The following is a 56,629-nucleotide window of genomic DNA, read 5'->3' on the forward strand; positions in this document are numbered from 1 at the left end:
GCGCTCCACCTTCATGCGCAGCATCGCGCCTTGCCAGGAACTCAACAGGAAATCGGCGAGGTCCTCGGCATCGAACGCGTCGGTGATGTCGCCGGCCGCCTGGCCCTCGGCGATGCATTCGGCAAAGGGCTTACGCCAGCGTTCGAAAATGGCGACGAGTTGCAGCCTCAGCGCCTCGCTGTGAGCCGCCGTCTCGAGGCTGAGATTGCCGATCATGCAGCCCCGTGCCCAATCATGCGCCTCCAGCTTCGACGTGATGATTTCGAGATAGCGGCGCAAGCGCCCGACCGGGGGCGTGCCGTCCCGAGCAAGGGCCTGCTCCACCAAACCGCTCACATAGGCGAAATAGCGGTCCAGCACCTCGCCGGTGAACGCCTCCTTGGATGCAAAATGATTGGTGAAGGACCCCGGGCGGGCATCGGCCGCGGCGACGATGTCGCGTACGCCGGCGGACGAATAGCCGGAATTCCAGATGGTTTTGAAACCGGCGTCGAGAAGTTTTTCGCGAAGTGAATGTCTAGCCATGCCGGTACAATACGTACGTACGTATTAAAGTCAAGAGGCACATTTGATACGGCGCGCTCTTGGCAGAACCCACGGGCAATGGCATCGCAGTGGTGGCGTTGGAACGAGGAGGGAAGCATGACAGCGGCGAAAGAAGTGATTGTCATCGGCGCCGGCATCATCGGCGCCTCCATCGCCTGGCACCTGACCAGGGCCGGAGCAAAGGTGACGGTCATTGCCGGCAGCGGCGCCGGCGGCGTCGCGACACCGAATTCCTTTGCCTGGATCAATGCCAGCTGGGGCAATCCGGAGGTCTATTTCCGCCTGCGCATTCGGTCGATGGCCGAATGGACGCGGCTGGCGAACGAGGTGCCCGGCATCCCGTTGCAGTGGTGCGGTGGCCTATGCTGGGACCTGCCACGTCCCGAACTTGAGGCCTATGCGGCCGAGCACTCCGCATGGGGCTATGGCATCGAGCGTGTCGACGGTGCCGGAGCGGCGCGTGTCGAGCCCAATCTGGCCGAACTTCCCGATTTCGCCCTTTATGTCGCCGAGGAAGGCGTTGCCGAGCCGGTCGCCGCCACGCAAGCACTGCTGGCCGACGCCGAACGGCGCGCCGCGCGAATTGTAGCCGGGACGACCGTCGCCGCTCTGGTGCAAGCCAACGGCAGGATTGCCGGCGTCGATACATCCGGCGGGCGGATTGCTGCCGACGAGGTGGTGATCGCGGCCGGAGCCGGCTCTCCGGCACTAGCGGCAACAGCCGGGATAGAACTGCCGATCGAGACACCACCCGGCCTGATCGTGCATTCGCGGCCGTACCAAAAGCTGCTCAACGGCCTGGTGATCGGCGACCGCCTGCACATGCGCCAGACGGCGGAGGGACGCATCATCGCCGGCTCGGATTTCGGCGGCGCCGATCCGGGCATGGATGCCGCAGCCACCGCCCGCAACCTGTTTGCGGCGATGAAGGCCATGCTGCGCGGCGCGGATGAGCTGGAACTCGATTTCCACACCATTGGCTACCGGCCGACGCCGGTCGATGGCTTTCCGATCATTGGCCGTGCCGAAGGCACGAGCGGCGTCTACGTCGCGGTCATGCATTCCGGCATCACGCTGGCACCGGCCGTCGGCCTGTTCGCCGCCCGCGAAATCCTCGACGGCGAGCGCGATCCGCTGCTTGATCCCTACGGGCTGGCGCGGTTTACTCAATAACCGGGCGGGCGGCGAAAGCCGCCGGCCAGCGGGTCGATTGCCCTGGCGATCCCGAGCAGGCGCGACTCCGACCAGCGTTTGCCAACAATCTGTAGTCCGATGGGCAGGCCATTGCTGTCCTGTCCGCAGGGCAGCGACAGTGCGGGGTGGCCGCTGTAATTGAACACCGCGCCATAGGCCGGCAGCATCCAGTAGCTTTGCTTCTCGCCGTCGACCTCGATCGACGTTCCCGGCTCGCAATGCGGGAAGGCGGTGACCATGGCGACCGGGCACAGCAAGGCGTCGCAGCCGTCGAAGAACCGTTCCCACGCCAGGATGGAGCGGTCGCGGCGGGCGAGCGCCTCGAACCAGCGCGAGACCGGCGTCGGCTTCTCCGGTGGTTCGGGCTGCGCCGCCTCCAGCATCATGCCGATCAGCGCACCGCCTTGCTCCAGGTCGTCGTGCAGGTCGAGCTTCGGCAATTCGGCCTCGACGATGGCGCCCGCAGCCTGAAGCTCTTTTGCCAGGCTTTCGACCGCCGCGCTGATCTCGCCGGCCACCGGAAAGCCCGGAAAGGACGGCGCGACGGCAATCCGCAAATTTCTGAGATCCAGCTCCGGCATGGTTTCGACCGGTACCGGCGCAAGGTCGGTATCGCTTCCATCCGGCCCGGCAATGAGGCCGTAGATCAGTGCCAGGTCCTCGACGCTGCGCGCCATCGGTCCGAGGCAGGAGATCAGCCTCACGCTGCGCGGCGCCCCGCCTGGATCGGGGAAGGCGCCGGCGAGCGAGACGCGGTGCTCGGTCGGCTTGAGGCCGTAGACGCCGCAAAAGGCGGCGGGCAGCCGGATCGAATCCTGCATGTCGGTGCCGACCTCGAACGGCGTCATTCCGGTGCCGAGCGCCGCCGCCGCACCGCCACTGGAGCCGCCGGCGGTGCGCTGGAGATTCCAGGGATTGCCGGTGCGGCCAAACAGCGGATTGCTCGACTGCCAGTCACCGAGCATTGTCGCCACGTTCGTCTTGCCCACCAGTATGCCCCCTGCCGCCTTCAGCCGGGCAACGACCGGACTGTCTGCCCTCGGGGCATAGTCGGCGAAAGCCGGGAAGCCGACGGTGGTTCTCATGCCCGCTGTTTCGTGCGTGTCCTTCAGTGTGAACGGCACGCCATGCAGCGGCCCAAGGGCCTCGCCGCGCGCCTGGGCTTCGTCGGCCTTGCCAGCGCGTTGCCGCGCACCGTCCCGATCGAGGGTTACGACTGCGTTGACCGCCTCATTGTGCCTGTCAATCTGCGTCAGATGCGCGTCCAGCGCTTCCACAGCGGAAATCTTGCGGTCGCGAATGGCGGCAGCCAATTCTGTCGTCGGGGAAAAGACGATATCCATCGTGGATGCTCCGGGCTATCGCGCCGCGCTCCTCAAAATGGCGGATTGCGGCGCGGCTTCAAGCCTGGCTCGACATTTCGACGATGGCGGCGCTTGATCGGGATTGCGCTGCCGGGATCCGTTGAGCGTTGGCGCCGTCCAGCGGCCTCGCCGCGCTCGGTACCTCTACGGCCTACCGTCCTCTGTTATGCGTCCGCTCATAGAGCTCACGGATGATGCCGCTTGCCGTGGTCTCGAACAGAAACGGCAAGAAAGCATGAATGAGCGCGGCAAAGGCCGCCATGAACAATCTCGACGAGAACCATGCGGCGAAAGCCATATGGCCGAAATAGCTCTCGCCGACCGTGGCCGGATGAGAGGTGAAAAGTCTTGCGAGCCGTGCCGTCATGTCGATCCCTCCTGCCGGCATGAAGAGCCGGCGATGAGTATACTGGCATGGGTGTTCGGTTCATCGGTCTCAAATTGTCCTTGTGAAAGGCTGAATTTTGGGACAAACATCCCACATGGCGCCGGAAATCGACGAAATAGACCGGAGATTGCTGGCCGAGCTGCAACGCGACGGCACGCTGTCCGTCGACCAGCTCTCGGCAAGAATATCGCTGTCGCGCAATGCTTGCTGGCGCCGGGTCAAGCGGCTGGAGGAAGACGGCGTCATCACCGGCCGGGTGGCGCTGGTCGACGCCGACAAGCTTGGGCTCGGCCTTTCGGTGTTCATCCTGATCCGCACCTCCAACCACGATCCGGACTGGCTGCAAAGATTCCGAGCGGCGGTGACCGGCTTTGCCGAGATCACCGGCGCTTACCGCATGTCCGGCGATCTCGACTATGTCCTACGCGCCCGCGTCGCCGATGTGAAGGCCTATGACCGGCTCTATCAACGGCTGATCGCCAAGGTGGCACTATCGGACGTTTCGGCCTCCTTCGTCATGGAGGAGATCAAGGAGACCACGGTCGTTCCGATGGAACTGCGCTGAAGCGGAACTGTGCTGAAAGAAAGCCGTTGATAGCATTGCCGCCGAGTTGACTGAACCGGCGTTCGCGACGATAGGATCAGCCTCATGCGCGCAGCACTTTATCCTACCTCCGTCATCGGTCCGGCTGTCGGCTTCGTCAGGCTGCCGCATGGCGAGGGCTTGCCGCTTCCGGCCTATGAAAGCTCGGGCGCCGCCGGCATGGACCTGCGCGCCGCCGTCCCGGACGACAGGCCGCTTTTGATCCTGCCGGGAAAGCGCGCGCTGGTGCCGACCGGGCTGGTCCTGGAAATTCCGGAGGGCGTCGAAGGCCAGGTCCGGCCGCGTTCGGGCCTCGCCTTCAAGCACGGGCTCACCTGCCTCAACACGCCGGGCACCATCGACAGCGACTATCGCGGCGAGGTCAAGGTGCTGCTGATCAATCTCGGCGACGAGGATTTCGCGGTGACGCGCGGCATGCGGATCGCCCAGATCGTCTTCGCCCCGGTGACGCAGGCGACCGTCGAGGAGCGCACATTGGCTGGCGGCACAACGCGCGGCTCGGGCGGCTTCGGATCGACCGGCACGGCCTGATGAAAATACCCAAGCTCGTCATCTTCGATTGCGACGGGGTTCTGGTCGACACCGAGAACCTGGCCAATCGGCGCCTCGCCGAATGGCTGACCGCGGCCGGCTTTCCGGCCAGCTTCGAATATTGCCGCAAGAATTTCTCCGGCCGCAGCATGGTCTCGGTGCAGAAGGAAGTCGAGGCGACCGGCGTCAGCCTCGGCGCCGATTTCGTCGAGCGCTGGAACGCCGGCCTGCCGGACCTGTTCGCGCATGGCGTCGAGGCCATCCCCAACGTTCGCGAGTTCATCGAAACCGTGCACGCCGCCGGCATCGCCACCTGTGTCGCCTCGTCGGCACGGGTGTCCAAAATGCACATCACGCTCGGCCAGACCGGGCTGCTGCCGCTTTTCGAGCATGCGCTGTTCAGCTCGACCATGGTCTCGCGTGGCAAGCCGTTCCCCGACCTCTTCCTGCATGCGGCAGCGACGATGGGCTTCGCGCCCGCCGACTGCATCGTCATCGAGGACAGCGTCGCCGGCACGGCAGCCGGCATCGCCGCCGGCATGCGCGTCTATTCCTACCACGGCGACCCGCTTTCCGACCGCGATGGACTGATCGAAGCCGGCGGCATCCTATTCGACGACATGCGTAAACTGGCCGGGCTGGTGCCGATCCACTGATCGCCTATGCGCAGGCTGCACGCGCGCCCGATCTCAGACCGGGCGTGGGGCTCCAAGTAGTCGGTCGACCGTGTCGCGTATGAGAGTGCGCAGATTGGCCGGCCTGTCGAGATGACTGACGACAAGCAGGCCGTCGGCCGCCACTGTTAGCGCGTCCGCTGTGCGGTCCGGATCGCGATTTGCGTCCGCGGTCAGCAGATCCCTTAGGATGCCCCATTTCCAGTGACGATGCTTATCGATTGCCTGGCGAACCGGGCTCCTCGCGTCGGGGTATTCGGCCGCGGCATTCTGGAACGGGCAGCCGCGGTAGCCCGGCTGATCCGCCGCGTCGGCGATGAGATCGAATATGGCAAGGATCATCTGGCGAGGTGGCCGCCGGCCAAGGCTCGCTATTGCCGCCCGTCCTTCCTTGCTGAGCTCCTCGATGTAGGCGCGGACGAGATCGTCCTTGGCCGCGAAGTGATGATAGAACGTCGCCTTGGCAACGCCGGCCTCGGCGATGATGCGGTCGATGCCGACTGTGCGCACCCCCTCCAGAGAAAACAGCGCGGTCGCCGTATCGAGGATGCGGCGGCGCGCAAGACTTTCGGGACGATCGTTGATTCGGGCTGCGGACATGCCTTGACCGTATAGCAGACAGGTCTGTATACATCCACATGTAGACAGACAGGTCTACCTGTTAACGAAGGGAAGGCGAAACATGGCTTCGATAGTCAGGGAAATCATCGTAGATGCTTCACCGGAAAGCGTATAGGCGACGGTGGGCGACTTCGCCGGCGGCGCCCAACGGATAGCCCCAGGCGTTTTCGTCGACTGCCGGGTGGATGAGGGCGACGTACGGGTCCTTACTTTCGCCGACGGCAAGATCGTGCGAGAGCGGCTCATCGCCCGCGACGAGCAGGGCCGGCGGATCGTGTGGGGATGGCTCGGCGACGAGGTCACTCACGATAACACCTCCATGCAGGTCTTTGCCGAGGGCGAGGGCCGGAGCCGCCTGGTCTGGATTCACGATACTCTGCCCGACGAACTCGGCACGTGGCTCGCAGCCGCCATGGATCAGCTGGTGGCGGTTTTCCAGCAGACCCTGGCGAGCCAAGCCAAACCAACATAGTGAGGCAACGCCAGGTGTTTCCTCTTGGCCGCAAAATGCTATAGCTTGCGCGCGCCCGACATAACGAGCGCGCGCGCATGACCTTCTCCCTGCTTCGTTTCATCGTTGCTTGCCTGCTGCTGCCCTGTCTTTGGACGACGGCCAGCGCGGAGGCCGTCAGCTTCCCGGAGCTCGGCAGCGCTGTCCCCGGCCACGGCGATGTCACCTATCTCGATCTCGCCAGGATGGTCATTCCCGATCTGGCCGCGGACAAGGCCGGCTTTTTCCGGGGTTCGATGCCGATCGAGATGCGCCACATCGCTGGACCGGACTACGACGGCTCGCCGCCGGCGACGTCGGGTCTTTCCAGCGGCGACGTGCTCGACATCAAGGCCGGCGGCAAGGACCGGCTGGCGATGCTGCTCGACCTCGGCGACTCGCCTGACAGCGCCGAGGGTTATGCCGTGCTGGCACTCTACGACATCACCGGCAAGCCGGCCTTGCTCGACGCGGTCAATGTTGCCGTCGACCGCAGCACCTACTTTCGCGATCCGGGCAAGCTGTCGATCGGGCCCGGCGATGACGTCATCATCACCACGAGCACGCATTTCAATTCGAGCCAGGGCTATGTGATCGCGCCGCTGGTCATGGTCCGCAACGACAGGTTCGAGCTGATCGACATGATCTATACGTTCGACGAAAACCTCTGCACCAGCCGAAGGACGCAGAATGCGGCCTTCCAGGCGATTGCCGACGGCCAGCCCTATGCAGCTATCAAGGTTACGGTGACCGACGCGACAGTGCCGGGCGATGAAAGCTGCGACGGCCAGCCGCCGCCAGAGGCGTCTTCGCGCGACATTTGCGTCACCTATCATTGGGACAAAAACGCTTCGCGTTACGTCAAGGATTCCGATGCGCTGGACCGATTGGCAGGAGAGAACGCCAAACGCTTCTGAGCCAACCGCATTTGTTTGCCCGGCGCGTTCCGCCGGGCTAGAATTTCCTTCATAATCCGCACCGGAGGGGAGCATCCATGGATAAGGGCAAGATTTTTCGCGACCTGCATACATCGATCTTCGTCATGGCCAATTCATGGGACGTCGGCACGACCAAGCTCTTGGCCTCATTCGGCTTCAAGGCGCTGGCCACGACCAGCGCCGGCTTTGCCTTTTCGCGCGGCCTGCCGGACGGCGCGGTGACATTCGAGGCGATGATCCATCATTGCCGTGAAGTGTCAGCGGCGACCGGGCTGCCGGTTTCGGCGGACCTCGAAAAGGGCAAGGGCGACAGCGCGACAAGTGCCGGCGAGACCATCTTCGCCGCCGAGGCGGCTGGCCTCGCCGGCTGCTCGATCGAGGACCATACCGGCGAGCCCGCCAAGCCGATCTATGATTTTTCGCATGCCGTCGATCGCGTCGCGGCGGCGGCGGAAGCGGCACGGGCACTGAAACGCGATTTCGTCTTCACCGCGCGGGCCGAGAATTTCCTGTGGGGCAAGCCCGATCTCGACGACACGATCAAGCGGCTGCAGGCCTTCGAGAAAGCCGGTGCCGACGTGCTCTATGCACCGGGCCTGGGCGACATCGAGATGGTGCGAACCGTCTGCTCGGCGCTGACCAAGCCGGTCAACGTCATGGCCAGGCCCGGCTTCACCATCGCCGATCTGGCCATGGCGGGGGTAAAGCGCGTCTCGCTCGGCCCATGGCTCACCAATTTCGCCTTTGGCATGCTGGAGACCGCGGCGCGCGAGATCCAGCAGGACGGCACCTTCGGCTTCACCCGCGCCGCCATGCCGTTCGGCAAGCTGCAGGCGCTGTTTGCCAAATCTTCAGCCTAGGTCGGGCCCGGCGAATGACGCTCACCGTCGTCGACATGCACACCGGCGGCGAGCCGCTGCGGATCGTCACCGGCGGCTACCCCGACATTCCCAAGGGCACGATCCTCGAAAAGCGTGCCTATGTGCGCGACCATCTCGATCATCTCAGAAAGATCCTGATGTTCGAGCCGCGCGGCCATTACGACATGTATGGCGCGCTGCTGGTGGAGCCCGACCTGCCGGGCGCCGACCTCGCGGTGCTGTTCATGCACAATGAGGGCTATTCGACGATGTGCGGCCACGCCATCGTCGCGCTCGGCCGCTACGCCGTCGACGAACGGCTGGTGGCGCCACGCGAGCCGATGACGATCGTCAATATCGAGGCGCCATGCGGGCTGATTTCGGCTGCGGTCGAGGTAAGGGATGGCAAGGCCGGCGCGGTGTCCTTCGAAAGCGTGCCGGCGTTTCTGTTCGCCGGCGACCAGTGGATCGAGCTGCCGGGCTATGGTCCCGTCGGCTTCGACATCGCCTATGGCGGGTCCTTCTATGCACTGGCCGACTGCCGCCAGTTCGGGCTGGAATTTGGCAGGAACCGCGTGCGCGATTTCGTCGATGCGGCGACCGCGCTGACTGATAAGCTGAAGGCCGAATTGCCGCTGTTGCATCCCGACCATGCCGATCTCGCCTTTCTCTACGGCACCATCCTGACCGACGGACAGGATGCGTTCTCCGATACGCCGACCAAAAACATCTGCGTTTTCGCCGAGGCCGAGGTCGACCGTTCGCCGACCGGCTCCGGCGTCACCGCGCGGCTGGCGGCCATGCACGCCAAGGGGCAAATCGAGATTGGCCGGACGCGGCTGTTCGAGAGCATCGCCGGCTCGCGCTTTTCCGGCGCCGTCGTACGCACGGCCACAGCCGGGCCGCATGACGCCATCATCGCCCGCGTCGGCGGCCGCGCCTATTACTCAGGGCGGGCCGAATTCATCGTCGAGGACGATGATGAACTGGGGCGCGGCTTTCTGCTGCGCTAGCTCCCTTCCCGTGCCGAGATCGCCTTGTGCAGATGCACCATCATGGCGGCGGCGAACAGCGGCGTCAGAAGGTTGAGCAGCGGCACGGCGAGGAAAGCGGCGACCACCAGCCCGGCCAGGAACACGGTGATGGAGTGCTTTCTGCGCAGCGCCTTGGCCTCGGCCTCCGGGCGAAAGCGCATGGCGGCGAACTCGAAGAACTCGCGCCCGAGCAGATAGCCGTTGACGACGAAGAAAGCGGCAATGTTGATGCCCGGCACCAAGAGCAGCAGCAGGGCGACGATGTTGCCGAGGATGACGACGCCGAAAAACCGGATCGCCAGCACCAGGGAGCGCAACGCCGGCACGGCGCGGCCGGGCGGGTCGTTTGGATAATCCGTGCGCTCGACCACTTCGGCGACGTCGTCGAGGAACAGGCCGGCGATGATCGCCGTCACCGGCGCGATGAGCAGCGCCAAGCCCAGCGCAAGGCCGATGCCGGCGACGACGGCGCCCAGCCATCCGGCCCAGGAGGGTAGGGCGGGCAGCCATGCATCGATCCACGGCCAGGCCAGCCATTCGAACAGGCTCTTGATCCCGAACCAAAGCGCCGCCAGCGCCAGCAAGGTCAGCGCAAACGTCTTCAGGAACACGGAACGGAATTCGGGCGAGAACAGCCGGCTCAAGGCGGCACGGGCGGCGTCGAGGATCACGGCGTTTCCAATTCCATGTCAAACGAGGCCCATGGGCGATATTTCGGGATAGGCGGAGACAGGTCGCGAGACAAGCGCAAACCGCGCGATACGAAGCATCTGCGTTCTGCCCGGATTTATAACTCGCGGCCTAGGCAAAGCCGCATCAAACCGCTAGACCCGCCCGCGCCCGGCGTGGCAGAAAGCCGGTGGGTTTTTGGCGGAGACATGAATTGATGCCGGACTATGACGTGCTTTGTATCGGAAATGCCATCGTCGACATCATCGCCCAGTGCGACGAGGCGTTCCTGGAGACCAACGGCATCATCAAGGGCGCGATGAATTTGATCGACACGAGGCGCGCCGAACTGCTCTACAGCCGCATGGGCCCGGCCATCGAAGCCTCCGGCGGCAGTGCCGGCAACACGGCGGCGGGCGTCGCCTCCTTCGGCGGCCGCGCCGCCTTCTTCGGCAAGGTCTCCAACGACGCACTCGGCGAAATCTATGCGCATGACATCCATGCCCAGGGCGTCGCCTTCGACACAAAGCCGCTCAACGGCGAACCACCGACGGCGCGCTCGATGATCTTCGTCACACCGGACGGCGAGCGCTCGATGAACACCTATCTCGGCGCCTGCGTCGAGCTCGGCCCGGAGGACGTCGAGGCCGACAAGGCCTCGGGCGCGGCGGTCACCTATTTCGAGGGCTATCTGTGGGACCCGCCGCGCGCCAAGGAGGCGATCCGGCAGACGGCGAAGCTCGCCCATGCCGCCGGGCGCGAAGTGTCGATGACATTGTCGGACTCGTTCTGCGTCGACCGCTACCGCGACGAGTTCCTCGACCTGATGCGCTCCGGCACCGTCGACATCGTCTTTGCCAACAGCCACGAGATCAAATCGCTCTACCAGACCGCGTCCTTCGACGAGGCGCTGGCCCAGATCCGCAAGGATTGCAAGATCGCCGCCGTCACCCGCTCGGAAAAGGGCTCGGTCATCGTGCGCGGCGACGAGACCGTCATCATCGAGGCGACCAGGATCCGCGAGCTGGTCGACACCACCGGCGCCGGCGACCTCTACGCCGCCGGCTTCCTCTACGGCTACACGCAAGGCCGCAGCCTGAAGCAGTGCGGCGATCTCGGCTCGCTGGCAGCCGGGCTGGTCATCCAGCAAATCGGCCCAAGGCCACGCCAGAATTTGCGCAGAGAGGCCGAGCAGGCCGGGCTGCTGTAGAGCGGCGCCTCTTTCCTTCTCCCCCTGTGGGAGAAGGTGGATCGGCGCGCAGCGCCGAGACGGTTGAGGGGTGCTGGACGGAGTGCTGCCGGTGCCAAGCTGGAACACCCCTCATCCGACCGAGCTTCGCTCGGCCACCTTCTCCCACAGGGGGAGAAGGGGAGAGGCGCTGCTGCTGCCCCCGCTCCTCAAGCCCCAGCGCTATAAGCCGCAATCGCCGCCATATTGACGATGTCCGAGTCCTTCGCATTCAGCGAGACGATCTGAACCGGCTTGTTGAGGCCGACCAGCAGCGGGCCGATGACGGTCGAGCCGCCGAGCTCCTGCAGCATCTTGGTCGAGATCGAGGCCGAGTGGAAGGCCGGCATGACCAGCACATTGGCCGGGCCGGTCAGCCTGATGAACGGGTACTGCGCCATGGCGCGGGCGTTGAGCGCCACGTCGGCGGCCATCTCGCCGTCATACTCGAAATCGACGCGGCGCTTGTCGAGGATGCGCACCGCTTCCTGGACGCGCTCGGAGCGCTCGCCCTGCGGATGGCCGAAGGTTGAATAGGCGAGCATGGCAAGCCTCGGCTCGTAGCCCATGCGGCGGGCGAAGCCGGCGGCCTCCTCGGCGATGTCGGCGATCTCGACGGCATCCGGCATGTCGTGCACCGCGGTGTCGGCAACGAGGACGGTGCGACCGCGCGCCAGCACGATCGACACGCCGATGACGCAATGGCCGGGCCTTGCGTCGATGACGCGGCGGATATCGTCGAGCGCCGTCGAATAGTTACGGGTAACGCCGGTGACGATGCCGTCGGCATCGCCCAGCGCCACCATGCAGGCGGCGAAATGGTTGCGGTCGTTGTTGATCAGCCGCTGGCAGTCGCGGAACAGAAAGCCTTTGCGCTGCATGCGCTCGTAGAGATAATCGGTGTAGACCGAGTTGCGCCGCGACAGCCGCGCATTGATGATCTCGATGCCTTGCTTGCCGAGATCGATGCCGGCATTCCTGGCGTTTTCCTTGATGATGTCGTCGCGGCCGAGCAGGATGGCGGTGCCGAGCCGCTGGTTCACATAGGAGACGGCGGCGCGCATCACCTGCTCCTCCTCGCCCTCGGCAAAGACGATGCGCTTGGGCTGGCGGCGCACCCGGTCGTAGATGCGCTGCAGCGTCGAGGCGATCGGGTCGCGGCGGGCGGAAAGCTCCTGCGCGTAGCGGTCGAGATCGAGGATCGGCTTGCGCGCGACGCCGGAGTCCATCGCCGCTTTGGCCACCGCAATCGGAATGGCCGAGATCAGGCGCGGGTCGAACGGCACCGGGATGATGTAGTTGGGGCCGAATTTCGGCCGCATGCCCTGATAGGCGGCGGCGACGTCGTCGGGCACGTCCTGGCGCGCCAGTTCGGCGAGCGCTTTGGCCGCGGCGATCTTCATGTCGTCGTTGATGGTGGTCGCCCGCACATCCAGCGCGCCGCGGAAGATGTAGGGGAAGCCAAGCACGTTGTTGACCTGGTTGGGATAGTCGGACCGTCCCGTCGCCATGATGGCGTCGGTGCGGATCTCGGCGACTTCCTCCGGCGTGATCTCGGGGTCGGGATTGGCCATGGCGAAGATGATCGGGTTCTTGGCCATCGACTGCACCATTTTGGTGGTCAGCGTGCCTTTGGCCGAGAGGCCGAGGAACACGTCGGCGCCGTCCAGCGCCTCGGCCAGCGAGCGCGCGCCGGTTTTCACGGCGTGCGCCGATTTCCACTGGTTCATGCCTTCGGTGCGACCCTGGAAGACGACGCCCTTGGTGTCGCAAAGGATGATATTCTCAGGCGCAAAGCCCATCGCCTTCATCAATTCGATGCAGGCGATGCCGGCAGCACCGGCGCCGTTGCAGACCATTTTCGTGGTCTTCATGTCGCGGCCGGTGATTTCCAGCGCGTTGATCAGGCCGGCGGCCGAGATGATGGCGGTGCCGTGCTGGTCGTCATGGAAGACCGGGATGTCCATCAGCTCGCGCAGCCGCTGCTCGATGATGAAGCACTCCGGCGCCTTGATGTCCTCGAGGTTGATGCCGCCGAAGGAGGGGCCGAGAAAGCGCACGCAGTTGATGAATTCGTCGGCATCCTCGGTATCGACCTCGAGGTCGATGGAATCGACATCGGCGAAGCGCTTGAACAGCACCGCCTTGCCTTCCATCACCGGCTTGGAGGCCAGCGCGCCGAGATTGCCGAGGCCGAGGATAGCGGTGCCGTTGGAGATGACGGCGACCATGTTGCCGCGAACCGTGTAGTCGAAGGCGCGGCTCGGGTCCTCGGCGATGGCGAGAACCGGCACGGCGACGCCCGGCGAATAGGCGAGGCTGAGATCGCGCTGCGTCGCCATCGGTTTTGTGGCGACGATCTCCAGCTTGCCCGGACGGCCCATGGCGTGGAATTCCAATGCCTCCTGGGCGCTGACGGAGGGCCCGTTGCTTTCGGTTTTCTTGGCCATGGTACTTTTGGTTTCCTCGCCCGTACGGCACCGCTTGAGATGGGTGCGCATGCTTTCTTTTGTGGAAGGTTCGGGATTAAGGCTACACTTCGCCGCTGTAAACCGCCAAGCATGGCTTGGAAAATTTTGGAAGCAGCTTCTTGAACGACGAGACGCCCATTCGAAGCGACAACGCCACGCCAGCCTTCGCGCCGGCGACGCCGATGATGGAGCAGTATATCGAGATCAAGGCGGCGAACCCGGATTCGCTGCTGTTCTACCGCATGGGCGATTTCTACGAGCTGTTCTTCGACGATGCCGAGAAGGCGAGCCGGGCACTCGGCATCGTGCTGACCAAGCGCGGCAAGCACCAGGGGCTCGACATCCCGATGTGCGGCGTACCGGTGCATGCCGCCGACGATTATCTGCAGAAGCTGATCGGCCAGGGGTTCCGCGTCGCTGTCTGCGAGCAGATCGAGGATCCGGCGGAGGCCAGGAAGCGCGGCGGCAAATCGGTGGTGCGCCGCGACGTGGTGCGGCTTGTAACGCCCGGCACCATCACCGAAGACAAATTGCTGGCGCCGTCGGAATCGAGTTTTCTGATGGCGCTGGGACGGGTCAAGGGCGGCAGCAGCGATACAAGAGGCGGGGAGCGCGGCAGCGCGACAGGGAACCAAGGAAGTTTCGCCCTAGCCTGGATCGAGATCTCGACCGGTGTCTTCCGCGTCGCCGAGACAACCGCCGACCGGCTGCTCGCCGATGTCTTCCGCGTCGATCCGCGCGAGCTGATCGTCGCCGAACCGGTGTTTTACGACCGGGAGCTGAAACCGGTCTTCGACGTGCTCGGCCGCGTCGCCAGCCCGCAGCCGCCGTCGCTGTTCGATTCGGCTTCGGCCGCCGGCCGCATCGCCCGCTTCTTCGACGTGGCAACGCCGGATAGTTTCGGCGCGTTTTCGCGCGCCGAACTGTCGGCGATCTCAGGCGTCATCGCCTATGTCGAGAAGACGCAGAAGGCCGAACGGCCACCGCTGTCGCGGCCGGAACGCGAGGAGCAGGGTTCGACGCTGTTCATCGACCCGGCGACGCGCGCCAATCTGGAGCTGCTGCGCACGCTGTCCGGGAGCCGCGACGGGTCGCTGTTCAAGGCGATCGACCGCACGGTGACCGGTGGCGGCGCAAGGCTGCTCGCCGACCGCTTGATGGCGCCGCTGACCGACCCGGCGGCAATCGCTGCAAGGCTGGACTCGGTGTCGTTCTTCCGCTCCGAGACGCGCCTTTGCCAGGCGGTGCGGGCAAGCCTGAAGAGCGTCGCCGACATGCCGCGGGCGCTGTCCAGGCTGGCGCTCAACCGCGGCGGCCCGCGCGACCTCGGCGCGCTGCGCGCCGGTTTCGAAGCGGCCGGCGCCATCGCCGAACTGTTCGGCCAAACCGCATTGCCGGCCGAACTGACCGCGGCGTTGGGAGCTATCAAGGCACTGCCCAGTGATCTGGCGACGCATCTGGCACAGGCGCTCAGCGACGAGCTGCCTTTGCTGAAGCGCGACGGCGGCTTTGTCCGCGGCGGCTACCACGCCGAACTCGACGAGATGCGGGCACTGCGCGACGAGTCGCGAAAGGTGATCGCCGGGCTGGAGCGTTCGCTGATCGACGAGACCGGCATCCGCTCACTGAAGATCAGGCACAACAATGTGCTCGGCTATTATATCGAAGTCACCGCTAACCACCATGCGCTGATGACCGGCAGCGACGGCGCCAAGGCGCGCTTCATCCATCGCCAGACCATGGCCAACGCCATGCGCTTCACCACCACCGAACTCGCCGAACTGGAAACCAAGATCGCCAACGCCGCCGACCGGGCGCTGGCGATCGAGCTTGCCGCTTTCGAGGCGCTGACGGCGGAAGTGGTCGGCCAGGCCGACACGATCCGTGCCGGCGCCGAAGCGCTCGCCGTGCTCGACGTTTCGGCCGCACTTGCCTTGCTTTCCGAGAGCGAGGCCTGGTGCCGGCCGCTGGTCGATGCGAGCCTTGCCTTCGAGATTTCGGGTGGACGTCATCCGGTGGTCGAACAGGCGCTGCGGCGTTCCGGCGAAGGCCCGTTCGTCGCCAATGATTGCGATCTGTCGCCGCAAGGCGATGCCAAGGCCGGCGCGATCTGGCTGCTGACCGGCCCCAATATGGGCGGCAAATCGACCTTCCTCAGGCAAAACGCGCTGATCGCCATCCTTGCCCAGACCGGCTCCTTCGTGCCGGCGGCATCAGCCCATATCGGCGTCGTCGACCGGCTGTTTTCGCGGGTCGGCGCCTCCGACGATCTGGCGCGCGGCCGCTCGACCTTCATGGTCGAGATGGTAGAGACGGCGGCGATCCTCAACCAGGCAGGCGAGCGCGCACTGGTCATCCTCGACGAGATCGGCCGCGGCACCGCCACTTTCGACGGGCTGTCGATCGCCTGGGCGGCGGTCGAATATTTGCACGAGAAAAACCGCTGCCGGGCGATCTTCGCCACGCATTTCCACGAGATGACGGCGCTGGCCGGAAAACTGCCGCGGCTCTCCAACGTCACCATGCGGGTCAAGGAATGGGAGGGCGACGTGGTCTTCCTGCACGAGGTCGGCAAGGGTGCGGCCGACCGTTCCTACGGCGTCCAGGTGGCGCGGCTGGCCGGCCTGCCGGAAGCGGTCGTCGGCCGGGCCAAGGAAGTGCTGCACCAGCTTGAAGCAGGCGAGGTCTCGGGCAAGGCCAACCGTCTGGTCGACGACCTGCCGCTGTTTTCCGTGGCAGCGAAGCGGGAGGCGTCGAAGCCGATGAAGAGTTATGGGCTGGGTTTGGCGCTAGCGGAGATCAATCCCGACGAGATGACACCAAGGGAAGCACTGGAGGCGTTGTACCGGCTGAAGGGGATGGCTGGGAAGTAGTGCTCGTCGGATAGCGCTCTACGGCACCCCCTCTGTCCTGCCGGACAGAGGGGGTGTGACGGAACGCTGCTTTGGCTTGCCTTCCGCCCCACCCCTCAAATCATCGCCAGGCCCGACTTCCGCCTCGGCGGTGGGAAGGCGCGGTCAATTTCGGCGAAATCTTCGCTCGTGAGCTCGATCTCCAACGCCGCGACATTCTGCCGGACATGCTCCGGGCGGCTGGCCTTCGGAATGGCGATCACCCCCTCCTGCGCCATCACCCATGCAAGTGCGATCTGCGCCGGCGTCGCACCGTGGCGGGCGGCGATAGCATCTAACCTGGCGTTGCGCGCCAATACCCCCTGATCGACCGGCGAATAGGCCATCAGCGGCATGCCGCGTTGCCGGCTCCACGGGGCGAGGTCGAACTCGACGCCGCGCTGCGACAGATTGTAGAGCACCTGGTTGGTCTGGACGTTGCCGCCGGCCGGCAACCGGACCAGCTCCTCCATCTCGCCGGTATCGAAATTGCTGACGCCCCAATGGCGGATCTTGCCGGCCGCCTTCAACGCTTCGAACGCCTCTACCGTTTCCATCAAAGGCACGCTGCCCGGCCAATGCAAGAGATAGAGATCAATGCGGTCGGTGGCGAGATGCCTCAGGCTGTTCTCGCAAGCCCGTTTCACGCCGGCGCGTGAGGCATTGGACGGCAGCACCTTGGAGACCAGGAAGACCTCGTCGCGGCGCCCGGCGATGGCCTCCGCCACCACCTCCTCGGCACCACCGCTGGCATACATTTCGGCGGTGTCGATCAGCGTCATGCCGAGATCCAGCCCGAGCTTCAGGGCATTGGCCTCGTCGCCACGGCGGCGGCCGTCTTCGCCCATCTTCCAGGTGCCCTGGCCGAGCACCGGCACAGCTTCGCCGCAGGGCAGGGTGGTCGTTCTTATCGTCGATGGCATGGCATGCTCCAGTCCGAGGCCCGGATAGCACCATAGCCGCCAAGGCAAATCCAGGTGAAGCAGAAATCCAGGTGAAGCCTCTCGCCCCGATTCCCCGACAGCGTGACGCCTACTTCACCGGATGGGCGGTGAGCCAGTCCTGCATCTGCTTGATCTCGGCTTGCTGCGCGGCGATCACTGCTTCCGCCAGCTTGCGGATTTCCGGGTCCTTGCCATTGGCGAGCTCGATCTTGGCCATGTCGATGGCCGCCTGGTGATGCGGGATCATGCCGCGGGCGAAATCGACATCGGCATTGCCGGAATATTCGATTGCCATCATGTCGGTATGCATCTTGTCCATCACCGCCTTGTAGCCCTCGGTCGAGGGGCTCTGCGCGCCCATTGCGCCCATGTCGTGCTTCATCTCCTCGGCTTGTGCCGGAACGCTTTCGAGGAAAACAGCAAGCAGCATTCCCGCCGCCATCATCAGCAGCACGATCTTCTTGGCCAACGTCATTCGTCGTCTCCTTTTTTGAACAGGGTCTATCTGGAAGTTTTACTCAGAGTTTCAACGTCCTGAGCCGCAATGCGTTGGCGATCACCGAAACCGAAGACAGGCTCATCGCCGCCGCCGCAATCATCGGCGACAGCAGCGTGCCGGTGAGCGGATAAAGCACGCCGGCAGCAACCGGCACACCAAGCACATTGTAGAGGAAAGCGAAAAACAGGTTCTGGCGGATGTTGCGGATCGTCGCGCGGGCCAGCGTCCTCGCCCTGACGATGCCGTTGAGATCGCCCTTGACCAGCGTAATTCCCGCACTTTCGACCGCAACATCGGCGCCTGTGCCCATGGCGATGCCGACATCGGCGGCGGCCAGCGCTGGCGCATCGTTGACGCCGTCGCCGGCCATGGCGACGCCGGCGCCGTTTGCACGCAATTCCTCGACCAGCGCACCCTTCTGCTCGGGCAAAAGCCCGGCACGCACCTCGTCGATGCCGAGCTTGGCTGCGATGGCCTTGGCGGTGCGCTCATTGTCGCCCGTCGCCATGACGATCTTCAGCCCGCTGTCATGCAGCGCCTTGATCGCCTCGGCGGTGGTCGCCTTGATCGGGTCGGCAACGGCGACGAGACCGGCGAGCTTGCCTGCGACAGCGACGAACATCACGGTCTTGCCATCGGCCTGCAGCGCCTCGGCGCTGGCCAGGACCGAAGCCGTCTCGATGCCGAGATCGACCATCATCGCGGCATTGCCGAGCGCTACCTTCTGCCCCGAGACCGTGCCGGAAACGCCCTTGCCGGTGACGGCCTCGAAACCGCCGGCGTCGGGGACCTTCACGCCGCGTTCGCGGGCGCCTTCGACGATCGCCTCGGCCAGCGGATGCTCCGAGCCTTTTTCGAGACCGGCGGCGAGCGCCAGCAGCTCGTCCTGTGCCATGCCTTCGACCGCGATGACGTCGGTCAGTTTGGGCCGGCCTTCGGTCAGCGTTCCCGTCTTGTCGACGATCAGCGTATCGACCGAGGCAAAGCGCTCGAGCGCCGCCGCTTCCTTGATCAGCACGCCGGCATGCGCGCCGCGCCCGGTGGCGGTCATGATCGACATTGGCGTGGCAAGGCCGAGCGCACAGGGGCAGGCGATGATCAGCACCGAGACCGCCGAGACGATGGCAAACACCAGGCTGGGTTCCGGTCCGACGATCGCCCAGGCGACAAACGCAATGATGGCAATCAGAACGACGGCCGGGACGAAGTAGAACGAGACGCGGTCGGCCAACCCCTGGATCGGCGCGCGTGAACGCTGCGCCTTGGCGACCAGCTCGACGATGCGCGCCAGCGTCGTCTCGGCGCCGATCTTTTCGGCGCGCATGATCAGCGAACCGTTCTTGTTGAGCGTGCCGCCGGTGAGGTTGTCGCCTTCGGTCTTTTCGACCGGCAGCGGCTCGCCTGTGATCATCGATTCGTCGATGGACGAGCGCCCTTCGAGCACAATGCCGTCGACCGGCACGGCGTCACCGGGGCGGATGCGCAGGCGGTCGCCGGCCTTGACGGTTTCGAGCGGCACGTCGTTTTCGGAACCGTCCGCGCCGATCTGCCGCGCCGTCTTCGGCGCCAGGTCGAGCAGCGCGCGGATCGCCGAGCCGGTTTTCTCGCGGGCGCGCAATTCCAGCACCTGGCCAAGGAACACCAGCGCGACGATCACCGCCGCCGCCTCGAAATAGACCGGCACGGTGCCGTCATGGCCGCGGAACTGGTGCGGAAAGAGGCCTGGAAACAGCGTGGCGACGACGCTGTAGAGATAGGCGGCACCGACGCCGAGCGAAATCAGCGTCCACATATTGGGGCTGCGGTTGAGGACCGAGTTCCAGCCGCGATGGAAGAACGGGAATGCCGCCCACAGCACCACCGGGCTGGCCAGCGCCAGCTCCAGCCAGACCTTCGCGCGGTCGTCGATGAAGGCCTGAAACGTCAGGCCGAGCATCGGCGCCATGGCGATGAGCAGCAACGGCACGGACAGCACCGCGCTCACCCAAAAGCGCCTGGTGAAGTCGACCAGTTCGGGGTTAGGTCCCTCGTCGCCGGTCGGCACGCCCATCGGTTCGAGCGCCATGCCGCAGATCGGGCAGGAGCCGGGCTTGTCGCGGATGATTTCCGGATGCATCGGGCAGGTGTATTGCGTGCCCTTGGGCATCGGCTGCGGCGCCGGCCTGTCGCCGAGATATTTTGCCGGCCCGGCTTCGAACTTCGCCTTGCAGCCGGCCGAGCAGAAATAGAAGCCCCGGCCCTCGTGCCGCAAAAAGTGCTTGGCCGTGGCGCGATCGACGCTCATGCCGCAGACGGGATCGGTTGCGGTCAGGTATTTTTCCGGCTCGGCGACGAATTTCGCGCGGCAGCTCTCGCTGCAGAAATGATAGCGATGGCCGTCATGCTCGGCCGTTGGCTTGCCGGCAGCCGGATCGACGGTCATGCCGCAGACCGGATCGCGGACGACGGCGTCCGCAGCAGAGGAGACGCCTTTTGCCGAGCAGCAGCTGCCATGGGCGTGATGATGGTGATCGGAATGCGTCATGCCGAAAGCCCCTGTAGTTCGGTGTTGCGGCGGAGGTAGTGCTTCCAGTAACTGGAAGGTCAAGGGCTGATTTCGATTTTTCGTGGCCAGGCCCAAACTGCACCGGCCGCGGGCATGAGACGATCGTCCCGTTCCACGGCTGCGGAGAACGCGTCCGTCCGCCCCATACCCAGCGCCGCGAAAACGCGCTATAGACGCCGCCGAAACGGCGAGGCCGAACGGCATTTATGGCAAGAATATCCCTGAAGCTCGAGGAACTGATCGACGGCGAAGCCTTGCGCCGCGAGATGACCGAACTGACCGAGGCGACGGCAGGCGACGGCTCCGGCAAGGCCGCGCGCAGCGGCGTTCTCAAGCTTCTCAAAAGCCGGCTCGCCGACGGCCGCACGGTCGCCGAACGCATGCTGATGGACGATGGCAGCGGTACCGCCTGCGCCGCCCGGCTGTCGCATCTGATGGATGAGATCATCCGCGCGCTCTACGACTTCGCCGCCACCCATGTCTATCGCGTCAAAAACCCGTCATCGGCCGAGCGCATGGCGGTCGTGGCCGTCGGCGGCTATGGCCGTGGCACGCTGGCGCCCGGGTCTGACATCGACCTGCTGTTCCTGCTGCCCTACAAGCAGACGCCATGGGGCGAGCAGATCGTCGAATACATGCTCTACATGCTGTGGGACCTGGGGCTGAAGGTCGGCCACGCCACCCGCAACATCGACGAGTGCCTCAGGCTGTCGCGCACCGACATCACCATCCGCACCTCGATCCTGGAGGCGCGCTTCCTGTGGGGCGAGCAAAAACTCTACGACGAGCTTTTGCAGCGCTTCGACCACGAGGTGGTGCGCACCACCGGCCCCGAATATGTCCAGGCCAAGCTCGCCGAACGCGACGAGCGCCACGCCAAGGCCGGCGAGAGCCGTTACCTGGTCGAACCCAACGTCAAGGACGGCAAGGGCGGCCTGCGCGACCTGCAGACGCTGTTCTGGATCGCCAAATATTTCTACCGCGTGCGCACCGGCGAGGAACTGGTCGACAAGGGCGTCTTCACCGACGCCGAATACAGGGAATTCCAGAAGGCCGAGGATTTCCTATGGGCGGTGCGCTGCCACATGCATTTCCTCACCGGCAAGGCCGAGGAGCGGCTGCATTTCGACATCCAGCGCGACATTGCCGAGCGGCTGGGCTACACCACCCATCCCGGCCTGTCGGCGGTCGAACGCTTCATGAAGCACTACTTCCTCGTCGCCAAGGATGTCGGCGACCTAACCCGCATTTTCTGCGCCGCGCTCGAGGAGGAGCAAGCCAAGCATGTGCCGGGCTTCAACCGCATCTTCCTCACCTTCTCGCGGCGCAAGCGCAAGCTCGCCGGCACGGCCGATTTCATCGTCGACAACCACCGCATCAACATTGCCGACGACGAGGTGTTCGAGCGCGATCCGGTTAACCTGCTCAGGCTGTTCTGGTTTGCCGACAAGCATGGCCTGGAATTCCACCCCGATGCGCTGAAGCTTTTGACCCGTTCGCTCGGCCTCGTCGGCAAGGCGCTCAGGCGCGACGAGGAGGCCAACCGGCTGTTCCTCGATATCTTGACCTCGGACCGCAATGCCGAGCTCAATCTGCGGCGCATGAACGAGGCCGGACTGCTGGCAAAGCTGATCCCGGATTTCGGCAAGATCGTCGCCATGATGCAGTTCTCGATGTACCACCACTACACGGTGGACGAGCACCTCATCCGCTGCATCGGGGTGCTGGCCGAGATCGAGCGCGGCGACGGGGAAAAGATCCATCCACTCGCCCACTCGCTGATGCCGGGGCTGAAGAAGAGCCGCGAGGCGCTCTATGTCGCCGTGCTGCTGCACGACATCGCCAAGGGCAGGCCGGAGGACCATTCGCAAGCCGGCGCCAGGATCGCCCGGCGCATCTGCCCGCATATGGGGCTCTCGCCGGCCGACACCGAAACGGTCGCCTGGCTGGTCGAGAACCACCTCGTCATGTCGATGACGGCGCAGACCCGCGATCTCAACGACCGCAAGACGATCGAGGATTTTGCCGCCATCGTGCAGTCGGTCGAACGGCTGAAGATGCTGCTTGTGCTTACCGTCTGCGATATCCGCGGCGTCGGGCCTGGGGTCTGGAACGGCTGGAAGGGCCAGCTGCTGCGTACGCTCTATTACGAGACCGAGCTTTTGTTGACCGGCGGGTTTTCGGAGGTGTCGCGCGCCAAACGGACGGCGGCGGCGCGCGAACAACTGGCCGAGGCGCTTGCCGACTGGCCGGAAAAGGCCCGCAAGCGTTATGTCGGCCAGCACTACGAGAACTATCTGCTGGCGGTCGATCTTCCCGACCAGCTCCGCCATGCCGAATTCATCCGCGAGGCCGATCACGCCGGCAAGAAGCTCGCCACCATGGTGAAAACCCACCAGTTCGAGGCGGTGACCGAGATCACGGTGCTGGCGCAGGACCATCCGCGCCTGCTCTCGGTGATTGCCGGCGCCTGTGCCGCGGCCGGCGGCAACATCGTAGACGCGCAGATCTTCACCACCTCGGATGGTCGGGCGCTCGACACCATCCTGATCTCGAGGGAGTTCGACCTCGACGAGGACGAGCGCCGCCGTGCCGAGCGCGTCGGCCGGCTGATCGAGGACGTGCTGTCGGGCAAGAGCTGGCTGCCCGAAATGATCGAGAAGCGGACCAAGCCGCGGCGCGGCGCCAAGGTTTTCCGTATTCCGCCACGCGCCGAGATCCGCAACACGCTGTCGAACCGTTTCTCGGTGATCGAGGTCGAGGGGCTGGACAGGCCGGGCCTTCTGTCGGAGATCACCGGCATGTTGTCGGACCTGTCGCTCGACATCGCCTCGGCCCACATCACCACCTTCGGCGAAAAAGTCATCGACACGTTCTACGTCACCGATCTCACCGGCCAGAAGATCGACAGCCCGTCGCGTACGGCGACCATCCGCAACAGGCTGATCGCGGTGCTCGAGGGCACGGCGTCCGAGCGCGGCAAGACCAAAACGGCCGCCGAGTGACTGTTACCTTCCATTTGCCCCAATCGCACAGGCAGTCTTCAAGCGCATGAGCCTTGTCAAGAAATTCGCCACGGTCGCTTCCGGCACGCTGATGAGCCGCGCCCTCGGTTTCGGCCGCGAGATGCTGATGGCTGCCGCACTCGGCACCGGGCCGATCGCCGACGCCTTCAACGCCGCCTTCCAGTTTCCCAACACCTTTCGCCGGCTGTTCGCCGAAGGCGCCTTCAATGCCGCCTTCGTGCCGCTGTTCGCCAAGGAGATCGAGACACACGGCACCGACGGCGCCAAGCGCTTTTCCGAAGAGGTGTTCGGCGTCTTGTTCACGGCGCTTCTGGCGCTGACCATCGCCATGGAACTGGCGATGCCGCTGATCGTGCGCTACCTGGTGGCGCCGGGCTTTGCCGACACGCCGGGAAAATTCGAGACGACGGTGGCGCTGGCGACCGTCATGTTCCCCTACCTGATCTGCATGTCGCTCGGCGCCATGATGGCCGGGATGCTGAATTCGCTGCGCCGCTATTTCGCCGCTGCGGTGGCGCCGGTGTTCCTCAACGTCATCCTTATCGCCGTGCTTGCCTATGCCTGGTACAAGGGTTCGGACGCCGGCACCGTTGGTTTCGGCCTGGCCTGGGGCGTGCTGGCGGCCGGCCTGGTGCAGCTGGCGATCGTCTGGGCGGCGGTGCGCCATGCCGGCATTTCGATCGGCTTCCGGCGGCCGAAGATGACGCCGAACGTCAAGCGGCTGCTGATCCTGGCGCTGCCGGCGGCGATCACCGGCGGCATCACCCAGATCAACCAGCTGATCGGCACGGCGATCGCATCGGCGCAGGACAGCGCGGTGTCGTCGCTGGCCTATGCCGACCGCGTCTACCAGCTGCCGCTGGGCGTCGTCGGCGTCGCCGTCGCCATCGTGCTTTTGCCGGAACTGTCGCGGGCACTGAAATCAGGCAATCTGGTCGAGGCCGCCAATCTGCAGAACCGCTCGGTCGAGTTTACCCTTTTCATGACCTTGCCGGCGGCGGCCGCGCTGCTGGTTATGTCCGAGCCGATCGTGCGGCTGGTCTATGAGCGCGGCGCCTTTGCCGCCAACAATTCGACGCCGACGGTCGCGGCAATCCTGGCGATCTTCGGCCTCGGCCTGCCGGCCTTCGTGCTGATCAAGGCGTTCACCCCAGGCTATTTCGCCCGCGAGGACACGCGCACGCCAATGATTTTCGCCGCCATCTCGGTGGCGGTTAACATTACGACGGCGCTGACGCTGTTTCCGACCATGGGCGCGCCCGGCATTGCCGTTGCCTCCGCTGTCGCAGGCTGGGTCAATGCGGCGATGCTGCTCGCCGTGCTGATCCGGCGCGGCCATTGGGGCCGCGACGTGCCGCTCATGAAACGCATCCCGCGGCTGGTGCTGTCGGCGGCGGTGATGGCCGCGGCGCTCTATTTTGCCGAGCACTGGTTCGCCGCAAGTCTCGGCTCCGGCTCGCCGCTGGTGATCAAGGCGGTAACCCTGCTTGCGCTCGTCGCCGGCGGGGCGCTGCTTTACTTCGTCACCGCCTTCGCCACCGGCGGCGCCGATTTCGGCATGATCCGCCGCAATATCGGGCGCAAGGGCTCCCAGCCGGTCAAGCAACAGTCTCCAGATCCGTGAAGCGGAATTCGTCCGCCGTCGAAAGCATCGGAACGGCGTAGTAGCGCGCACAGGCGTAGTGGAAACAGTCGGCCATGTTGAGGCGGCCAGCGTTGTTGCGAAACCGCGACGCAGCCTCGACTGACAGAGATGCTGCGTCAGAGGAAGGCGGAAGCTCCCGCAAGGTGATTCCACGCTCTTCGAGAAAACGGCTGACTATCTTGAAGCTTGTGGCGACCGGTACGGCCAGCTTTTCCGATCGCGAAAGCGCCATCGCGGCTTCCCAAACCGCGATCGCCGACGTGAACGGAGCCGACGCTTTCATGACCGCCTGCGCGCAGCGCGGGGCTTCGGTCTCGTTGCTCAGTATGGCAACGATAGCGGCAGCATCGATGAACATCAGTCTTCGCCGGACAATTCGTCGTAGACCGAGCGCGGCAGCGGCTTGCGCGCCTGCTCGCTCAGCTCAATACCGAACTCGGCCCGGAGCCGTGCCGCCGTCTCCAGCGGCGTCTCGCGATTGCGTCGGCGCTCCAGAGCTTCGCGCATGGCGATCACGATTGCCTCGGTGATCCCGACACCTTCAAGCCTGGCAAAAGCCCGCGTCAGGCTGTCCGCTTCCTTGTTGTTGATGTTGATCGTCATTGTTTTGCTTCCGCTGTGTAGCAAATATTACGTAGCTATCTACATCAGTCCGTCAATGTGGCCCTAAGCCAAATCGAAGCGATTGCCGAGGCGAGCTATTTTGTTCTTGCTTTGTGCCGGCAGCTATGCTAGTAACTTCGGTATGGGTGCTCATTGGCGCCGAAGACCCGCCGCAAGGCGGGTTTTTGTTTCTGGTCGGCGTCATCCCCTTCAAACAGCCTCCTGCGGCGTCTTGCTCGGCCGACGCCAAAGCCTGCGCGCCCAGTCAATACCCCTCTTGATCGCCTCCTCGCTCTCGTCCATAAGCGCGCCGTCGCAAGACTTTCGCCGCGCGCGAAACGGCCCTCCACAAGCCAGGGAAACACTATGACCGACCTCAACCAGCCCGCCTTCAAGCCGCTCGTGTTTTCCGGCGTCCAGCCAACCGGCAATCTGCATCTCGGCAATTATCTCGGCGCCATCAAGAAATTCGTCGCCCTGCAGGACACTTCCGACTGCATCTATTGCGTCGTCGACCTGCATTCGCTGACCGCGCAGCTCGTCTATGAGGACCTTCAGGACCAGACGCGTTCGATCACCGCGGCGTTTCTCGCCTCCGGCATCGACCCGACCAAGCACATCGTCTTCAACCAGTCGCGGGTGATGCAGCACGCCGAGCTTGCCTGGATCTTCAACTGCGTGGCGCGCATCGGTTGGATGAACCGCATGACGCAGTTCAAGGACAAGGCCGGCAAGGACCGCGAGAACGCCTCGCTCGGCCTGCTTGCCTATCCCTCCCTGATGGCCGCCGACATCCTTGTCTACCGCGCCACCCACGTGCCGGTCGGCGACGACCAGAAGCAGCATCTGGAGCTGACCCGCGACATTGCGCAGAAATTCAACAACGACTTTTCAGACCGCATCGCGGCGCTTGGTGTCGGCGTCGAGATGCAGGTCGGCGAAGAGACGGTGAACGGCTATTTCCCACTGACCGAGCCGGTCATCGGCGGCCCGGCGGCGCGCATCATGTCGCTGCGCGATGGTTCGAAGAAGATGTCGAAGTCCGACCCGTCGGACCTGTCGCGCATCAATCTGACCGATGATGCCGATGCCATCTCGAAGAAGATCCGCAAGGCCAAGACCGACCCGGAGGCTTTGCCCGGCGAACTGGACGGGCTTGCCGGTCGGCCGGAAGCGGAAAACCTCGTCGGCATCTATGCCGGCCTCGCCGAAATCTCGAAAGAGGCCGTGCTGAAAGAGTTCGGCGGCCACCAGTTTTCGGTGTTCAAGCCGGCGCTGGCCGATCTTGCCGTGGAAAAGCTGGCGCCGATCGCCGGCGAGATGCGCCGCATCTCCGCTGACCGCGCCTATGTCGACGCGGTGCTGCGGGATGGCGGCGAGCGTGCCGGCACATTGGCCGAAGCGACGATGAAGACCGTGCGCGACATTATCGGCCTGCTGCAAGGCTGACCTTAGAGCGGCGCCCTGTCGCCACAGCCGCCGGTCGCTTGCGGGCGGGCTGTGGCGGTGGCAGATTGCGAACCGAAACCATCGAACAGGGTGAATATGGTCTCCAAACGCCTCAGCCGCGAAGCCGGTCATCGTCGCAAGTTCCTGGCGATCATCGACGATACGCCAGAATGCGAGCGCGCCGTCGCCTACGCCTCGAAGCGGGCGCAAAGCACGGGCGGCGTACTGGTGCTGCTCTATGTCATCGAGCCGGATGATTTCCAGCACTGGCTGGGCGTCGAGAAGATCATGCGCGAGGAGGCGACCGCCACGGCGCGTGCGGCACTCGACAGCTACGCCAACAAGGTGCGCCAGAAGCTCGGCATCGAGCCGGAACTGGTGGTGCGCGAAGGCAAGCCGACCGAAGAGATCCACAAGCTGATCGAGGAAGACCAGGACATCGCCATCCTGGTGCTGGCGGCAGGCGCCGGCAAGGAAGGGCCTGGGCCGCTGGTCGGCGCGGTCGCCGGCAAGGGCGCCGCCTTTCCGATTCCGGTCACGGTGGTGCCGCAGAACCTGTCGGACGAAGAGATCGACAGCCTCGCCTGAGCGCGCCTCGCTCAAGGCAGGGGTAAAACATTCCGCCTGCCGCTTCCGCCGACGATGCCTTTCGCTTGAATGTCGGGCGGATAAAGCCTAATTAGAATTATTCCAAACTAGCTGCCCGAAACGGGCACGGAGACGGCCATGTTCATCCAGACCGAGTCGACGCCAAACCCGGCGACGCTGAAATTCCTGCCCGGCAAGGAAGTGCTGCAAGAAGGCACCGCCGATTTCCGCGATGCCGATAGCGCCGCGACGGCTTCGCCGCTCGCCGGCCGGCTGTTCGAAATCCCCGGCGTCACCGGCGTCTTCTTCGGCTATGATTTCATCACCGTGACCAAGGACGGCCCCGACTGGCAGCATCTGAAGCCGGCTATCCTCGGCGCCATCATGGAGCATTTCATGTCCGGCGCCCCGGTGATGGCCAAGGCCGGCCCCGCCGCCGAGACCAGCCAGACCGGCGAATTCTACGACAAGGCCGACGAGGAGTTGGTCGTCACCATCAAGGAGCTGCTCGACACGCGGGTGCGCCCGGCGGTGGCCCAGGACGGCGGCGACATCACCTTCCGCGGCTTCGAGAACGGCACCGTGTTCCTGCACATGAAGGGCGCCTGCGCCGGCTGCCCGTCGTCGACCGCGACGCTGAAGCACGGCATCCAGAACCTGCTCCGGCACTTTGTGCCGGAAGTGCAGCACGTCGAACAGGTCTCCTGACGCACCGTTCCATCGTCAACATCGATAGACAACAAAAAACCGGGCCAAAGTGCCCGGTTTTCTGTTTGCGACGTCTGTGTTGTTGCCTAGACGGTCCGCGTATAAGGGTCTTATATCACGATGACCTTGGCGCCGACCGAGGTGCGGTCGTAGAGGTCGATAATGTCCTGGTTCATCAGCCGGATGCAGCCCGACGACATCGCCTTGCCGATCGAATTCCATTCCGGGCTGCCATGCAGGCGATAACCCATGTCGCCGCCCTTGTTGAACAGGTACATGGCGCGCGCGCCGAGCGGGTTCTTCAACCCCGGGTCCATGCCACCGGCAAACTTGGCCAACTCCGGCTGGCGCTTGATCATCTGCGAAGGCGGTGTCCAGGTCGGCCATTCGCGCTTCAGCGCGATATGGGCGGTGCCGTGCCATTCGAAACCCTCACGGCCGACGCCGATGCCGTAGCGCATCGCTTCGCCGTCGCCCATGACGAAATAGAGGAACTTGTTCTGCGTATCGACGATAATGGTGCCCGGCTTTTCCTTGGTGTCGTAGTCGACGATCTGCCGGCGGTATTTGAACGGCACCTTTTCGATCGGAACGCGCGGCAGGTGATAGCCGGCGTCGGTCACCGCGCCGTAGTTGTTGGTGAAGATCTGCGAGCCGATGGTGCTGCAACCGGCGACAGCCGTCGACAGCGCCAGGGCCGCGACGATTGCAAGTGACTTCATGCGCATGAAAAGGTCCGATGCCTGCCCAAACAACAGCGGCTCGAGTCGGCCGCTTTTTTCATCTTCATTCATGCTGGCATTTGCTTTGCTTGCCAAGCGGGCGATGCCTATATCCTTGGACTTGTGTGCTGGTAAACCTGCGACTATGGCATTTCGGCAACAGCCCCCGCAGGATTATGTTGCAAAATCAATGGGCCAAGAACAAGAACCAGGAGACGAAGAAATCACCCATGAATGTCGGTGACGCTGCCCGGCGCTCTGGCCTGCGGCCAAGACCATCCGTTGCTGCGAGGAGATCGGACTGAGACGCGGCCGCTGCAGGAGAAAGTCCAGACGGGCCGGGTTTAATAAAGGACGCCGCGAAGCACGGTCCAAGCCAGAAGCCCGAACGTGCCGATCACCACCAATGCACCCAGGACCGTGCCGATCGTTTCAGGCAGTCCATCGGGGCGACCAGGACCGTCGGCCATTCAACTATCGATCATGACGTAGGCCGCACCAAACACGGCAACGATAATTGCCCCAAGCACCGCCCATCCTCTGATGGCCGGGCGGATTTCCTCCGGCGTCGCTGATTTCCGGTCGTCATCTTCCGTCATCTAATGCTCCTCGTAAAACACCGTAGCCGACATTGAAAGCGCAAGCTGCCGGCGCTGCCAAGAGCCGCAGTGGACTCTTTTGCGCAAAAGTTTAGGAACGTGCGCAGTTCGCGAGCAAGCGTTACCAGCCTTCGACACTCCGCAAAGCGCGGGCGGCGGTCACGATCCCGGTGGGCGATACCGGATCGACTTGGCTTTCCCAAGGGCTTCCATCGTCTCTTCGACACTTAGCAGCACGGTGGTCTCGTAAGAGCTGAGCGCGCCTCCCGCACCGATGGCGAGCATGACGGATGCCATCGACACGTTGTCCGGCGCCTCCCATAGGTTCCAGCCATCGTACTCTCCGAAGGCATACCAGAACCCGTGCAGCTTTCCGCCGACCGACTCGATGTAGGAACGGGCAGCCTCGCGTCTATCCTCGGGATTATCCATCAAGCGCGCCCAGGTTTCGGGCCTGTAGCTGAATCGCGTGAGATACATCGGCATGGTTCGTCTCTCCCAGAGCTGCCCCCACCAAGACAGTTAAGCGCCCCAATCCGGGAGAACGCGAGTCGTTTCCGAGGCGTAGTACCGCTGGCTTAGTTGCGGGGCCGCTAATAGACCTGTTTCAATGTTTTTTTCAGGGAGTAAGGTCAATGGCCGCATATCTCATTGCTGATGTAGACATAACCGACGCCGCCGTTTTCGAGGAATACCGCCGGGATGTGCCGGCAACCGAAGCCCGCTATGGGGGGAGGTACATCGCTCGCGGCGGAGCCACCAAAGTTCTGGAGGGCGATTGGGAACCTCATCGCCTCGTCATTGTCGAATTCCCGGACATGGCGTCCCTCCTGGCATGGTACGACTCTCCAGAATACAGCCGCCTCAAAGCCATCCGCGAACGCTGCGCAAAGACGAGAATTATTGCCCTGGAAGGGATGATGCCGATTAGCTGAGGGCCGGGTCGATGACAATGGCAAATCTGAGTTGCCATATCTGGTGCGGCCCGGCGACGGGACAGGAGCATTCTGATATGAATCAGCAAGCTTTAAACTTGCGGGCGGGAAATGACGGCCAATGATGGGAGGATGACGCCGGAAGCACTCATTGACGGGACCTACAAATCAATATGACCCAACACCAGATCGGCAGGCGGTGTTGCAGCGTGACCTAGGGTTGTGTCATGGCATTGAAAATGCCGGCGCCAACTATCGCACATAAGGCTGCGGCCCCAAGCCCTCCCACAATGATGCACCACCAGGCGCGGCCATTTCCCCGAAGCACGGGATTCATTTTTATCATCCGTCGCGCCAGAAGCCCCTGGTAGAGTGCATAAGAAGACCCGAAACCGGCGAGCCAAATGACGGAAAATACGACGCCCCGCGTGAGCATCCTATTGAGCCTAGTCTGCTCGACCGTCAAACTTGCATTCTCAGTAACCATGCTTCGCCACCTTTTTGATTATGCTGCGACCACTATCGGGCCTGCAGCGGTGAATATTAGATCAACCGCGACGCCTCGCGAAAACATAGCTCCCCTCACCAGTAGGAAACGCATTCATAACGCGAGCGGCCCGCCTTGTGGAAGGGCGGGCCTTGTAGCGCCCGCTCCACAGTATTTTGCAGATTAGGTTTGTCAGCCAGATAATCGCCGCGACCGGGTTCAAACCGTGAACAAAATCTGGCATGGTGCGGTAATGCCGATCATCTCACCTCTACCCCTCAATCCGCTCATCGACGGCCGCCAGTCGGAGCGCGCCATGCTGGTCAGGCGCGGCGTGCAGCGGCTGCTCAGGCAGATGGGCGCGCATGTCTTGCCCGAACTGTCGCTGGCCACCGGCCGGCGGGCCGACCTGGTTGCGCTGACCCGCCAGGGCGACATCTGGATCATCGAGATCAAATCCTCGATCGAGGATTTCAGGGTCGACCGCAAATGGCCGGACTACCGGCTGCATTCCGACCGGTTCTTCTTCGCCACCCATCCCGGCGTACCCCAGGAAATTTTTCCGCAGGAGTGCGGCTTCATTCTCTCCGACGGTTACGGCGCCGAGATTTTGCGCGATGCGCCCGAGCACCGCATGGCGGCGGCAACGCGCAAGGCGCTGATGCTGAGGATCGCACGCGCCGGTGCGTCGCGGCTGCTGGCGGCGGAGCTTGCCGGCGTGTCGGTGCCCGCGCTGGACGGCGAGAGCGAATAGAGGTTTGCGCTCTCCGTAATTATAGACGTCGCGCTGCCCCTCATCCGGCTGCCGCCACCTTCTCCCCGTAAGTGACGGGGAGAAGGGAGTAAGCCGGACTGCTATTCCACGATGCGGTAGATGTTCCACAGGCTGGTGCCCGACACGACATAGGGCTCCATCTCCTTGCCCCATTTGGCGTGCGCGTCGATCTTGGCGATCCTGGCGAAGAACGCCTCCAATTGGGCGAGGCTTTCGACCTGGTGATGTGACCCGACCGTCGCTTCCCGCGCGCCGTTCGATTCGGTCATGATCTGGAACTTGAGGTCGTCGAGGCCGACCTGCGAGCCGATCTCGCGTTCTCATTCTTTAATAGTTCGAGCACGGTCTGCTTGTGGCCGAACTTGGCGTCGATCTGCCACCTGGCACTGAACATCGCCGCCGCCTCACTCGTCCCATGCCTGCACGACGGTCTGCCGCACGATCAGGCCGTTCTTCAGCTCCAGCATCGCCGCGCAGAACACCTTGGTCCCGTCCGGATAGGCGCAGGCCTGGGTGAAGGCGAGATTGTTGCCGTCGGCGATGGTGGTGTCGACCTTGTGGGTCATCGCCCGGCTGCAGATGTCGTCCCAGAACGTGGTGATCGCAGCGCGCCCGCGGATTTCGCGCGGCTTGCTCGGCGGGTTGTTGCGGTCGATCACCCGCACCAATGCGTCGTCGGCATAGAAGCTCGCCAGCAATTTTCCATCACGGCCCTCAATCGCCTTCTTGATCGCAGCGCCGTCTATCGTCTGTGTCTTGGTCGGCAATTTTTCCTCCATAGGCCCGTCTTCTCGGATCGGGTGGTTGCTTGATCAGGCACTGCCCGGCGCTCGCCGCCGGGCAGTGGCTTCTTCACTGCGACTTCGCCTTGACGGCCGCGAACACCTCGTCGGACTGCTTCTTGAAAGTGGCGAGATCGACCTGGCTGCCGTTGAGCATCGTCGACCAGTGGCGCACGATCGCCGCCATCGCCACCGCCTCCTTGATCTCCTCGTCGCTGGCGCCATTGAGCTTGGCCGCCTGCGTGTGGAAATAGATGCAGTACTGGCAGGGGATCTGCGAGGCGACGGCGAGGCCCATCAATTCCTTGGTCTTGCCGTCGAGCGCGGTGTTTGGGTTGAGCTGCACGCCCTTGATCTCGGCCCAGGCGCCGGCAACGGCGACGTCCGGCAGCGTCTTGAACATGTCCGGTACCGAGCCGAGCGTTGCCTGGATGTCCTTGTAGGCAGCCGTCGCCGAGGCGTCTTCGGCCTTGGCAGGAACGATCGCCAACAGCGCGCCAACGCCTGCCGCCAGCACCAGTGATTTGAGTGTCGACTTCAGCATTTTATTCCTCCCTTCGCAGCGCCTTTCCCGGCGACATCCGCCTGGCCTGCATGGGACGAAGTGATAGCGCTTACGCATGCCCGGCCGCTTCGCCCGAAAGCGCCATGGCTCCTATGGCCCGTGCGGGCCAGCGTGCCGGGCCGAGAACGCCGCCGCCGCCGCCCGCGACGGCAGGTCCAGCTTGAGCAGAATATTGGCTACGTGGCGCTTGACGGTGTGTTCGCTCAGCCCGAGTTCGGCGGCGATCGCGGCATTGCTCTTGCCATCGGCGATGAGGTTCACCACCTCGCTTTCGCGTGCCGTCAGTGCGGCCGGCTCGGTAGCCTTGGCCTTCGGCCGGCAGGCCGGCTCCAGATGCTGTTCCGAGGTCGCCTGCACCAGCGCCAGCGGCTCATCCAGCTCGTCAAGCGCGATGCGCCCGGCGTCATTGAAATGAAGGCCTGAACCGGCGGCGAGGTCGGCGACCAGCCGCGAAGCGAGGATGTCGCCGCGCCCGGCATGCGCGGCAAGCTGCATCGTCACGCGCGCCGTCAACCCCGTCGGCGGCCCACGCAACTCGACCTCGCCGACATGCACGCCCTGCGCGCTGGCGACGCCGATCTCCTGCGCCGCATCGCGCAGCGCCGCCGCACAGCGTACGGCCCGCGCCGGGCCGTCGAAGCGCGCCATCATCAGCTCGCCATTCGTGCCGGCCGGGCGGCCGCCATGGCGCCCGACCAGCAGCCGCCATGTTTCCTGAAAACGCTGGCTGCGCTCGCTCCACATGCGGTCGCCAAGCCGCGCCGTGTCGTAGATCCGGGTGACCAGCAGTGCAGCCAGCACGCGCTCGGCCTCGGCAACGGCGCGCGCTCCGGTCAGGAACTCCTCGATCAGATCGGCCACCCGGTCGACATCGCCGGTCCAGATCGGGTGATCGCGCCCGGGCACCTCGACCAGCCGCGAATTCGGGATCTTCCTTGCCAGGAAGCGGCTGGCCTCCGGGTCGACGCGCGCATCGTTGCGGCGATGGACCAGCAGCGTCGGTGCGCTGATCGCCGCCAGCACGCCGCGCACGTCGATAGCTGCATTCATGCGGGCCAGGGCGATTGCCGCGGTCGGGCTCGCCGACAGCCGCTCGAAGCGCGCCCACCATGTGGCGAAACGCGGATCGTCGACGCGGCCGGGTGCGAAATGCGGCAGGGTGGCGCCGGTGCCCCATGCGGTCTCCGCCGTCGCGATGAACGCCTCCAGGCGTTCCGGCGGCATCACCCATTTGTGGAAATGCGAATAGCCGCCATAAAGCGCCAGCGCCCGCGTCCGCTCCGGGTAGGTGGCGGCGAACAGCATTGCCATCGGCGCGCCTTCCGAAGCGCCGAGCAAGGCGGCGCGGCCGCTGCCGGTCGCATCCATCACCGCGCGCACATCGTCCATGCGGGTTTCGAGGCTGGGCAGATGGTGGGCATCGACGCGATCGGACAGACCGGTGCCGCGCTTGTCGAACAGGATCAGCCGTGAGAACGCGGAAAGCCGCTTCAACAGCCGGGTGTAGCCCTCGTCTCCCCAGTGCAGGTCGAGATTGGAAATGAAACCCGGCACGAAGACGAGATCGAGCGATCCCTGGCCGACCACCTGATAGGCGATCCGCACGTCGCCACTGAGCGCGTATCGAGTTTCGATCGGCCTCACGAGGTTTGTCCGCCCGACCCGACGAATTCTTGTCGCCGATCATAGCAGAGGCGCGCAGCTTGCGGCAGATGAAACTTTAGAGAGCGTGAATGTGGGCCCGCGGCGCCTACTTCTGTGACGCGGCGGTCGTCTCGGTGTTCGCTCCGCCAGCGCTGAAACCTGCGCCCTCCGGCGCGCCAGGCCGCTTGATGTGTGGCGCGGCCGCGACGACAAGCTCGTTGAACCCTTCGCCGCCGCTGTCCAGCATCTCGAACAATTGCCGGCGCATCCTCGGCTCCCAGAACTTGTTGATGTGCTCGGCGACGCCGGCAATGCCTTGCTCGCGCGGCTTTGAGTGGAAAAAGGCGGCGATCTGGTTGGCCATGCGAACCAGCTTTTCGCTGGTGCTCATGAGGTGGCCCTCGTCATGCGACATGCTTGGCAACTCCGGAAACCACTCGGTCAGGATGGGTAAAAATATCGAAATCGTCGCCGCGCACCAGCGCCACCAGCGTCATGCCGGCATCGTCCGCGGTGCGGATGGCAAGTGCGGTCGGCGCCGAGACGGCAATGATGACGGCCGAGCCGATCGCCGCGGTCTTCTGCACCATCTCGACCGAAACGCGCGACGTGACGACGACGGCCCCCGACCTGCCGTCGATACCGGCTTTGGCCAGCGCGCCAGCCAGCTTGTCCAGCGCGTTGTGGCGGCCGACATCCTCACGCGCCATGACGATGCCCTTGCCGGGGAGGTAAAAACCGGCGGCGTGGACGGCACCGGTCTCGGCGTGCAGCGGCTGCAGCTTCGACAAAAGCTTGACCGAGCGGACGATGTCATTGGCCTGAAGTGTAAGTTGCGACGCACCGACCGGGTTTACCGAGCGCATCGCCTCCTCGATCGATTCGATGCCGCACAGCCCGCAGCCGACCGGCCCAGCCAGCCTGCGCCGCCGCGCTTCGAAGCGGGTGTTGGCCTGGTCCTTCAGCCGGATCTGGATATCGATGCCGGCGCCGTGATCCTCGACCTCGATCGCTTCGATTTCGTCCGGCGAGGCAATGATGCCTTCGGTCAGCGAGAAGCCGAGCGCGAAATCCTCGAAATCAGCCGGGCTTGCCATCATCACCGCATGCGTGGTGCCGGCAAAGGAGAACGCCACCGGCGTCTCTTCCGGCACCATGCGGTTGGCGGCCGCAGTGCCGCCGGCGCGGCGCGCGAGGCGGCTGATCTGTGTGACAGCACGACGTTTGGGCATCACGCGGCACCCCCCTCTGGCCTGCCCTCTTTGTCATCATTTGGCATCTCCCCCTCAAGGGGGGAGATCGGCAGTTCAGGCGTCGCGGCGCACCTTTCGACTTTGGTGATTGGCGAAAGTCGAGATGACATCCAATCTCCCCCCCTGAGGGGGAGATGGCCGGCAGGCCAGAGGGGGGTACTCCGGCACGAAACCAAAACCGCTACTCCGCTGCTTGCAGCGGGGCGATGCGGCGGCTTTGCTTTGCCTGCTCGTCATAGTCGCGCTGCCATTCCGACGGGCCGTTGGATGCACCCACCTGCACCGCGGTCACCTTGTATTCCGGGCAGTTGGTCGCCCAGTCGGAGAAGTCGGTGGTGATGACGTTAGCCTGGGTGTCGGGATGGTGGAAGGTCGTATAGACGACGCCCGGCGACACCCGCTCGGTGATCAGCGCGCGCAGCGTCGTCTCGCCGGAGCGGCTGGTCAGCCGCACCCAGTCGCCGTCGCGCAGGCCGCGATTTTCGGCATCGTGCGGATGGATCTCCAGCCGGTCCTCGCTATGCCAGACCACATTGTCGGTGCGCCGGGTCTGCGCGCCGACATTGTATTGCGACAGGATGCGGCCGGTGGTCAGCAGCAGCGGGAAGCGCGGTCCGGTCCTTTCGTCGGTCGCGACGTATTCGGTGCGGATGAACTTGCCCTTGCCGCGCACGAAGCCGCCGATATGCATGATCGGCGTGCCTTCCGGCGACTTCTCGTTGCAGGGCCACTGCACCGAGCCCACCCGGTCGAGAAGGTCGAAGGAAACGCCGGCGAAACTTGGTGTTGTCTTGGCGATCTCGTCCATGATCTGGGACGGATGCGTGTAGTTCCAGCCGAGGCCGAGCGCCTTGGCGAGCTCCTGCGTCGTTTCCCAGTCGGCATAGCCGCATTTCGGCTCCATCACCTTGCGCACCATGTTGATGCGGCGCTCGGCATTGGTGAAGGTGCCGTCCTTCTCGAGGAACGTCGAGCCGGGCAGGAACACATGCGCGTAGTTGGCCGTCTCGTTGAGGAAGAGGTCGTGCACGACGACGCATTCCATCGCGGCGAGACCGGCGGCGACATGCTTGGTGTCGGGGTCCGACTGCAGGATGTCCTCGCCCTGCACATAGAGCCCCTTGAACGAGCCGTCGACGGCCGCATCCAGCATATTGGGGATGCGCAGGCCGGGCTCGTCGTCGAGCTTGACGCCCCACAGGCTCTCATAGATGGCGCGCACCGCGTCGCCTGAAATGTGGCGATAGCCGGGAAGCTCGTGCGGGAACGAGCCCATGTCGCAGGAGCCCTGCACATTGTTCTGGCCGCGCAGCGGGTTCACGCCGACGCCCGGCCGGCCGATATTGCCGGTCGCCATGGCGAGGTTGGCAATGGCGATGACGGTGGTCGAGCCCTGGCTGTGCTCGGTCACGCCGAGGCCGTAATAGATCGCGCCGTTACCGCCGCGGGCGTAGAGCCGCGCCGCGCCGCGTATGTCGTCGGGATCGACATTTGCAAGCTGGCCGACCACTTCCGGGCTATTTTCCGGCAGCGCCACGAACGATGCCCAGTCCTGGAACTCGTCCCAGTCGCAGCGCTCGCGGATGAAGGCCTCGTCGAACAGGCCCTCGGTGACGATGACATGGGCAAGTGCGGTCAGCATGGCGACGTTGGTGCCCGGCTTCAGCGGCAGATGGAACTGCGCCTCGACGTGGGCCGAGCGCACGATGTCGGTGCGGCGCGGATCGAGCACGATCAGCTTGGCGCCCTCGCGCATGCGCTTCTTCATGCGCGAGGCGAACACCGGATGCGCATCGGTCGGATTGGCGCCGATCAGCAGGATCACGTCCGTCTGCTCGATCGAATCGAAGTCCTGCGTGCCGGCGGAGGTGCCGAAGGTCTGGCCGAGACCATAGCCGGTCGGCGAATGGCAGACACGGGCGCAGGTATCGACATTGTTGTTGCGGAAGCCCTGCCGGACAAGCTTCTGGACGAGGTAGGTCTCCTCGTTGGTGCAGCGCGAGGAGGTGATGCCGCCGATCGAGGTGCGGCCGTACTGGTACTGGATGCGGCGGAATTCATTCGCCGTATGGGTGAGCGCCTCTTCCCACGACACTTCGCGCCACGGATCGCTGACCTTCTCGCGGATCATTGGTTTCAGGATACGGTCCTTGTGCGTCGCGTAGCCATAGGCGAAGCGGCCCTTGACGCAGGAGTGGCCGTGGTTGGCCTTGCCTGCCTTGTAGGGCATCATGCGGATGACCTCGTCGCCCTTGACCTCGGCCTTGAACGAACAGCCGACGCCGCAATAGGCGCAGGTGGTGACGGTCGAGCGCTCGGGCAGGCCCTTCGCCAGCACGGTCTTTTCCCTCAGCGCATCGGTCGGGCAGGCCTGCACGCAGGCCCCGCACGACACGCATTCGGAATCGACGAACGCCTCGTGCATGCCGGCCGAGACCCTGGATTCGAAGCCGCGGCCCTCGATGGTCAGCGCGAACGTGCCCTGCACCTCCTCACAGGCGCGCACGCAGCGCGAGCAGACGATGCACTGCGTCGGATCGTAGGTGAAATACGGGTTCGATTCATCGCGGGCGATGTAATCGATGGTCAGCGAGCCATGGCCGGGCGCCACGCCGTTTTCCTGCTTGACGTGGTTGCGGCCGTCCACGCCATAGCGGTTCTCGGTCAGGCCGACCGTCCTGACGACCTTGTCGAACTCGCTGGCGCCAGTGCCGGCCTTCTCGCCCCACGCCGCAGGATGGTCGGAGACGTAGAGTTCCATCACGCCGCGGCGAATGGCGTCTAGCCGGTCGCTCTGCGTATGCACGACCATGCCTTCGCCGACCGGCGTCGTACACGAGGCCGGCGTGCCGCCGCGCCCGTCGATCTCGACGAGGCAGACCCGGCAGGAGCCGAACGAGTCCAGCATGTCGGTGGCGCAGAGTTTCGGGATTTCGACGCCCGCTTCCATCGAAGCGCGCATGATCGAGGTCCCCGCCGGCACCGTCACCGACTTGCCGTCGACCGTCAGCGTTACCTTTTGTTCTGCTTCAGAGGCGGGTGTGCCGTAGTCGATTTCCTGGACCAGCGATTTGATGTCGAATGCCGCGTTCATACCTGTCCGCTCCTATTCCGCTGCTTCGGCGACCGGCGTCGGCCGAAAGTCGTCCGGGAAATGGTTGAGTGCACTCATCACTGGATATGGGGTGAAGCCGCCGAGAGCGCAAAGCGAGCCGAACTTCATCGTGTTGCAAAGGTCGGTGACCAGCGCGATCTGCTTTTCCGGTTCGACGTTCTGGGAGAGCCGGTCCAGCACCTCGACACCGCGCGTCGAGCCGATGCGGCACGGCGTGCACTTGCCGCAGCTCTCGATGGCGCAGAATTCCATGGCGAAGCGTGCCTGCTTCAGCATGTCGGCGCTGTCGTCGAAAACGACGATGCCGGCATGGCCGATCAGCCCGTCCTTGGCCGCAAACGCTTCGTAGTCGAACGGCGTGTCGAACAGGGCGCGCGGGAAATAGGCGCCGAGCGGACCGCCGACCTGTACCGCCTTGACCGGACGCCCGGTCGCCGTGCCGCCGCCGATATCGTCGACGATCTCACCCAGCGTCATGCCGAACGCGGCCTCGTAGAGACCGGGATACTTGACGTTGCCGGCAATCTGGATCGGGATGGTGCCGCGCGAACGGCCCATGCCGAAATCCTTGTAGAAGGCAGCGCCCTTGTCCATGATCACCGGCACCGAGGCCAGCGAGATGACGTTGTTGATCACTGTCGGCTTGCCGAACAGGCCCTTGTGCGCCGGCAGCGGCGGCTTGGCCCGCACCTGTCCGCGCTTGCCTTCGAGGCTGTCGAGCAGGGCGGTTTCCTCGCCGCAAACATAGGCGCCGGCGCCGACGCGCACTTCCATGTCGAATGAATTGGCCGAGCCGAGCACATTGACGCCGAGCACGCCGGCCTTGCGGGCGATCTCGACGGCCTTCTGCATCACCGCCACCGCGTGCGGATATTCGGAGCGGATATAGATAAAGCCCTTGGTCGCGCCGGTGGCGATGCCGGCGATCGCCATGCCTTCGATCAGCACGAAGGGGTCGCCTTCCATGATCATGCGGTCGGCGAACGTGCCGGAATCGCCTTCATCGGCATTGCAGACGATGTATTTGCGGTCGGCCGACGTATCGAGCACAGTTTTCCATTTGATGCCGGTCGGGAAGCCGGCGCCGCCGCGACCGCGCAGCCCGGACTCGGTCACCTGCTTGACGACCTCGGCCGGCGTCATCGCCACTGCATTCTGCAGGCCCTTCAGCCCGCCATGCGCCTTGTAGTGATCGAGCGACAGCGGATCGGTGACGCCGCAGCGCGCAAAGGTCAGCCGCGTCTGCCTGGCAAGGAACGGGATCTTGTCCGGTGCGCCCAGCCAGCGCTTGTGGTGGCCGCCGGTGAGGAAGCCGCAGTCGAACAGGCTTTTGACGTCGGAGGGCTTCACCGGCCCATAGGCGACGCGGCCATTAGCTGTTGCCACTTCGACCATCGGCTCGAGGAAATAGGCGCCGCGCGAGCCGTTGCGCACGATCTTGGCCTCGATGCCGCGCTCGGCCAATTCCGCACGAACCGCCTTGGCGACCTTTTCCGCACCGAGCGCCAGCGCGCCGGAATCGCCGGGAATATAGATACGCGGGATCATGAGCGCACCTCGGCAACGATCTCGTTGAGCTTTTCGTCGTCGAGCCGCCCGATCACCTCGTCATCCAGCATTGCCGACGGCGAGCAGGCGCAAAGGCCGAGGCAATAGACCGGCTCCAGTGTCACCGAACCGTCGCGGGTTGTCTCGTGGAAACCGATGCCCAGCAATGATTTGAGCTTGGCGGCAATCGCATCCGAGCCCATCGACTGGCAGGCTTCCGCCTGGCAGAGCTTCAGCACATGGCGGCCAGCCGGCTGGCTGCGATAATCGTGATAGAAGGTCACGACGCCGTGCACCTCGGCCCTGGAAATGTTCAGCGCCTCGGCGATGACCGGCAGCGCGTCCTGCGGCACATAACCGAACTCTTCCTGGATGCCGTGCAGGATCGGCAGCAGCGGGCCTTCGAGGCCTTTCAGCTCGTGGATGATCGCCGCGGTGCGCGATGCGATCTCGGTACTTGCAGGCTGCATCGTCATGCAGCGCCCTCCCTGGTCGTGGCGGTCTTCCGCTAAGTGCTTAGGAAATCAGAGGAAACCCGCTAAATCAATAAAGCCGATCCGTTGCTCGATAGAAATTTTCTATCGTTCGCGGTCACCAGCCTTGTCTAGCCTAGCGGCGGGCGCGGAAATCGTCCGCCAGCGCCATTGCCTCGTCCAACAGCGCCGAGACCAGTGGCGTGTGCGGTTCGCGCCGTGCCGCCACCAGCCCGACGGTGTGGCTGGCATCCGGCTCGACGATCGGGATAGCCCGGATCGGCTCGGAAAAGCCGAACGTTTCCGCAAGGTTAAGCGGCATGATGGACGACCATTTGCCGGTGCGGATATGCGAAAACAGCACGATCATCGAGTTGGATTCCAATGTCGGCCGCACCTGCACGCCGGCTTCGGCCAGATGCTGGTCGATGATGCGGCGGTTCTGCATGTCGGGCGTCAGCAGGCAGAGCGGCAGCTGACTGAGTTCCGCCCATGTCACTTTGTCGCGGTCGAAATAGGGGTTCCCGACGGCGGTGATCAGCTGGTAGCGCTCGTCGTAGAGCGGCACGCTGGTGACGCGTCCGAGCGGCTCGTTGTCGAGATAGGTGATACCGGCGTCGATGTCGAAATTGCCGAGCAGCGACAGCACCTCGATCGAGGTCCGCGACAGCACCGAGAAGGTGACGCCGGGGTGCTTTGCCCGAAACGGCGTCGTCAGTCGCGCCACCATGGCCAGCGCCGTCGGGATCGCGGCGATGCGGATGCGCCCTGACAGGCCGTGGCGTGCCGCCCGCATCTCCTCGCGCATGGTCCTGCTGTCGCCGACGATGCGGCGCGCCCACACCAACACCTGCTTGCCTTCCGGCGTCAATCCCTGGAAGCGCGAGCCGCGCAGCACCAGCATCACGCCGAGCTGGCCTTCCAGCTGCTTGATGCCGGCCGAAAGCGTCGGTTGGGTGACGCCGCACACCTCCGCCGCCCGGCCGAAATGTTCTTCCCTGGCAAGTGCTATGAAGAATTCCAGCTTATCGATCATGCCGTCGGGAGCCTGTCACGGACGCTGTGTCCGATTGTAGCGCGCAACGTCGTGGAAATCGCCTTCGGCCGCAAGCCGCCTGTCTAAATCGTCCGCATCCACATCTTTCAGCCGGCTTACTGTTTCCCGCGATGGAATGCGGCGCTATGTGAATGAGACGGGGTCGTGGACTGGACACGACGGGAGACCGAACATGCTGGGCTGGTTCCGCAAGCTTTTGCCGCGCGAAGATCGCTTCTTCGACCTGTTCGAGCGGCATTCCCGCACCGTGGTCGGTGGCGCCGAGGCACTGCAGCAGCTTTTGCAGGGCAACGACATCGACCGCTGGTGTCAGACGATCATCGATCTCGAGGACGAAGCCGATCAGATCACCGCGGAAGTGCTGCTGGCCGTGCGCCGCTCCTTCATCACGCCCTTCGACCGCGGCGACATCAAGGACCTGATCCAGTCGATGGATGATGCCATCGACATGATGCACAAGACCGTCAAGACGGTAAAGCTGTTCGAAAAGAAGGAATTCGACCCGCTGATGCAGGAAATGGGGGGCGTCATCGTCGAGGCCGCCAAGTTGGTGGCCGAGGCGATCCCGCTTCTCGGCAAGGTCGGGGCGCACACGGTGCGCCTCAACGCCATCGCCGAGGAAGTCATGCGCGCCGAAGGCCGGGCCGACGACCTGCACGAACAGGGCCTGAAGGACCTGTTCAAGCGGCACGGCCGCAGCGATCCTATGGCCTATCTGATCGGCAGCGAGATCTACGGCCAGCTGGAAAAGGTGGTCGACCGCTTCGAGGACGTCGCCAACGAAATCAGCGGCATCGTCATCGAGAACGTATAGTGGAAGCCGCGATAGCCTTTCCGGTGCTGGTCGGCCTTGTCGTCGTCGCGCTGTTCTTCGATTTCCTCAACGGCCTGCACGATGCCGCCAACTCTATCGCCACCATCGTCTCCACCCGGGTGCTGCGGCCGCATTATGCGGTGTTCTGGGCGGCCTTCTTCAATTTCATCGCCTTCATGTTCTTCGGTCTCCACGTGGCGGAGACGCTGGGAACCGGCATCATCGACGCCAGCATCGTCACGCCGGCAGTGATCTTTGCAGCACTTGTCGGCGCCATCGTCTGGAATATCGTCACCTGGCTCGTCGGCATCCCGTCCAGCAGCTCGCACGCTCTGATCGGCGGTTTGGTTGGCGCCGGCGTTGCCAAGGCAGGCACCGGCGCCATCGTCTGGACCGGGTTGGGCAAAACGACGGCGGCCATCGTGCTATCGCCGGCGGCAGGTTTTCTGCTGGCGCTCGTCCTGATCCTCGCGGTCTCCTGGCTGTTCGTGCGGCGGACGCCGTTCGCCGTCGACAGCACCTTCCGCGTCATGCAGTTCTTTTCCGCCTCGCTCTATTCGCTCGGCCATGGCGGCAACGACGCGCAGAAGACTATGGGCATCATCGCCGTGCTGCTCTATTCGCAAGGCATGCTCGGCGCGAATTTTTACGTGCCGCTGTGGGTCGTCATCACCTGTCAGTCGGCGCTGGCGCTGGGCACGTTGCTCGGCGGCTGGCGCATCGTCCACACGATGGGCTCGAAGATCACCCGGCTGAACCCGATGCAGGGTTTCTGCGCCGAGACCGGCGGAGCGATCACCCTGTTCGCCGCCACCTGGCTCGGTATTCCTGTATCGACCACGCACACGATCACCGGCGCCATCATCGGCGTCGGCGCCGCCCGCCGCGTCTCCGCCGTTCGCTGGGGCATTGCCGGTAACATCGTGGTGGCATGGATCGTCACCCTGCCGGCAACCGCGGCGATCGCGGCTCTCACCTACCTCGCGGTCGGCCTGGCATGGTGACAGCACCGTAGCACTGCGCGGCAGGCGATGCGCCGTATCTACCTATCCACAAGGTTCAGGATGTTGCCGTCCGGATCCTTGAACCATGCGACCTTCATGCCCTGACCGACATGAACATCGCCCTCCAGCGTCAGGCCTGGCATGTCGTAATGCTCGAAGGTCACGCCCTTCGATTTCAATGCCTCAACGATCTTGCCGAGTTCGTCGCCGACCGTCCATGTCACAGCCGTCGCCTTGTTGGTCCCAGCGAAGTTCGAACGGTAGACGTTGATGCTGGTGTCGCCGCTTTTATAGACGATCAGTTCGCCACCTTCATTGTGCACCTCTTTCAGGCCAAGGACCCCTTCGTAGAATGCCTTGGCCTTGGCCAGGTCCTTCACGGCGAGATTGGCCGTCGCGTTGCTGTTTGCGAGCATGATTCGTCTCCTTCCCTGGCTGTCATTCCATGCTCATGAAATAGGCTGCGTTGACGATTTGGCGACGGCTGCTCCCACTGGAAATGCCGTCATATGCTCGCTGCCTCCCCGATACGCCGCTGCAATTGGTGGTCCATCGCTTGGTTCTGTTCCGGAACTGCATTATCTGGAGCGGAAAAGTAGAGGAAAAACTCATGCCCGCCGCCAATGAAAACGTGACCAAGGAAATCGTTATCGAGCGCCTGAAGACGGTCAATGGGCCGGATTTCACCGGCAATATCGTCGACCTCGGCCTGGTTTCCGAGATTTTCATTGCCGATGCCAAGGTGTTCTTTTCGATCACCGTTCCCGCTGCCCGTGCCCAGGAGATGGAACCGCTGCGTGCGGCGGCCGAACGTGTCGTCAAGGCGATCCCCGGTGTTGCCGGCGCCGTGGTCGCGTTGACGGCGGAAAAGAAGGGCGGCGGCATGGAGGCGCCGGTTCCGCAAAGACCGGCTCAGAGGCCCGCTCCGCCGACCGCACCTGCGCGTCCCGCGCCGCAGGCGCCCGCCTCGCACAGCCAGGGCAAGCGCGGCGTACCCGGCATCGAAGCGATCATCGCCGTCGCTTCCGGCAAGGGCGGCGTCGGCAAGTCGACCACCGCCGTCAATATCGCCCTTGGGCTTGCCGCCAACGGGCTGCGGGTCGGGGTGCTCGATGCCGACATTTATGGCCCTTCCATGCCGCGTCTGCTCAACATTCGTGGCAGGCCGCAGACCGTCGACGGCAAGATCCTGAAGCCGATGCAGAATTATGGCCTCAAGGTCATGTCGATGGGCTTCCTCGTCGATGAGGAGACGCCGATGATCTGGCGCGGGCCGATGGTGATGTCGGCATTGACGCAGATGCTGCGCGAGGTCGAATGGGGACCGCTTGATGTGCTCGTCGTCGACATGCCGCCCGGCACCGGCGACGCCCAGCTGACCATGGCCCAACAGGTGCCGCTGGCCGGCGCCGTCATCGTCTCGACGCCACAGGACCTGGCCCTGATCGATGCGCGCAAAGGCCTAAACATGTTCAGGAAGGTCGACGTGCCGCTATTGGGTATCGTCGAAAACATGAGCTATTTTCTCGCCCCCGATACGGGAAAACGCTACGACATCTTCGGCCATGGCGGCGCCCGCCGCGAGGCCGAGCGTCTCGGCGTCACCTTCCTTGGCGAAGTGCCGCTCGAGATGGGCATCCGCGAAAGCTCCGATGCCGGCACGCCGGTGGTGGTCTCCAAGCCGGATGGCGCTGAGGCGAAAATCTATCGCGACATCGCCGCCAAGGTCTGGGACCGCGTCAATGAAGAGCGCGGCGCGGCCGAGGCTGCAGTGCCGAGCATCGTATTCGAGTGATACGGATGTCCCTCCCCCAAGTGGTACCCTTGAGGGGAGGGTGGCCGGAAGGGCCGGGTGGGTTCGCGGCGACGCGCTCCAACTCTCCGGGATAGCGGGCTGACAAACCACGATCCCGTCTAGCGCGGAGGCAGATGTATGTCTTTCGTACCAAAGAGCGGATTCGGATGGCGCGTGCCCCTTGCCTGCTCCCGCGCGTTGTCATATCGATTTGTCATACAAATACGGAGACCACGATGGCAGGCGCCCCCACCCACAAGAAAAAATTTCGCTCGCAGGAGTGGTTCGACAATCCCGACAATCCGGGCATGACGGCACTCTATCTGGAGCGCTACCTGAATTACGGGCTGACGCGGGCCGAACTGATGTCCGGCAAGCCGCTGATCGGCATCGCCCAGACCGGCTCCGACCTGTCGCCCTGCAACCGCCATCACATCGAACTGGCCAAGCGCGTGCGCGAAGGCATCGTCTCGATGGGTGGCATCCCTTTCGAGTTCCCTTGCCACCCGATCCAGGAGACCGGCAAGCGGCCGACTGCTGCACTTGACCGCAACCTTGCCTATCTCAGCCTGGTAGAGGTGCTTTACGGCTATCCGCTCGACGGCGTGGTGCTCACCATCGGCTGCGACAAGACGACGCCGGCCATGCTGATGGCCGCGGCCACCGTCAACATTCCGGCTATCGCGCTTTCGGTCGGCCCGATGCTCAACGGCTGGCACAAGGGCAAGCGCACCGGCTCCGGCACCATCGTCTGGGAATCGCGCCAGCGCCTGTCGGCCGGCGAGATTGGCTATGACGAGTTCATGGATATCGTTGCCTCCTCGGCGCCGTCGACCGGCTATTGCAACACGATGGGTACCGCCACCACGATGAATTCGCTGGCCGAGGCGCTCGGCATGCAATTGCCGGGCTCGGCCGCTATCCCCGCCCCCTATCGCGAGCGCGGCCAGATCGCCTACGAGACCGGAAAGCGCATCGTCGACATGGTGCATGAGGATCTGAAGCCCTCCGACATCATGACCCGTAAGGCCTTCGAGAACGCCATCGTCGTCAACTCGGCGATCGGCGGCTCGACCAATGCGCCGATCCACCTCAACGCCATCGCCCGCCATCTCGGCGTTTCGCTCGACAATGACGATTGGCAGAAGGTCGGCCTCAACATACCGCTCATCGTCAATCTGCAGCCGACGGGCGAATATCTCGGCGAGGACTATCACCATGCCGGCGGCGTGCCGGCCGTGGTCGCCGAACTGATGAAGGGCGGCCTGCTGCCCTATCCGGAAGCCATGACAGCTAACGGCAAGACCATCGGCGACAATTGCAGCGGCGCCGTCAACGAGAACTTCGACGTCATCCGCACGGTTGCCGAGCCGCTGAAAGCCAATGCCGGCTTCATCAATCTCAAGGGCAATCTGTTCGATTCGGCGATCATGAAGACCAGCGGCATCTCGCCCGAATTCCGCGAGCGCTATCTGTCGAACCCGAAGGACCCCGAAGCCTTCGAGGGCAACGCCATGGTGTTCGACGGGCCCGAGGACTACCACGCCCGCATCGACGATCCGGCACAGGGCATCGACGAGCACACCATCCTGTTCATGCGCGGCGCCGGCCCGATCGGCTATCCCGGCGGCGCCGAAGTCGTCAACATGCAGCCGCCGGCCTATCTGATCAAAAAGGGCATCCACGCGCTGGCCTGTATCGGCGACGGCCGCCAGTCGGGCACGTCGGGTTCGCCCTCGATCCTCAACGCCTCGCCGGAAGCCGCCATCGGCGGCGGGCTGGCGCTGCTGAAGACCGGTGACCGCGTCCGCGTCGATCTGCGCAAGGGCACCGCCGACATCCTCGTCAGCGACGACGAGATCACGCGGCGGCGCGCCGAGCTGCAGAACAATGGCGGCTATCACTATCCCATGCACCAGACGCCGTGGCAGGAGATCCAGCGTGGCATGGTCGACCAGTTTTCCGAAGGCATGGTGCTGAAGCCGGCGGTGAAATACCAGGATGTGGCGCATACAAGCGGCGTACCGAGGGACAATCACTGACACCAGGGTTCCGTCGCACGAGCCAGCCGCCGGTGCAGGCAATTTGCCGAGGTCAGCGCCAGGAGGGGTAGGGGTGGGGGTACATCGTAGAGCGAAAGCCTCGGCTTTCCACCTGCGATAGCCTGCCGTTAATGGGCAGAAATGCCCGGCACAGGGTTGGACGCGGTCATTTGTCAACAGCGATTGCTCCCGCGAGAACGGCAATGCTTGACAAGCGAGCGCGACAAATCCACGATCATCGCAAGGGGTTAATCGCGACGACCCCGTGAGGCGTCAGCCCAATGTTCGCGTCCAAGCTTCTCTTTCAAGGAGGTGGACGCCATGCCGTCGACAACAACCATCACCGTACCGCAACTGTCCCGTCTGATTGGGCTGCCGGGTGCACCCGCGATCATCGATGTCCGCATCGACGATGACTACAACGCCGACCCGCGACTGCTGCCGGGGTCGGATCGTCGTGATTTCAGGAGTGTCTCGAACTGGGCTGCCGACTTCGCCGGCAGGCAAGTGATAGTTGTCTGTCAACAGGGAAAAAAGCTCTCGCAAGGCGTGGCCGCATGGCTACGGCAGGAGGGCGTTGCCGCCGAATCGCTCGATGGCGGGTTTGAAGCATGGCGCGATGCCAAAGGCCTTCTTGTTCACGCCGACAAGATACCGCCCGCCGATGCCAAGGGCCGCACCGTTTGGGTAACGCGTACGCGCCCGAAGGTCGATCGCATCGCCTGCCCCTGGCTGATCCGGCGCTTCATCGATCCTCACGCGGTCTTTCTCTTCGTCGAGCCGGCCGAAGTGGCGGCCGTCGCCGATCGCTTTCAGGCCATCCCTTTCGACATCGAGAACGTGTTCTGGAGCCACCGCGGCGAACGCTGCACCTTCGACACCATGATCGAGGAGTTCGGGCTCAAATCCGAAGCGCTCGATCGCCTGGCCACGATCATACGCGCTGCCGATACTGCGAGCCTCGATCTTGTTCCACAGGCGGCCGGGTTCCTGGCCGCCTCGCTTGGCCTGTCACGGATGTTTCGCGACGATCTAGAGCAGCTCGAGGCCGGCATGCTGCTTTACGATGCGTTCTTCCGCTGGTGCCGCGATGCAACCGAGGAGACGCATAACTGGCCGGTCGCCGGCGCAGTCAGTCTCGGCGCAGGCAAACCATCGTGAGCGCCGTCCTTTCGAAAAAGCCGGCGGAGATCCAGGAGCCCGCTGTGCCGAGCTTCCGGCAGGCCGTGAAGGTCTGGGCGAAAATCGGCGTGCTCAGCTTTGGCGGCCCGGCCGGGCAGATCGCGCTCATGCACAAGGAACTGGTCGAGGAACGGCGCTGGATCGGCGAACAGCGCTTTCTGCATGCGTTGAATTACTGCATGCTGCTCCCTGGCCCCGAGGCCCAGCAACTCGCCATCTATATCGGCTGGTTGCTGCACAAAACGGTCGGCGGCCTTGTTGCCGGCCTCCTCTTCGTCGTGCCGGGCGCGCTTGTCATGCTCGTCCTGAGCAGCCTCTATGCGCTCTATGGCGATGTACCACTCGTCGCGGCGCTGTTTTTCGGGGTCAAGGCGACCGTGCTCGCCATTGTCATCGAGGCGGTGATCCGGATCGGCAGACGCGCGCTGAAAAACCCGGTCATGGTGTCGATCGCACTCGCCGCCTTCATCGCCATCTACGCGTTGAACGTGCCGTTTCCGCTGATCGTGCTGCTTGCTGGGCTGGCAGGCTGGATCGGCAACCGTAGTGCGCCGGCAGTTTTTTCCGGCGCCTCGCATGGCAAGGGCGATGTTCCCGACATAAAGGGCGTGGTCGATCTGATGTTCGAGCGCGGTGAACTGACCCACGTCAGGCCGACACGATGGCACGCGCCGCGCACTTTGGCGATCTGGCTGCCGATCTGGCTGGGGCCTGTTCTGCTGGTCTGGGCTTTCACCGGCCCTGCCAGCGTTTGGACTCAAATCGGTGGCTTCTTCAGTGTCATGGCGGTCGTCACCTTCGGCGGCGCCTACGCAGCCCTTGCCTATGTCGCGCAGGCAGCGGTCGAGTACTTCGGCTGGCTGGCACCCGGTGAAATGGTCGACGGCCTCGGACTTGCCGAAACCACGCCGGGTCCGCTCATCCTGGTCTTGCAGTTCGTCGGCTTCGTTGCCGCGTTCCGCCAGCCGGGCTTGCTGGCGCCGCTACTTGCCGGACTGTTTGGCGGGCTGTTCACGCTGTGGGCGACGTTTACCCCATGTTTCCTATGGATATTCCTTGGGGCGCCTTACATCGAAGCGCTGCGCGGCAACAAGGCGCTGTCGGCGGCGCTCGGTGCGATCACCGCCGCCGTCGTCGGCGTCATCATGAATCTCGCTCTATGGTTCGGCTTGCACGTCATCTTCGGCGAAGTGCGCAATGTCGGGCTTGGAATGGACGTGCCGGTGCTTTCATCGATAGACTGGCGCGCTGCGCTGCTTTCCTGTGCCTCGATGATCGCCATTCTGAAGCTGAAGATCGGTATGCTGCCGACGCTTGCCGGATCGGCGCTGGCCGGTGTCTTGTTGCTGGCGGCAAGCGGGTAACGCTCAGCCGCCCATTCTGCCGCGCGGCAGCTTGATCATATCGCCGAAGCGGGCGCGCAATTTGTCGTCGACCGGCTTTGGCACATGGCGCGGGAAGCGTTCGGCAAGCACGCGTTTCTTCTCGATGATCGCCCGCTGCAGGATATCGGGCCTGCCTTTCTCATTCCATTCCTTCGGCGAAAAGCGGTCGCCGACGGCCGGATAGAAATATTCGGTCTGCATCAGCCGCAGCGTCTGCTCGTTGCCGAGATAATGGCCCGGGCCCTTCAGGCAGACATCGGCAATCGTGTCGATCGACAGCGACTCGTCCGTCACTTCGATGCCGCGCACGCAGCGCAGGCAGTGGCCGAGCATGTCGTTGTCGATGATCAGGCTCTCAAGGCAAAAGCCGAGCAGCGAGGCGTGCATGCCGGCCGATTCGTAAACCAGGTTGAGGCCGGCAAGACCGGCCATCACGTCGGTTATGCCCTTTTCGTAGCCGGACTGAATATCAGGCAGTTTCGAATCTGTCATGCCGGCGGCCGAACCGCCCGGCAGGTCGTAAAATTGCGCCATCTGCGCGCAGGCCGCGGTCAGCACCGCCTGCTCGGCCGAACCGCCCGACATGGCGCCGGTCCGGAGATCCGAGACAAACGGCCAAGTACCGAAAATCGCCGGATGGCCTGGCTTGATGGCGTTGACGTAGATGAGGCCGACGAGCACTTCGGCGACCGCCTGCACCACGGCGCCAGCAATCGCCGCCGGTGCCGTCGCACCCGCCTGTCCTGCCGACAGCAGCAGGATCGGAATGCCGCCCTCGACGCAGGCTTCGAGAACGCCACAGGCGTCCTCGGCAAACTTCATCGGCGGCACGACGAAGCAGTTCGAATTGGAGACGAAAGGCCGCGCGCGAAAATTCTCTTCGCCGCCCGCGATCGCATAGAGCATGTCGAGCGCCGGCTTGACGTTCTCACGCACGGTAAACGAGGTGCCGACATGCTTCGACGTGCCCATGACGCAGGCGTAGAGCGTGTTGAAATCCATATCGAGCGGGTCGGGAATGTCGCGCGGCACCATCGGCCGCTGGAAGAAATGGATGTTGTCGAGCCCTTCGACTAGGCGCGCGGCATCATAAATGTCCTGCAGCAGCGACTCGCGATACTCACGCTTTTCGACATCGACAAGATGCACCGCAGCACCGGCAGTGCCGTAGTGCACACGCTTGCCCTGGATCACCATGTCGTGCTTCGGATCCTGGCCGTGGAGGGTGAAATGCCGCGCCGCGTTCTTGATGGTGTCGAGCACAAGGCCGCGAGGAAAGCGCAGGCGGCCGTCCTCACTGAAGGTCGCGCCGGCTTTGGTCAGCGCCTCGATGCAGGAGGGGATGGCGTTGGCGAAGCCGACCGTCTCAAGAAGGGTAAGCACGGCCTCGTGGATACGTTCGCAATCGCTGCCGCTGAGCGGGCTGTAGCTTCCGCCTTCGAGGCCGGCACGCACCGGCTTGACGTCGTCGGCAAGCGGTGCCGCCCGCATGGCGCGGCGCGCCTCGCGCCCGCCGGACCGCCGCGAACGCTGGTCTGCGGACACGTCCTGCTTCTCATGGGCCATTGGCATGAAGGCACTCCAACTTTAGCTGCGGAGCGGGCGCGGCGGTTGGTCCACCATCGGCCTGCTTCGTCCCCTCTATACAGCGACTATGCCGCCGGCATTGGCACAGCCTATGTGCCAGCCGGTCCCGTCGCATATGCCAAGGAGCTAAAGAACCGGCGCCGCACTACATGCGCCAGGCTCCGGTCGGGGAAGGGAGATCAGGCCGCTGCCGGCCTGCGTCCAGCTGCCGTCGCCAGTTCGCGGATGCCGGGTTCGATGTGCTGCAACGCGATCGAGGAAATGCCCAAGCGCATGAAACGCGATGGCTTTTCGGTGCGGTCGAAGAAGCGGTCGCCAGGCTCGATGATGACGCTGCGCGAGGCCGCGGCCTCCGCCAGCCCGCGCGAATCGGTGCCGCGCGGCCCCTCGAGCCAGAGCGACGTGCCGCCGGCCGAATCGGTCGAGCGCCACTCCGGCAGGAAGGCGGAAATCGCATGGACCAGACGCTTGCGCCTCTCGTCGAAGGCGCTCGACAGCCGCCGCACCAGCGCCTCGTGATGGCCGAGCGACAGGAACAATGCGACGGCGCGCTGGTTGTTCGCCGGCGGATGGCGCAGCATGAAGCGGCGTAGCGCCCGAAGCTCGGAGATCAGCCCGGCCGAGGCGACGATGTAGCCGAGCCTGAGGCCGGGAGCCAGCGTCTTCGACATCGAGCCGACATAGACGACGCGGCCGGAGCGATCGAGGCTCTTCAGCGCCTGCTGCGGCGCCTCGTCCAGGAGCTGGCTGTCATATCCGTCCTCGATGATGATCTGGTTGTGCCGGTTGGCGCGCGCCAAAAGCTCCTGCCGCCGCTCTGCCGACAGCGGCACCATGGTCGGGCAATGGTGGCTGGGCGTGACGAAGACGAAGCCGGAATCATTGGGAATGGCCGAGGTTACGATGCCGGAGTGGTCAACCGGAACCGGCTGGATCTCGGCGCCGGCCAGCCGGAAGATCGAACGTGCATCGGGATAGCCCGGGTCCTCCATCGCCACCTTGGAGCCCTTGGTCATCAACAGCGTCGCCAGCATGTAAAGCGCGTTCTGCGCGCCCAACGTCACGATGATCTCGTCGGGATTGGCGAAGATGCCGCGTCGCGGCAGCAGCCGTGCCTGGATCTGCTCGATCAGGAGCGGATCGTCGCGGTCGACCATGTCGGATGCCCAGTTGCGGATTTCGAGCACCGCCAACGCCATGCGGTTGCACTCGCGCCATTCGGCGGTCGGGAACAGCGCCGGGTCGAATTGGCCATAGACGAAGGGGTATGACGACTTGATCCAGTTGTCGTGCTTGGCCGGCGGCGGCATGTCGCTCGCCGCGATCTGCCGACGCGCCTTCCAGTCGATCTCGTTGGCCTGGTCGGGCGCCTTCTGATGCGGCTTGGCCGGCGTCGCCAGCACTTCGGGATTGACGAAATGGCCGCGGCGCTCGCGCGCCACCAGGAAGCCTTGGTCGACCAGCTGCTGGAAAGCCAGCACCACGGTGCCGCGCGCCACGCCGAGTTTTTCGGCAAGAATCCGGCAGGACGGAAGCGGCATGGAAGCCGCGATCTGCCGGTCGAGGATGGCGGCGACGATCGCCTGGCGGATCTGCGCCTGCAGGGTCTGACCGGATTCCGCCGAAATCCGGAACAGGCCGGACCATATGGCCGTGTCGTTTCGCTGTGGCATGGGAGATGTTCCTCGATGGCCAGCTTTTTTCACTTGGCTGGACCAGTCGAATGTACCGGTGGCACAAGGTGTTGCGCCAATCAATTTTTCTGATCGCTGGGATTTATGCCAGTGATCCTTTGAGCCGGCCCACGCTGCGCTGCGGCATCGCTGCGCATTGAAACAGATGGAATTCGACCCGATAGTTTGCCGCGACGACACGCGCCGGAAACATCCGGCCTGATAAGATGCATCTCAAGAGACCGGAGCGAAGCAGTGGATCAATCGTCCTTTCAAAAGCAGCTCGACGCATTGCGCGATCATCGTGCGGCCAAATCGGGCTCGATGCGCGAGGCTTTCGCTGCCGATCCGCAGCGCTTCGAGAAATTCTCCGCCAGTGACGGCGACCTGCTGCTCGACTGGTCGAAATGCGCGGTCGATGCGCGGACTATGGAGTTGCTGGAGAAGCTGGCTGAGGCCGCTGACCTCGAAGGCCGGCGCGACGCGATGTTTGCCGGCAAGAAGATCAACGTCACTGAAGGCCGTGCCGTGCTGCACACGGCGCTGCGCAACCTGACCGGCAAGGGCATCGTGCTCGACGGCCAGGACGTGAAGGCGGAAGTCCTTGCCGTACTCGACGCGATGGGTGCCTTCGCCGACGCGGTGCGTTCCGGCAAGGCGGCCGGCGCGACCGGCAAGAAGATCACCGATATCGTCAACATCGGCATCGGCGGCTCCGATCTCGGCCCGGCCATGGCGACGCTGGCGCTGGCGCCCTATCATGACGGGCCGCGCGCGCATTACGTATCCAATATCGACGGTGCCCATATCCACGACACGCTGAAGGGTCTTTCCGCCGAAACCACCCTGTTCATCATCGCCTCCAAGACCTTCACCACGGTCGAGACGATGACCAATGCCGAAACCGCGCGCAGATGGGTCGAGAAGGCGCTCGGCAAGGAAGCGGTCGGCAAGCATTTCGCCGCCGTCTCGACGGCGCTCGACCTGGTCGCCAAATTCGGCATCGCGCCCGATCGCGTCTTCGGCTTCTGGGACTGGGTCGGCGGCCGCTATTCCGTCTGGGGTGCGATTGGTCTGCCGGTGATGATCGCCATCGGCCCGAAGGATTTTCGCGCCTTTCTCGACGGCGCCCATGAGATGGACGAGCATTTCCGCACCGCGCCGCTGGCGAAGAACCTGCCGGCGCTGATGGGGCTGATTGGCTGGTGGCACCGCGTGATCTGCAAATACCCCGCTCGCGCCGTCATCCCCTACGATCAGCGTCTGTCCAGGCTACCGGCCTATCTGCAGCAGCTCGACATGGAATCGAACGGCAAGAGCGTCACCCTGGACGGCGGCGCTGTAACGACGCCGACCGGCCCGCTGGTCTGGGGCGAGCCCGGCACCAATGGCCAGCATGCCTTCTTCCAACTTCTGCATCAGGGCACCGATTTCATTCCGGTCGAATTCCTTGCCGCTGCCGTCGGCCACGAGCCGGAACTGAAGCATCACCACGACCGTCTGCTTGCCAATTGCCTGGCGCAGTCGGAAGCCTTCATGAAGGGCCGCACGCTTGAGGAAGCCCGAGCGCAGATGCTGGCGAAAGGCATGAAGCCGGCCGATGTCGACAGGATTGCTCCGCACCGTGTCTTCTCCGGCGATCGCCCCTCAGTGACGATCCTCTACAGGAAACTCGACCCCCACACGTTCGGACGGCTGATTGCGCTTTACGAACACCGCGTCTTCGTCGAAGGCACGCTGTTCAACATCAACTCCTTCGACCAATGGGGCGTCGAACTCGGCAAGGAACTGGCGACCGGGCTGCTGCCCGTCGTTGAAGGCAAGGAGAACGCCGCAAATCGGGATGCCTCGACTGCCGGACTGGTGGAATACATTCACCGCTTGCGCGGCCTGGAGTGAAAAGCTTGGCGGACATCAAGGGAATATTGTTCGACAAGGACGGCACGCTCGTAGATTTCAACGCGACATGGCTGGGCATCGCCGACTTCATGGCGATGGATGCGGCCGAAGGCGATCGCTGGAGGGCAGACAGGCTGCTTGCGGCGGCGGGCTTCGACTTCGCCAACAAGCGCTTCAAGCCGGATTCAATTTTTGCCTCCGGCACCAACATGGACGTCGTCGAGCTGTGGTTTCCACGGCTGTCCGACGAGGACCAGATGCTTGCCGTCGCCCGCTTCAACGCCATCACTTCGGCGCAGGGATCGGCAATGGCGGTGGCGCTGCCGGGTGTGGTCGAGACGCTTGGCCTGCTTCACAGAAAATCCTACCGGCTTGGCGTCGCCACCAACGACTCGACCAGCGGCGCGGAAAAGACCTTGGTCACTCTGGGCGTCGCGCAGCTTTTCGAAGCCGCCTATGGTTACGACGCGGTGGCCAATCCAAAACCGGCGCCGGATACGATCCTTGCCTTCTCGGACCTGACAGGGCTCAGGCCGGCGGCGATCGCAATGGTCGGCGACAATCGTCACGATCTGGAGATGGCGCGCGCCGGCGGCTGCGGCCTGGCGATCGGCGTGCTGTCCGGCACCGGCACACGGGAATCGCTGTCGCAGATCGCCGACGTCATCCTGGATTCGGTTGCCGATCTGCCCGATTTTCTTGCGGCGCGGGTCAGCGAGACAGTCTAGACTCGCAGCTAGCTGGTCCGAACGAGAACACGCCGCTCGGTTTCATCGCCGCATT

54 protein-coding genes (2 of these 54 only partly in view) are annotated in these 56,629 nt (G+C 64.1%); 25 read left to right on the plus strand and 29 right to left on the minus strand.

Features of this window, described 5'->3' with window-relative positions; all coding sequences use genetic code 11:
- Positions 1-525: the 5' portion of a TetR/AcrR family transcriptional regulator gene (locus NKI16_RS09805; protein WP_352484939.1), read on the minus strand. The gene continues 66 nt to the left of window position 1, outside the view; 525 of the gene's 591 nt are visible here — the first part of the coding sequence; it begins with the start codon at positions 523-525; the stop codon falls past the left edge of the window.
- A gap of 117 nt (positions 526-642) precedes the next feature.
- Between NKI16_RS09805 and NKI16_RS09810 the strand changes: the two genes are divergently transcribed.
- Entirely contained in the window at positions 643-1,719 is a 1,077-nt protein-coding gene (locus tag NKI16_RS09810; protein ID WP_352623201.1) for an NAD(P)/FAD-dependent oxidoreductase, read from the plus strand.
- On the opposite strand, the gene NKI16_RS09815 is transcribed toward NKI16_RS09810, so the two are convergent.
- Together NKI16_RS09815 and NKI16_RS09820 are read right to left on the minus strand one after the other, a co-directional pair.
- A complete protein-coding gene (locus NKI16_RS09815) occupies positions 1,713-3,083 on the minus strand; it encodes an amidase (protein WP_352922600.1) in 1,371 nt (456 codons plus the stop codon). The two genes, NKI16_RS09810 and NKI16_RS09815, sit on opposite strands and share 7 nt — an antisense overlap.
- Before the next feature lie 172 nt (positions 3,084-3,255).
- On the minus strand, positions 3,256-3,471 hold the full coding sequence (locus NKI16_RS09820; RefSeq protein WP_023676367.1) for a DUF6356 family protein: 216 nt from the start codon (positions 3,469-3,471) through the stop codon (positions 3,256-3,258).
- 115 nt (positions 3,472-3,586) lie between these two features.
- Between NKI16_RS09820 and NKI16_RS09825 the strand changes: the two genes are divergently transcribed.
- The 3 genes from NKI16_RS09825 (at position 3,587) to NKI16_RS09835 (ending at position 5,283) form a co-directional block, all read left to right on the plus strand.
- Positions 3,587-4,057: an Lrp/AsnC family transcriptional regulator gene (locus NKI16_RS09825; protein ID WP_023676368.1), complete on the plus strand. Its 471-nt coding sequence runs from the start codon at positions 3,587-3,589 to the stop codon at positions 4,055-4,057.
- Between the two features lie 84 nt (positions 4,058-4,141).
- Entirely contained in the window at positions 4,142-4,627 is a 486-nt protein-coding gene (dut, locus tag NKI16_RS09830; RefSeq protein ID WP_023717930.1) for a dUTP diphosphatase, read from the plus strand.
- The gene (locus NKI16_RS09835) at positions 4,627-5,283 is read left to right on the plus strand and encodes an HAD family hydrolase (RefSeq protein WP_352570216.1); all 657 of its coding nucleotides are present in this window, start codon (positions 4,627-4,629) and stop codon (positions 5,281-5,283) included. The genes dut and NKI16_RS09835 overlap by 1 nt, the downstream gene beginning before the upstream one ends.
- Positions 5,284-5,316: 33 nt before the next feature.
- Here the strand turns inward: NKI16_RS09835 and NKI16_RS09840 are convergent, their stop codons facing one another.
- Positions 5,317-5,901 carry a TetR/AcrR family transcriptional regulator gene (locus NKI16_RS09840; RefSeq protein ID WP_352922603.1) on the minus strand — a complete coding sequence of 195 codons (585 nt, stop codon included), beginning with the start codon at positions 5,899-5,901 and terminating at the stop codon, positions 5,317-5,319.
- A 142-nt stretch (positions 5,902-6,043) separates the two neighbouring features.
- Between NKI16_RS09840 and NKI16_RS09845 the strand changes: the two genes are divergently transcribed.
- The 4 genes from NKI16_RS09845 (at position 6,044) to NKI16_RS09860 (ending at position 9,223) form a co-directional block, all read left to right on the plus strand.
- Positions 6,044-6,394, plus strand: a complete 351-nt coding sequence (locus NKI16_RS09845; RefSeq protein ID WP_198023552.1) for an SRPBCC family protein — start codon at positions 6,044-6,046, stop codon at positions 6,392-6,394.
- A gap of 77 nt (positions 6,395-6,471) precedes the next feature.
- A complete protein-coding gene (locus NKI16_RS09850) occupies positions 6,472-7,329 on the plus strand; it encodes a hypothetical protein (protein ID WP_352922607.1) in 858 nt (285 codons plus the stop codon).
- 77 nt (positions 7,330-7,406) lie between these two features.
- Positions 7,407-8,210, plus strand: coding sequence for an isocitrate lyase/PEP mutase family protein (locus NKI16_RS09855; RefSeq protein ID WP_352922610.1), 804 nt, complete (start codon positions 7,407-7,409; stop codon positions 8,208-8,210).
- Between the two features lie 14 nt (positions 8,211-8,224).
- Positions 8,225-9,223: a proline racemase family protein gene (locus tag NKI16_RS09860; RefSeq protein ID WP_352922612.1), complete on the plus strand. Its 999-nt coding sequence runs from the start codon at positions 8,225-8,227 to the stop codon at positions 9,221-9,223.
- On the opposite strand, the gene NKI16_RS09865 is transcribed toward NKI16_RS09860, so the two are convergent.
- Positions 9,220-9,915, minus strand: coding sequence for a sulfate transporter family protein (locus NKI16_RS09865; RefSeq protein WP_352922615.1), 696 nt, complete (start codon positions 9,913-9,915; stop codon positions 9,220-9,222). The two genes, NKI16_RS09860 and NKI16_RS09865, sit on opposite strands and share 4 nt — an antisense overlap.
- A gap of 215 nt (positions 9,916-10,130) precedes the next feature.
- Here NKI16_RS09865 and NKI16_RS09870 point away from each other — a divergent pair, with 215 nt between their 5' ends.
- Positions 10,131-11,123, plus strand: coding sequence for an adenosine kinase (locus NKI16_RS09870; RefSeq protein ID WP_352922618.1), 993 nt, complete (start codon positions 10,131-10,133; stop codon positions 11,121-11,123).
- A gap of 188 nt (positions 11,124-11,311) precedes the next feature.
- Here NKI16_RS09870 and NKI16_RS09875 read toward each other — a convergent pair whose 3' ends face one another.
- Complete coding sequence (locus NKI16_RS09875; RefSeq protein WP_023676376.1) at positions 11,312-13,591, minus strand: NADP-dependent malic enzyme; 2,280 nt, start codon at positions 13,589-13,591, stop codon at positions 11,312-11,314.
- Positions 13,592-13,794: 203 nt separating this feature from the next.
- Here NKI16_RS09875 and mutS point away from each other — a divergent pair, with 203 nt between their 5' ends.
- On the plus strand, positions 13,795-16,485 hold the full coding sequence (mutS, locus tag NKI16_RS09880; RefSeq protein WP_352922688.1) for a DNA mismatch repair protein MutS: 2,691 nt from the start codon (positions 13,795-13,797) through the stop codon (positions 16,483-16,485).
- 95 nt (positions 16,486-16,580) lie between these two features.
- On the opposite strand, the gene NKI16_RS09885 is transcribed toward mutS, so the two are convergent.
- The 3 genes from NKI16_RS09885 to NKI16_RS09895 form a co-directional block, all read right to left on the minus strand.
- The gene (locus NKI16_RS09885; protein ID WP_352591200.1) at positions 16,581-17,426 is read right to left on the minus strand and encodes an aldo/keto reductase; all 846 of its coding nucleotides are present in this window, start codon (positions 17,424-17,426) and stop codon (positions 16,581-16,583) included.
- A gap of 109 nt (positions 17,427-17,535) precedes the next feature.
- Positions 17,536-17,922 carry a CopM family metallochaperone gene (gene copM / locus NKI16_RS09890; protein WP_352591202.1) on the minus strand — a complete coding sequence of 129 codons (387 nt, stop codon included), beginning with the start codon at positions 17,920-17,922 and terminating at the stop codon, positions 17,536-17,538.
- Between the two features lie 43 nt (positions 17,923-17,965).
- Positions 17,966-20,470 (minus strand): heavy metal translocating P-type ATPase, encoded by a 2,505-nt coding sequence (locus NKI16_RS09895; RefSeq protein WP_352591205.1) that lies wholly within the window; start codon positions 20,468-20,470, stop codon positions 17,966-17,968.
- Positions 20,471-20,697: 227 nt separating this feature from the next.
- On the opposite strand from NKI16_RS09895, the gene NKI16_RS09900 reads away from it, so the two are divergent.
- Both NKI16_RS09900 and murJ read left to right on the plus strand, forming a co-directional pair.
- Positions 20,698-23,496: a [protein-PII] uridylyltransferase gene (locus NKI16_RS09900; protein WP_352591208.1), complete on the plus strand. Its 2,799-nt coding sequence runs from the start codon at positions 20,698-20,700 to the stop codon at positions 23,494-23,496.
- A gap of 46 nt (positions 23,497-23,542) precedes the next feature.
- The gene (murJ, locus tag NKI16_RS09905; protein WP_352755992.1) at positions 23,543-25,141 is read left to right on the plus strand and encodes a murein biosynthesis integral membrane protein MurJ; all 1,599 of its coding nucleotides are present in this window, start codon (positions 23,543-23,545) and stop codon (positions 25,139-25,141) included.
- Here murJ and NKI16_RS09910 read toward each other — a convergent pair.
- Positions 25,116-25,520 (minus strand): type II toxin-antitoxin system VapC family toxin, encoded by a 405-nt coding sequence (locus NKI16_RS09910; RefSeq protein ID WP_352614480.1) that lies wholly within the window; start codon positions 25,518-25,520, stop codon positions 25,116-25,118. The genes murJ and NKI16_RS09910 overlap by 26 nt on opposite strands.
- Positions 25,520-25,765 carry a type II toxin-antitoxin system VapB family antitoxin gene (locus NKI16_RS09915; protein WP_023676383.1) on the minus strand — a complete coding sequence of 82 codons (246 nt, stop codon included), beginning with the start codon at positions 25,763-25,765 and terminating at the stop codon, positions 25,520-25,522. The genes NKI16_RS09910 and NKI16_RS09915 overlap by 1 nt, the downstream gene beginning before the upstream one ends.
- A 366-nt stretch (positions 25,766-26,131) precedes the next feature.
- Between NKI16_RS09915 and trpS the strand changes: the two genes are divergently transcribed.
- From trpS to NKI16_RS09930, 3 genes are all read left to right on the plus strand, one after another.
- Entirely contained in the window at positions 26,132-27,214 is a 1,083-nt protein-coding gene (trpS, locus tag NKI16_RS09920) for a tryptophan--tRNA ligase (protein WP_352690993.1), read from the plus strand.
- 96 nt (positions 27,215-27,310) lie between these two features.
- A complete protein-coding gene (locus tag NKI16_RS09925; RefSeq protein WP_023717912.1) occupies positions 27,311-27,802 on the plus strand; it encodes a universal stress protein in 492 nt (163 codons plus the stop codon).
- 138 nt (positions 27,803-27,940) lie between these two features.
- On the plus strand, positions 27,941-28,510 hold the full coding sequence (locus tag NKI16_RS09930; RefSeq protein ID WP_023676386.1) for a NifU family protein: 570 nt from the start codon (positions 27,941-27,943) through the stop codon (positions 28,508-28,510).
- A 110-nt stretch (positions 28,511-28,620) separates the two neighbouring features.
- Here the strand turns inward: NKI16_RS09930 and NKI16_RS09935 are convergent, their stop codons facing one another.
- The 4 genes from NKI16_RS09935 to NKI16_RS09950 all read right to left on the minus strand — a co-directional run bounded on the left by NKI16_RS09935 (position 28,621) and on the right by NKI16_RS09950 (position 30,317).
- Positions 28,621-29,238, minus strand: a complete 618-nt coding sequence (locus tag NKI16_RS09935; RefSeq protein ID WP_352591300.1) for a L,D-transpeptidase — start codon at positions 29,236-29,238, stop codon at positions 28,621-28,623.
- Positions 29,239-29,576: 338 nt separating this feature from the next.
- Complete coding sequence (locus NKI16_RS09940) at positions 29,577-29,702, minus strand: hypothetical protein (protein WP_023676388.1); 126 nt, start codon at positions 29,700-29,702, stop codon at positions 29,577-29,579.
- Positions 29,703-29,831: a hypothetical protein gene (locus tag NKI16_RS09945; protein ID WP_023676389.1), complete on the minus strand. Its 129-nt coding sequence runs from the start codon at positions 29,829-29,831 to the stop codon at positions 29,703-29,705.
- 159 nt (positions 29,832-29,990) lie between these two features.
- On the minus strand, positions 29,991-30,317 hold the full coding sequence (locus tag NKI16_RS09950; protein ID WP_352476054.1) for a GYD domain-containing protein: 327 nt from the start codon (positions 30,315-30,317) through the stop codon (positions 29,991-29,993).
- A 149-nt stretch (positions 30,318-30,466) separates the two neighbouring features.
- Here NKI16_RS09950 and NKI16_RS09955 point away from each other — a divergent pair, with 149 nt between their 5' ends.
- Complete coding sequence (locus NKI16_RS09955) at positions 30,467-30,766, plus strand: DUF1330 domain-containing protein (protein WP_352570234.1); 300 nt, start codon at positions 30,467-30,469, stop codon at positions 30,764-30,766.
- A gap of 740 nt (positions 30,767-31,506) precedes the next feature.
- Positions 31,507-32,007 carry an MmcB family DNA repair protein gene (locus NKI16_RS09960; protein WP_023676393.1) on the plus strand — a complete coding sequence of 167 codons (501 nt, stop codon included), beginning with the start codon at positions 31,507-31,509 and terminating at the stop codon, positions 32,005-32,007.
- 101 nt (positions 32,008-32,108) lie between these two features.
- On the opposite strand, the gene NKI16_RS09965 is transcribed toward NKI16_RS09960, so the two are convergent.
- The 10 genes from NKI16_RS09965 to NKI16_RS10010 form a co-directional block, all read right to left on the minus strand.
- Complete coding sequence (locus NKI16_RS09965) at positions 32,109-32,297, minus strand: hypothetical protein (protein WP_352570235.1); 189 nt, start codon at positions 32,295-32,297, stop codon at positions 32,109-32,111.
- Positions 32,298-32,432: 135 nt separating this feature from the next.
- Positions 32,433-32,795: a nuclear transport factor 2 family protein gene (locus tag NKI16_RS09970; RefSeq protein WP_023676394.1), complete on the minus strand. Its 363-nt coding sequence runs from the start codon at positions 32,793-32,795 to the stop codon at positions 32,433-32,435.
- Between the two features lie 85 nt (positions 32,796-32,880).
- On the minus strand, positions 32,881-33,354 hold the full coding sequence (locus NKI16_RS09975) for a carboxymuconolactone decarboxylase family protein (RefSeq protein WP_352448517.1): 474 nt from the start codon (positions 33,352-33,354) through the stop codon (positions 32,881-32,883).
- 111 nt (positions 33,355-33,465) lie between these two features.
- Positions 33,466-35,019, minus strand: coding sequence for an alpha/beta fold hydrolase (locus NKI16_RS09980; protein ID WP_352570236.1), 1,554 nt, complete (start codon positions 35,017-35,019; stop codon positions 33,466-33,468).
- Between the two features lie 106 nt (positions 35,020-35,125).
- The gene (locus NKI16_RS09985) at positions 35,126-35,434 is read right to left on the minus strand and encodes a formate dehydrogenase subunit delta (protein WP_352570237.1); all 309 of its coding nucleotides are present in this window, start codon (positions 35,432-35,434) and stop codon (positions 35,126-35,128) included.
- Entirely contained in the window at positions 35,424-36,251 is an 828-nt protein-coding gene (fdhD, locus tag NKI16_RS09990) for a formate dehydrogenase accessory sulfurtransferase FdhD (RefSeq protein ID WP_502897325.1), read from the minus strand. The genes NKI16_RS09985 and fdhD overlap by 11 nt, the downstream gene beginning before the upstream one ends.
- Positions 36,252-36,453: 202 nt before the next feature.
- On the minus strand, positions 36,454-39,366 hold the full coding sequence (fdhF, locus tag NKI16_RS09995) for a formate dehydrogenase subunit alpha (RefSeq protein WP_023676803.1): 2,913 nt from the start codon (positions 39,364-39,366) through the stop codon (positions 36,454-36,456).
- Between the two features lie 12 nt (positions 39,367-39,378).
- A complete protein-coding gene (locus NKI16_RS10000) occupies positions 39,379-40,935 on the minus strand; it encodes a formate dehydrogenase beta subunit (RefSeq protein ID WP_023676804.1) in 1,557 nt (518 codons plus the stop codon).
- Positions 40,932-41,411: a formate dehydrogenase subunit gamma gene (locus NKI16_RS10005; protein WP_023676805.1), complete on the minus strand. Its 480-nt coding sequence runs from the start codon at positions 41,409-41,411 to the stop codon at positions 40,932-40,934. The genes NKI16_RS10000 and NKI16_RS10005 overlap by 4 nt, the downstream gene beginning before the upstream one ends.
- Before the next feature lie 133 nt (positions 41,412-41,544).
- On the minus strand, positions 41,545-42,444 hold the full coding sequence (locus tag NKI16_RS10010; protein WP_023676806.1) for a LysR family transcriptional regulator: 900 nt from the start codon (positions 42,442-42,444) through the stop codon (positions 41,545-41,547).
- A 193-nt stretch (positions 42,445-42,637) separates the two neighbouring features.
- On the opposite strand from NKI16_RS10010, the gene NKI16_RS10015 reads away from it, so the two are divergent.
- Together NKI16_RS10015 and NKI16_RS10020 are read left to right on the plus strand one after the other, a co-directional pair.
- Entirely contained in the window at positions 42,638-43,279 is a 642-nt protein-coding gene (locus NKI16_RS10015; RefSeq protein ID WP_023676807.1) for a DUF47 domain-containing protein, read from the plus strand.
- Entirely contained in the window at positions 43,279-44,283 is a 1,005-nt protein-coding gene (locus tag NKI16_RS10020) for an inorganic phosphate transporter (protein ID WP_023676808.1), read from the plus strand. The genes NKI16_RS10015 and NKI16_RS10020 overlap by 1 nt, the downstream gene beginning before the upstream one ends.
- A 38-nt stretch (positions 44,284-44,321) precedes the next feature.
- Here the strand turns inward: NKI16_RS10020 and NKI16_RS10025 are convergent, their stop codons facing one another.
- Positions 44,322-44,699, minus strand: coding sequence for a VOC family protein (locus NKI16_RS10025; protein ID WP_023676809.1), 378 nt, complete (start codon positions 44,697-44,699; stop codon positions 44,322-44,324).
- 194 nt (positions 44,700-44,893) lie between these two features.
- On the opposite strand from NKI16_RS10025, the gene NKI16_RS10030 reads away from it, so the two are divergent.
- The 4 genes from NKI16_RS10030 to chrA all read left to right on the plus strand — a co-directional run bounded on the left by NKI16_RS10030 (position 44,894) and on the right by chrA (position 50,666).
- Positions 44,894-46,078, plus strand: coding sequence for an Mrp/NBP35 family ATP-binding protein (locus NKI16_RS10030; protein ID WP_023676810.1), 1,185 nt, complete (start codon positions 44,894-44,896; stop codon positions 46,076-46,078).
- 236 nt (positions 46,079-46,314) lie between these two features.
- Entirely contained in the window at positions 46,315-48,120 is a 1,806-nt protein-coding gene (locus NKI16_RS10035; protein WP_023676811.1) for an IlvD/Edd family dehydratase, read from the plus strand.
- Between the two features lie 321 nt (positions 48,121-48,441).
- The gene (locus NKI16_RS10040) at positions 48,442-49,281 is read left to right on the plus strand and encodes a chromate resistance protein ChrB domain-containing protein (protein WP_352570244.1); all 840 of its coding nucleotides are present in this window, start codon (positions 48,442-48,444) and stop codon (positions 49,279-49,281) included.
- Positions 49,278-50,666: a chromate efflux transporter gene (gene chrA, locus NKI16_RS10045; protein ID WP_352703327.1), complete on the plus strand. Its 1,389-nt coding sequence runs from the start codon at positions 49,278-49,280 to the stop codon at positions 50,664-50,666. Before NKI16_RS10040 ends, chrA begins: the two co-directional genes overlap by 4 nt.
- Positions 50,667-50,669: 3 nt before the next feature.
- Here the strand turns inward: chrA and NKI16_RS10050 are convergent, their stop codons facing one another.
- Both NKI16_RS10050 and pdxR read right to left on the minus strand, forming a co-directional pair.
- Positions 50,670-52,259 carry a trimethylamine methyltransferase family protein gene (locus NKI16_RS10050; protein WP_352455053.1) on the minus strand — a complete coding sequence of 530 codons (1,590 nt, stop codon included), beginning with the start codon at positions 52,257-52,259 and terminating at the stop codon, positions 50,670-50,672.
- 194 nt (positions 52,260-52,453) lie between these two features.
- The gene (gene pdxR / locus NKI16_RS10055) at positions 52,454-53,947 is read right to left on the minus strand and encodes a MocR-like pyridoxine biosynthesis transcription factor PdxR (RefSeq protein WP_023676815.1); all 1,494 of its coding nucleotides are present in this window, start codon (positions 53,945-53,947) and stop codon (positions 52,454-52,456) included.
- A gap of 255 nt (positions 53,948-54,202) precedes the next feature.
- Between pdxR and pgi the strand changes: the two genes are divergently transcribed.
- Entirely contained in the window at positions 54,203-55,846 is a 1,644-nt protein-coding gene (gene pgi, locus NKI16_RS10060; RefSeq protein ID WP_352922624.1) for a glucose-6-phosphate isomerase, read from the plus strand.
- Between the two features lie 5 nt (positions 55,847-55,851).
- The gene (locus NKI16_RS10065) at positions 55,852-56,574 is read left to right on the plus strand and encodes an HAD family hydrolase (RefSeq protein WP_023676818.1); all 723 of its coding nucleotides are present in this window, start codon (positions 55,852-55,854) and stop codon (positions 56,572-56,574) included.
- Here NKI16_RS10065 and NKI16_RS10070 read toward each other — a convergent pair.
- Positions 56,558-56,629: the final stretch of a class I SAM-dependent methyltransferase gene (locus NKI16_RS10070; RefSeq protein WP_352755999.1), read on the minus strand. The gene runs 585 nt beyond the window's last position; only the last 72 of its 657 coding nucleotides appear in the window; its start codon lies beyond the right edge, outside the window — the gene reads right to left on this strand; the stop codon is at positions 56,558-56,560. The genes NKI16_RS10065 and NKI16_RS10070 overlap by 17 nt on opposite strands.

The organism is Mesorhizobium sp. M0698, from assembly GCF_040320455.1.
Taxonomy (GTDB): Bacteria; Pseudomonadota; Alphaproteobacteria; order Rhizobiales; family Rhizobiaceae; genus Mesorhizobium.

Bases quoted from the DNA above. Each gene is read 5' to 3' on its own strand.
- pdxR (WP_023676815.1), bottom strand. From the start codon at position 53,947: ATGCCACAGCGAAACGACACGGCCATATGGTCCGGCCTGTTCCGGATT.
- NKI16_RS10005 (WP_023676805.1), bottom strand. From the start codon at position 41,411: ATGACGATGCAGCCTGCAAGTACCGAGATCGCATCGCGCACCGCGGCG.
- NKI16_RS09930 (WP_023676386.1), top strand. From the start codon at position 27,941: ATGTTCATCCAGACCGAGTCGACGCCAAACCCGGCGACGCTGAAATTC.
- NKI16_RS09935 (WP_352591300.1), bottom strand. From the start codon at position 29,238: ATGCGCATGAAGTCACTTGCAATCGTCGCGGCCCTGGCGCTGTCGACG.
- copM (WP_352591202.1), bottom strand. From the start codon at position 17,922: ATGACGTTGGCCAAGAAGATCGTGCTGCTGATGATGGCGGCGGGAATG.
- NKI16_RS10050 (WP_352455053.1), bottom strand. From the start codon at position 52,259: ATGCCAATGGCCCATGAGAAGCAGGACGTGTCCGCAGACCAGCGTTCG.
- NKI16_RS09975 (WP_352448517.1), bottom strand. From the start codon at position 33,354: ATGCTGAAGTCGACACTCAAATCACTGGTGCTGGCGGCAGGCGTTGGC.
- NKI16_RS09915 (WP_023676383.1), bottom strand. From the start codon at position 25,765: ATGACGATCAACATCAACAACAAGGAAGCGGACAGCCTGACGCGGGCT.
- NKI16_RS09850 (WP_352922607.1), top strand. From the start codon at position 6,472: ATGACCTTCTCCCTGCTTCGTTTCATCGTTGCTTGCCTGCTGCTGCCC.
- NKI16_RS10040 (WP_352570244.1), top strand. From the start codon at position 48,442: ATGCCGTCGACAACAACCATCACCGTACCGCAACTGTCCCGTCTGATT.
- murJ (WP_352755992.1), top strand. From the start codon at position 23,543: ATGAGCCTTGTCAAGAAATTCGCCACGGTCGCTTCCGGCACGCTGATG.
- trpS (WP_352690993.1), top strand. From the start codon at position 26,132: ATGACCGACCTCAACCAGCCCGCCTTCAAGCCGCTCGTGTTTTCCGGC.
- NKI16_RS09870 (WP_352922618.1), top strand. From the start codon at position 10,131: ATGCCGGACTATGACGTGCTTTGTATCGGAAATGCCATCGTCGACATC.
- NKI16_RS09945 (WP_023676389.1), bottom strand. From the start codon at position 29,831: ATGACGGAAGATGACGACCGGAAATCAGCGACGCCGGAGGAAATCCGC.
- NKI16_RS09875 (WP_023676376.1), bottom strand. From the start codon at position 13,591: ATGGCCAAGAAAACCGAAAGCAACGGGCCCTCCGTCAGCGCCCAGGAG.
- NKI16_RS09955 (WP_352570234.1), top strand. From the start codon at position 30,467: ATGGCCGCATATCTCATTGCTGATGTAGACATAACCGACGCCGCCGTT.
- NKI16_RS09855 (WP_352922610.1), top strand. From the start codon at position 7,407: ATGGATAAGGGCAAGATTTTTCGCGACCTGCATACATCGATCTTCGTC.
- NKI16_RS09940 (WP_023676388.1), bottom strand. From the start codon at position 29,702: ATGGCCGACGGTCCTGGTCGCCCCGATGGACTGCCTGAAACGATCGGC.
- NKI16_RS09860 (WP_352922612.1), top strand. From the start codon at position 8,225: ATGACGCTCACCGTCGTCGACATGCACACCGGCGGCGAGCCGCTGCGG.
- NKI16_RS09960 (WP_023676393.1), top strand. From the start codon at position 31,507: ATGCCGATCATCTCACCTCTACCCCTCAATCCGCTCATCGACGGCCGC.
- NKI16_RS09840 (WP_352922603.1), bottom strand. From the start codon at position 5,901: ATGTCCGCAGCCCGAATCAACGATCGTCCCGAAAGTCTTGCGCGCCGC.
- NKI16_RS09885 (WP_352591200.1), bottom strand. From the start codon at position 17,426: ATGCCATCGACGATAAGAACGACCACCCTGCCCTGCGGCGAAGCTGTG.
- NKI16_RS09950 (WP_352476054.1), bottom strand. From the start codon at position 30,317: ATGCCGATGTATCTCACGCGATTCAGCTACAGGCCCGAAACCTGGGCG.
- NKI16_RS09985 (WP_352570237.1), bottom strand. From the start codon at position 35,434: ATGTCGCATGACGAGGGCCACCTCATGAGCACCAGCGAAAAGCTGGTT.
- NKI16_RS10030 (WP_023676810.1), top strand. From the start codon at position 44,894: ATGCCCGCCGCCAATGAAAACGTGACCAAGGAAATCGTTATCGAGCGC.
- NKI16_RS09815 (WP_352922600.1), bottom strand. From the start codon at position 3,083: ATGGATATCGTCTTTTCCCCGACGACAGAATTGGCTGCCGCCATTCGC.
- mutS (WP_352922688.1), top strand. From the start codon at position 13,795: ATGATGGAGCAGTATATCGAGATCAAGGCGGCGAACCCGGATTCGCTG.
- NKI16_RS09835 (WP_352570216.1), top strand. From the start codon at position 4,627: ATGAAAATACCCAAGCTCGTCATCTTCGATTGCGACGGGGTTCTGGTC.
- NKI16_RS09895 (WP_352591205.1), bottom strand. From the start codon at position 20,470: ATGACGCATTCCGATCACCATCATCACGCCCATGGCAGCTGCTGCTCG.
- fdhD (WP_502897325.1), bottom strand. From the start codon at position 36,251: ATGCCCAAACGTCGTGCTGTCACACAGATCAGCCGCCTCGCGCGCCGC.
- NKI16_RS09820 (WP_023676367.1), bottom strand. From the start codon at position 3,471: ATGACGGCACGGCTCGCAAGACTTTTCACCTCTCATCCGGCCACGGTC.
- NKI16_RS09825 (WP_023676368.1), top strand. From the start codon at position 3,587: ATGGCGCCGGAAATCGACGAAATAGACCGGAGATTGCTGGCCGAGCTG.
- NKI16_RS09925 (WP_023717912.1), top strand. From the start codon at position 27,311: ATGGTCTCCAAACGCCTCAGCCGCGAAGCCGGTCATCGTCGCAAGTTC.
- NKI16_RS09810 (WP_352623201.1), top strand. From the start codon at position 643: ATGACAGCGGCGAAAGAAGTGATTGTCATCGGCGCCGGCATCATCGGC.
- NKI16_RS10025 (WP_023676809.1), bottom strand. From the start codon at position 44,699: ATGCTCGCAAACAGCAACGCGACGGCCAATCTCGCCGTGAAGGACCTG.
- dut (WP_023717930.1), top strand. From the start codon at position 4,142: ATGCGCGCAGCACTTTATCCTACCTCCGTCATCGGTCCGGCTGTCGGC.
- NKI16_RS10035 (WP_023676811.1), top strand. From the start codon at position 46,315: ATGGCAGGCGCCCCCACCCACAAGAAAAAATTTCGCTCGCAGGAGTGG.
- NKI16_RS10000 (WP_023676804.1), bottom strand. From the start codon at position 40,935: ATGATCCCGCGTATCTATATTCCCGGCGATTCCGGCGCGCTGGCGCTC.
- fdhF (WP_023676803.1), bottom strand. From the start codon at position 39,366: ATGAACGCGGCATTCGACATCAAATCGCTGGTCCAGGAAATCGACTAC.
- NKI16_RS10015 (WP_023676807.1), top strand. From the start codon at position 42,638: ATGCTGGGCTGGTTCCGCAAGCTTTTGCCGCGCGAAGATCGCTTCTTC.
- NKI16_RS10010 (WP_023676806.1), bottom strand. From the start codon at position 42,444: ATGATCGATAAGCTGGAATTCTTCATAGCACTTGCCAGGGAAGAACAT.
- NKI16_RS09900 (WP_352591208.1), top strand. From the start codon at position 20,698: ATGGCAAGAATATCCCTGAAGCTCGAGGAACTGATCGACGGCGAAGCC.
- NKI16_RS09910 (WP_352614480.1), bottom strand. From the start codon at position 25,520: ATGTTCATCGATGCTGCCGCTATCGTTGCCATACTGAGCAACGAGACC.
- NKI16_RS09965 (WP_352570235.1), bottom strand. From the start codon at position 32,297: ATGACCGAATCGAACGGCGCGCGGGAAGCGACGGTCGGGTCACATCAC.